Raw genomic sequence first — 50,368 nt, 5'->3', positions numbered from 1 at the left:
GACCGCGACAACTTCATGACAGCAGAAAAAGCTTTAGAATACGGTTTAATCGATAAGATCTTTACAAATCGTTAATACTTAAAAGCGGAAGCGCCCTATAACAGGGCGCTTTTTTTATATGCTGTTCTCCGCCCGTATACCCCACCTAGTATCAAGCAAAATATATCGGCGATTTTTCAAATATATCGACCTTAACTCCAATTATATCGGCGATTATTTTAATATATCGACGTTTCGACACAACTTATCGACTTACCGACAATTCTCGACAAGAACGCACATCTCACATACCCCCACCAACAAGCCCCAAACAACAAAAAAGCTATCGCACATGCGCGATAGCTTCTTATTGTACATATGCAGCTAGTGCCTCTAAAGCCTCTTCTGCATCTGAACCTTCTGTTGTAATTGTTATCATGCTACCAGTTCCAATTGCTAAGCTCATAATCCCCATTATGCTCTTTGCATTTACTGTCTTCCCATCTTTTTCGATGAAAATATCTGCATGAAAGCGATTGGCCTCTTGTACAAACAACGCAGCCGGACGTGCTTGTAAACCGTTTTTTAATGAAACCTGAACTCTTTTTTGAACCACAGCTCCATTTCCCCTTTAACCTCTTATTTTTTTGCTACCGTTTCCCCCGCGCGTAATTTCTCTGCAATATCATCAATTTTACGCAAACGATGATTAATACCCGATTTACTAATTTTCCCCCCGGATACCATCTCACCTAACTCTTTCAATGTTACATCTTGATAATCTCTTCGTAATTGCGCAATTTCTCGTAATTTATCCGGCAATATATCAAGACCAACTGTCTCATCAATATAACGGATATTTTCAATCTGCCTTAGCGCTGCACCAATTGTTTTATTTAAATTAGCTGTTTCGCAGTTCACTAAGCGATTTACAGAATTACGCATATCACGTACGATTCGAATGTCTTCAAATCTTAAAAGTGCATTATGAGCACCTATAATATTTAAAAACTCTGTAATCTTTTCTGCTTCTTTCAAATACGTAATGTACCCTTTTCTTCTTTCCAACGTCTTACTATTTAAATCAAATCCGTTCATCAGTTCACATATAGCATCATTATGTTCCTTATATAACGAAAAGATCTCTAAATGATAAGATGATGTTTCTGGGTTATTTACTGAACCACCTGCTAAAAATGCACCGCGTAAATACGATCGTTTACAACATTTCTTCTCAATTAATTCTTGTGATATATTTCGAATAAATGAAAAGTCGTCTCGAACGATATGAAGATCAGCTAATATTTCGCGTGACTTCTCAACAAGCCTTACGATATATACATTGTTTTTCTTCAATCGCATTTTTTTACGAACAAGTAATTCTACCGTCACGTCATATCCTTTTTTCAAAAGCGTATAAATCCTTCTTGCAATTGCCGCATTTTCCGTTTGAATATCGATTGATAGACGACGGTTTGAAAAAGAAAGCGATCCGTTCATGCGAAGTAACGCTGATAATTCTGCTTTCTCACAGCATTCCTTCATCTCCAGATTCGTCAACTCTTTCTTTGTTTCTGATGCAAATGACACAGTCAACACCTCCTTATACGATTATTGTGGAACAAAAATCTTGTCCTATATGAAATGAGGAGCGTTACCTCAAACGAGGCAACGCACATCTACAACAGTGAATATAAAATAGAAGCTAGTTTTAATGTATCGTGTCTTACAACACGGTCATCATACTTCGCTAATTGATCTTGAATCACATTAATATTATTTTCAGTAAAACGCTCTTCATCTACTACAACTGGTGCTGACATTTCTTCCTCATATAACTGACGTAATTCACAAGGAATATCACGGTTATTTACAATTGCAGTATCGATAAATGGTTCACCTAAATGATCATGTAACGCCTGCACATGATCAAACGCAGTATATCCCATCGTTTCACCAGCTTGCGTCATAACATTACACACATATACCTTCTTTGCTTTTGCAGCAAGAACAGCGTCCCCAATTTTGTTAACAACTAAATTCGGTAATATACTCGTATACAAACTTCCTGGACCGAAAACAAGTAAATCAGCTCGTTTAATTTCAGTCAACGTTTCATGTAACGGCTCTACATCTTCTGGAGTTAAAAAGACACGGTTAATTTTCTTTCCGAAATAAGGAATCTTTGATTCACCTGTTACAATTTCTCCGTCTTCTAGTTCCGCATGTAGTACTGCACTTTGATTCGCTGCTGGTAATACACGTCCTCTAACATTTAAAACTTTACTCGTTTCTGTAATAGCATGGAAGAAGTCTCCTGTAATCGAGGTCATACCTGCCAATAATAAATTTCCTAACGCATGACCTTTCAGCCCATCTCCCGTTGTGAAACGATGCTGGAATAAAGCTTCCACCAGTGGCTCTACATCTGATAACGCAACAAGTACGTTACGAATGTCACCTGGGGGTGGAATTTCTAGCTCATCACGTAATCTACCTGAACTGCCACCATCATCAGCGATTGTAACAACTGCTGTAATATCAACCGGATATTGTTTTAATCCTCGTAATAAAACAGAAAGTCCAGTTCCGCCTCCCATGATGACAATTTTAGGTTTTCTCTCTTTTTTCATCCCTTAATGGCCCTTTCTCTTCTCCACATCACGATGAGATACATGAACACTATACTCTGGTTTCAAATGTTTCCCAAGGTATTCTGTAAGCGTAACAGAACGATGCTGTCCACCTGTACATCCAATTGCAATTACAAGTTGACTCTTGCCTTCTCTTTTATAATGAGGCAGCATGAAAGTGATAAGATCAGTCAATTTCTCTAATAACTTATGCGTCTCATTAAATTTCAGCACATACGATGAAACTTCCTCATCTAGTCCTGTTAATGGCTTCATATGTGGAATGTAATATGGATTTGGTAAAAAACGAACATCAAATACTAAATCGGCATCAATTGGAATACCGTACTTAAATCCAAATGACATAACATTTACACGAAATGCTTGCTCAGTTTCAGTTGAAAATAGGTGAACAATTTTTTCACGTAATTCTTTCGGTTTTAAATCAGATGTATCAAGCACAATATTCGCGCGTGCCTTCATATCTGTTAATAAATTACGCTCTGCTTCGATTCCCTTTAACGGCAGACCAGTTGGTGCAAGTGGATGCGAGCGTCTCGTTTCTTTATAACGAGTTACAAGTGTGCTATCTTTCGCATCTAAGAATAAAATATGAGGAATAATCCATGTACGTTCTGATAAATCATCAAGCGCTTCCCATAAATGTTCGAAAAACTCTCGGCCACGTAAATCAATACCAAGTGCTACTTTATTCATTTTTCCTTTTGAATCCGCCATAAGCTCAATAAACTTTGGCAATAACATCGGTGGTAAATTATCCACACAGAAATATCCTAAATCTTCAAAACTTTGTAAAGCTACTGTCTTTCCAGCTCCAGACATTCCTGTAATAATTACCATTTTTATATCATTATTCTCTGTCATCGTATCCTCTCCTTGACGGTTTAACTCGGATCTAATCGATATGAAAGCAACTCAAAATCTGGGGTATATACAAATGTACCGTAGATTATGCCATTTCCTTTAATTAAATAATCAATAATGTGATAATCTCCTGGTGCCATTGCTAAATCATCAATTTTATCAAATGTATGCCAACCAATGATGCCTTCTTCGCTCTCTAGTTTGTTTTCTCCTGCAAAATCTGTCGCTAAAAAGGAGAACATCATCCATTCAGAAACAACTTTATCACCTTCTTGGATGACAAAGGTGAAGACCCCCTTTAACGCTGGGTTCTTTAAATAAATACCTGTTTCTTCACGATACTCGCGAACAACGGAATCTCTTACAGTCTCACCACGCTCCATTTTCCCGCCTGGTGCAACCCACCAATTCCGGCGAGGTTTTTGGAGTAAGAGTACTTCATTATCTCTAATTAACACACAGTTTGTCACTCTTTGCATGTTTCTTCACCTCAGCTACTTGCAGCAAATTTCTCACTGCATACTCATTTCATTATACTATCAAAAACAGTTTGCTACAACGAAGGAGCCAGTCCCCCTTTCGCTAAGCACTGCTACTCAACAATTTTAAAAAAGCTTTTTATAACAAGCAATGTAAATGCCTGGACTTTCCGTGAATAGCATGAAAAATCCCCTTAACGACTTTTATCGCCAAGGGGACTCCAGCGCCCTTACTTCTTACCGAAATAAGTAACAATCGCAAATCCTAAAATAAAGGTAAAAATTGAACTTATAATTGAAAATCCTCCAGTTGGAATACCAGGGAACACAATTACAATCGAACCGATAACTAGTCCAATAATTGCCGCAAATGTCATACTTTTATATCGATCTAATAAGAAACTAATTCCTTTACTACTTACAACGAACCCTACCATAACGCCAGCACCAATAACTGCAATTAAAGGTAAGTTGAGTGTAGTTAAAGCATTAATTGCTGTCGGATATACACCAATAATTAATAAAATAAAAGATCCGCTAATTCCAGGAAGTAACATCGCCATACTAGCCATCCATCCTGCGAAAAATAAACCAATTGCATTTAAAATTGTTAACGTCGTAATTGGATCTGCTGTCTTATCTGGTTTAAAGAAAGCTGTGATGGCAACAAGAATTGCTGCAACGATTAATAAAACAATGTGCTTACCTTTAAACGACGACTTTGCATCAGCTTCTCTCATTAACATCGGTAATATACTAATAATTAAACCGAGGAAGAAAAATTGAGTCGGTTCATAATGATTTGCAAGTAAATATTTAATAACGTGACTTAACGTTAAAAACGCTGCTGCCACACCAGCTGCAAGTGGAATTAAAAATCCTAAATGTTTTTTCCATTCACGACTAAAGAATCCACTAATTGCCGCAAGCAATTGTTCATAAATCCCTAACACAACAGCGATTGTACCGCCGCTCACACCAGGAATTAAATCACTAACGCCCATACAAAATCCACGATATATATTACGCCATTCCATACTGAATAAATTCCTCATTTCTTATAGTGATTTTTTCCGTAAAGTCCAGTATATCAATAAGAAAGCTTATAATCCCAATATTTTTTGACAAAACTTTGACATTTTCACACAAAAAAAGAAGAAAGCTCCTATCGGTAGCTTTCTTCTCAAAAGGTATATTATCCCTTATTTTTCTGATACAGTTTTTAGTTCTTCTAATAATTCTTCTACGTAATGTTGTGCACTTTGTGCTGCAATACTACCATCACCTGTTGCAGTTACAATTTGACGTAGCATTTTTTCACGAACATCACCAGCTGCGAAAATACCAGGAACTTTCGTTTCCATACGCTCGTTTGTTTCAAGGTAACCATTTTCATTTGTAATACCTAGTTCAACAAATGGTTTTGATAGTGGTAACATACCGATGTATACGAATACGCCGTCAGTTTTGACTTCTTTCTCTTCTCCACTGTTTACATCTACAAGTGTTACACTTCCTACTTTACCATTTGCTTCGTTAATTTCTTTTATCGTGTGGTTCCAAATAAAGTCTACTTTTTCGTTTTGGAAAGCACGATCTTGTAAAATTTTCTGTGCGCGAAGCGTGTCACGACGGTGAACGATCGTTACTTTTGATGCGAAGCGTGTTAAGAACACACCCTCTTCAACAGCAGAATCTCCGCCGCCAATAACTACAAGTTCTTTCCCTTTAAAGAATGCGCCATCACATACCGCACAATATGATACACCGCGGCCGCCAAGTTCTGTTTCACCTGGTACACCAATTTTTTTATACTCTGCACCACTTGCAACGATAATTGCACGTGCTTTATATTCTTTTTTACCAGCAATAATTGTTTTGTATTCTTTACCATCGATGACTTCTTTCACATCACCGTATGCATATTCAGCACCAAATTTCTTCGCATGCTCGAACATTTTATTTGATAAGTCTGGTCCTAAAATAGACTCATAACCTGGGTAGTTTTCTACATCTTCTGTATTTGCCATTTGCCCGCCTGGAATACCACGCTCAAGCATTAATGTGCTTAAATTCGCACGAGATGTATATACTGCAGCTGTCATACCAGCTGGTCCTGCACCAATAATAATGACATCATAAATTTTTTCTTCTGACACACTATTCACTCCTATCCATTCCTACACAATTAAGTTACCCTCATTATACTGTTCGCATCATTTTTTTCCCAATGATTTGCTTATCTATGTGTGCGTACGCTTAACAGCTTGCACATACTTTCGAACAGTCGCTACAGATACATTATACACATCTCCGAGCTCCGACTGTGTCATCTTATTTCCTTGTTCACTGCGTACGATATATTCAACCGCAGCTGACCAGCCGTATACATTTGTAAAAACTGCCCCAGATGTATATAAACGTATAAACGTACAAAACCAAAATTGTAAACACTCTTCGATTAATTCATCATCTTTTTTCGTATAATTGTATAAAGCATCCGCGATTCGCGCGCACTGTTCAAATTGCTGTAAATCAGCTGGAATACTCTTATGGCTATTCAGTAAAAAGAAATACTTTGCAAGTTGCGATACGATTGGAACACCATTCTTCGCCTGCGTTACATCAAAGAAGAATCCAACCTTCTCCGGCGTTGATAATTCATTCATTAAATATAAAGCTAGCATTTGTTCCTCTAGCGTCGCACTTTGCTGGAATGATTTTCGTAATTCTTCAAATAACACATTTTGTCCTTCATCCGCTAAATTCAATGCATTCCACGGTTCTTTTCCCTTTTTATCAGGGTGCAATTCTACAACATGTTGCCACATTTTTTCAGCTACTTGCTGATCTTTCACCATATACGCAGAATATGCAAACCAATAATAGAAACTAACGTCTCCTTCGTATCCTTGACGCTTTAATAATTTGAACCATTTATATGCAGGCTCGAAATGACCAATTGTTGCAAGTGTCGTCCCAAGTTTCAAACGATGTTCAAACGAAATTGGATATACCGAAACTAACTGAGCAGCTAACACCTCTACTTGTTTATGCTCTCCAATTGAATATAGAAAAATAAGTGTATTACAAAGCGCATGTATATTACCAGGATTTTTCTCTAAAATCATTTCCGTTAATTTCAGCGCCTTATCTACATTACCAGATTGAAAATGCGCAATAGCTAAATTATTATGCCCCGACCAAAATTCCGGATAGTCTTTCGTAACAATTTCTAATGTAGCAATTGCTTCTTCCAATTGTCCGTTACGAATATAACGATTGGCTTCTTCCTGCATAACAATTAAATCATCTTCATCCTCAATCTCTTCCGCACCCATCGCTTCTTCTTCCATAATTTCAAGTAATTCTAATGTATCTTCAACAAATTCCTTCTCTTCTGCAACTTCTAAATAGCGATCCGCATACTTCTTCGCCTGCTGAAATAGACCCATATACGCATAATTATTTGCAATAAAATAATAACACTGTTCAAGTTCTGGATTAGATCTAACAAGCTTAAAGAAGGTTTGATTCGACTCTTGATATTCACCAGCCTCAGATAATACTGTTGCTAATTGACATAAAATAAACGGCTCCTTCTCGCTTTGTGCCGCTCTTCGAAAATATTTAATTGCATCTTGCAATTTTTGTCCTTTGTAAGCCCTCATCCCTTTTTTATAAAAGAAGTCCGCTAATTGATTAAAAGAGATAACTTGTCCGTTCTCCTTATATATTCTTTGATTTTTCCCCATATATCCTCCAGTTTTTTGTTTTCTTCGTTCACACATTCTTCTATCTATAAGTATAAACGATTCCGTAAAAAACAAAACAGTATATTATACTCAATTATTTCCTTTTTATTCATTAAAAAAGAAGAGAAATGTTACATTTCTAGTATGAACCTTCTCTAGCCTCCATTTGCTCTTTCGTATAAATAACACGCATTGGATTCCCACCCACGAAAGCACCGCCTGGCACATCTTTATGAACAAGTGTGCCAGCTGAAACAATCGCGCCATCCCCAATTTTCACACCTGGTAATATAGTCGTATTTGCCCCGATCATCACTTCGTTTCCAATAACGATCTCTCCAAGTCGATATTCACGAATTAAATATTCGTGCGCTAAAAGCGTCGTGTTATAGCCAATAATCGAATTATCTCCCACAGTTATCTTTTCCGGGAACATAATATCCGGCATTACCATGAGCGCAAACGATGTTTTCTTTCCTACTTTCATCCGCAAAAATGTGCGGTACAACCAATTTTTTATAGATAAAAATGGCGTGTAACGTGCAATTTGGATAATAATAAAATTCTTCATTACCTTCCAAAAAGACACTGTCTTATACACATTCCATAATGAATTTTCTCCTGAAACAGGATAGCGCGTTGTCCGTCGCACTTCACTCGCTCCTCTACTTATCTTTACGAACGATTCATGTCGGACAAAATCGGCAATAAATCACTCATTTTATCTAGCATAAAGTCTGGCTTGTAAGCCTCTAAATACGCTCTACCTTTCAATGTCCATGAAACCGCAGCTGTTTTCGTACCCGCATTTTGTCCGCCAACAATATCATGATGATTATCCTCAACCATCAATGCTTCTTCCGGTTTCGCATCTAATAACTGAAGCGCTTTTTGAAGTGGCTCTGGATGTGGTTTCACATGCTCGACATCATCAATTGTCACAACAACATCAAAAAACTCATCAAACTTCGATAACTTTAATCCCATCTCAACAGTTTGTCGTGCTTTCGTTGTAACAATACCAACCTTATAGCCTTGTTTCTTCAACTCTTGAACTGTTTCATATACAGTTTCATATTCTTCTACTAATTCATCATGATGATCATGATTAAATTGACGATAACTCGTAATTAACTCTTCAACCTTGCTTTCATCAATCTTACTGAACGTATCATGCAAAGACGGACCGATAAATGGTAATACATCTTCACGCTTATATTGATTTGGATAATATGTATGTAAAGTATGTAAAAAAGAAGAAATAATAAGTTCGTTTGTATTAATTAATGTTCCATCTAAATCAAATAACACTGTATTTATTCTCATTGTCTTAGTCCTTTCTCTTTCCTGAATATGAAAGAAGCAGCATCTTATAATAAGATGCTACTTTTCTCTAATTTTCTAAATATCTTTTATCAGCTTGCCCCATTTTTCGTCTCACAATAATGAAAATAATAGAAATAACAACAAGTCCAATTGACATTACTTGTGCAATACGAAGTGGCCCTAGCATTAAACTGTCTGTACGTAACCCTTCTACGAAGAAGCGTCCTACTGAATACCAAATTAAATATGTGAAGAATAATTCCCCGCGGCGTAAATTCACTTTTCTTAATGCAAGTAATAAAATGACACCTGCAAAATTCCATAATGATTCATATAAAAACGTCGGGTGGTAGTACACACCATCAATGTACATTTGATTAATAATGAAATCTGGTAAATGAAGACCTTCTAAAAACTGTCTCGTTACTTCATCACCATGCGCCTCTTGGTTCATAAAGTTTCCCCATCGGCCAATTGCTTGTCCTAGTAAAATACTTGGCGCAGCAATATCTGCCAACTTCCAGAATGAAACCCCGCGGTGTTTCGCAAAAAGAATCCCTGTAATAACAGCCCCGATTAAGCCACCATGAATCGCCAAGCCACCTTGACGAATATTAATAATTTGACTCGGGTTTTGCGCGTAATATTCCCATTCAAAAATAACATAGTACATTCTCGCAAATAGAATAGCGATCGGTACTGCAATTAATACAAGGTCAACAAATGTATCTTTGGGAATACCTAGCCTTTCTCCTTCGCGAGTTGCTAGCCAAAGACCTAATAGCACACCTGTACCGATAATAATCCCGTACCAATAAACAGGAAACGGTCCAAGTTGGATAGCTACGCGGTCAAGCTGTGGTACAGAACCTAACAGCATATGTATGACCTCCCTCTCCAATGTTTACTCCTGATTTCCTAACTCAATCGCACTCATTAATCGTTCTGAGAACTGCTGTGCTGCATTGACTCCCATACGTTTTAAACGGAAGTTCATCGCTGCCACTTCAATAATAACAGCTAAGTTTCGACCAGGACGAACTGGAAGTGTAATCTTCGTAAGTTCTGTATCAATAATCTTCATCTTCTCTTCATCAAGACCTAAGCGATCATAATTTTTCTTTTGATCCCAAATTTCAAGATTAATAACAAGTGTAATACGCTTATAATTTCGCACTGCTCCTGCACCGAATAACGTCATAACGTTAATAATGCCTAGGCCACGAATTTCTAATAAATGCTCAATTAAATCTGGTGAGCTTCCGACTAACATGTCTTCATCTTCTTGACGAATTTCTACACTATCATCCGCAACAAGGCGATGACCACGTTTTACAAGCTCAAGAGCTGTCTCACTTTTACCGACACCACTTTGTCCTGTAATTAAAACACCAACGCCGTAAATATCTACTAACACACCATGAACAGCTGTTGTTGGTGCTAACTTACCTTCTAAATAATTTGTTAAACGACTTGATAATCTCGTTGTCGTTTGAGAAGAGCGTAATAAAGGCATGCCCGATTCACGCGATGCTTGCAGCAACTCATCTGGTACATCTTGATTACGAGTTACAATAATACATGGCGTCTCCTCAGTACAAAGCGCTTTCATTCTCTCTTGTTTTTGCTCTGACGTTAATGTGTCAAAGAACGTCAGCTCCGTCTTCCCAAGAAGCTGCACGCGATCAGCTGGATAATATGTAAAAAATCCTGCCATTTCAATTCCAGGTCGTGATAAATCACTTGTATCAATCGGACGATGAATTCCTTCTTCACCACTTATTAACTCCAATTGAAATTGTTCAATTAAATCTTTTGTCCTTACTTTTGGCATATGTATAAACCTCCACTCCGCTGCGGGTTCAGTCTCATTTGATGTAAAATTCCATTCTATCGGATATTGTACCATTTTTTTCTGGAAACAAGAAATACGGTTTCTAATAAATAGAAAAAAACATTTCATACATATCATGAAATGTTTTTCTTTTTGTCATTTTCTCTTTTTTTCATATAAAGGTTCCACAATTGCCTTTTCAATAATCATATTAAAAATTGAAATACAAATTGCCGCAACGATCGCTACACCGAAACCTGATATATTAAATGCGTCTCCTAATAATGAATCTGCTATTTTTAACGTAATCGCATTAATAACAATTAAGAAGAAACCGAAAGTTACAACAGTAATTGGTAGCGTAATTAAAATTAAAAACGGTTTTACGAACACATTTAAAACAGCCAAAATAATACTCGCAATAATTGCAGTTTGTATATTTGCTACGTAAAACGCGTCTGGTGCAATCCCTTTTAAAAGTCCCGATACAGCGATTAACACAACGCTATTTACAAGAAGTGATACAATCCATCTCATTTTCTTACACATCCTTTTAAACATATATCTTTCATCATACGCTAATAGATAATAAACGCAAGTATGATACGAACACTTATATCAACTTATTCTACTCTTCATACTTGTATACCTACTAACACTTCTTTGCGAAATAAGGCCCACACCATCTATGCTCATGCGTTTTCACAAAAGTCCAAGTGAAATCTTTATCTACAATATAGATATCCCTTTTATACATATTATCCGTCTCACACAATATATCATCCATATGTAATAAACTCGCGTCTTTTATTAGCAGTACATCATCACAGTGTTGATAGAATATATAGCACTGCTTGTTCACTTCATTATGAAACGCACTCTCTGCTTCCATCTCTACTAAACACTTCTTTTTCTCATAACTAAATATGTGCCATAGATACCCACATGCATACTTATCTCCATAAAAGAAAATGTCTTCCTTTTCCTTATCACTTAAATGGTTTGCAAAATGGTCCTCCCAGCGCTTACGGAAATAAACACCCCAATTTTGAAACTCTCTTACCTTCATATTTTTTTCTTAAAACATCTATAAACTCCATTTTCTCCCCCTATGAACGAAAAACCGAGTGTCATTTCCACTCGGTTTTTCATAATACCTTATTGAGATAGTTCTACTTCTTTTATCTTCTCTTTCATTCTTGCTTTATCACGATTTAAAATCTCTTTTAAATACTTACCCGTATACGAGCGCTCTTCTTTCACTACTTGCTCTGGCGTTCCGGAAGCAACGATTTGTCCACCTTTGTCTCCGCCCTCCGGTCCAAGGTCAACGATATAATCCGCTGTTTTTATCACATCTAAATTATGTTCAATTACAAGAACCGTCTCACCACTCTCAACAAGACGTTGCAACACTTCTAGAAGACGTGCAATATCATGCGCATGTAAACCAGTCGTTGGCTCGTCTAAAATGTATAGTGTACGTCCTGTAGAACGACGATGCAATTCAGAAGCTAATTTCACACGCTGTGCTTCACCACCAGATAACGTCGTAGCTGGTTGCCCTAATTTCATATAACCAAGTCCAACATCTACAAGCGTTTGAAGTTTACGCTTAATTTTTGGGATATTAGCGAAGAACTCTACTCCGTCTTCAATCGTCATCCCCAACACTTCAGAAACATTTTTATCTTTATATTTCACTTCTAACGTTTCACGGTTGTAACGTTTACCATGACAAACTTCACACGGCACGTATACATCTGGTAAGAAGTGCATTTCGATTTTTATAATTCCATCACCACGGCACGCTTCACAACGTCCACCTTTTACATTAAAGCTGAAACGTCCTTTTTGATATCCGCGTACTTTCGCTTCATTCGTTTGGGCAAACACATCACGAATATCATCAAACACACCTGTATAAGTCGCTGGGTTAGAACGTGGTGTACGTCCAATTGGCGATTGATCAATATCGATTACTTTATCTAAATGCTCAAGACCTTTAATCTCTTTATGAGTACCTGGCTTCGCTTTCGCTTTATATAACTTTTGCGCTAACGATTTATATAATACTTCATTAATCATCGTACTTTTACCAGAACCAGATACACCCGTTACCGCTACAAACGTACCAAGCGGGAATGACATTTTCGCGTTCTTTAAATTATTCTCTTTTGCACCGACGATTTCCACTTTTCGTCCGTCACCTTTACGTCTTTCAAGTGGAACTGGAATAAACTCTTTACCGCTTAAATACTTACCGGTTAGCGAATTCTCGTCTTGCATCACTTCAGCTGGTGTACCTGCTGATACGACTTGTCCACCGTGAATACCTGCGCCAGGCCCGATATCAAGTAAATAATCAGCTGCCATCATCGTATCTTCATCATGCTCAACAACAATTAACGTATTACCTAAATCACGCATTTCTTGCAATGTACGAATAAGACGATCGTTATCGCGCTGATGCAAACCGATAGAAGGCTCATCAAGAATGTAAAGTACGCCAGTAAGACGAGAACCAATTTGCGTTGCTAAACGAATACGTTGCGCCTCACCACCTGATAAAGTTCCTGCGGCACGACTTAACGTTAAATAATCTAAACCGACGTTCACTAAGAACCCAACGCGCTCCTGAATTTCTCTTAAAATTAAATGAGCAATTTTTTGTTGTTTCTCTGTTAGCTCCACACTTGAGAAGAATTCCTGTACTTCTTGAACAGAATATTTCGTTACATCAGCAATCGTTTTTCCGCCAACGAAAACAGCTAAACTCTCAGGCTTTAAACGTCCACCTTTACACTTCGGACAAGCTTGCTCTGCCATATACTTTTCCATTTGCTCACGAACGTAATCCGAACTCGTTTCACGATAACGACGTTCAATATTTGGAATAACACCTTCAAATAAAATCTCATTTTCCTTTACTTGACCAAATTCATTCACATAACGGAAATAAACTTTCTCTTCTCCGCTTCCGTACAACACTTTATCAAACAAATCTTTCGGTATATCTTTCACAGGCACATCCATATCAACGCCGTAATGATTACATACAGATTGTAAAAGTTGTGGGTAATATTGTGAACTTGTCGGCTCCCAAGGCGCAATCGCATGTTCATTTAATGATAAATCCCAGTTCGGAATAACAAGTTCTAAATCTACCTCTAACTTTGAACCAAGCCCATCACAAGAAGGACATGCCCCGAAAGGACTATTGAATGAGAACATACGCGGTTCTAATTCTCCAATTGAAAAACCACAATGCGGACAAGCATGATGTTCACTAAATAGAAGTTCCTCTTCTCCCATAACATCGATTAGCACTCGTCCCCCGCCAAGCTTTAATGCACTTTCGAGAGAATCTGCAAGACGGCTTGCGATCCCTTCTTTTACAACAATACGGTCTATTACAACTTCAATGGAATGCTTCTTATTTTTATCTAACGCAATATCTTCAGACACATCAAGCATTTCACCATCAACACGTACACGAACATATCCTTGCTTCTTAATATCTTCAAGCACTTTCACATGTGCACCTTTACGACCAGAAACGATAGGAGCTAGCACTTGTAATTTCGTACGTTCAGGATATTCAAGTACACGGTCTACCATCTGCTCTACTGTTTGTGACGTAATTTCAATGCCATGATTCGGACAAATCGGTGTACCAATTCGCGCAAATAATAAACGTAAATAATCATAAATCTCCGTTACCGTTCCAACAGTTGAACGCGGATTACGACTCGTCGTTTTTTGATCAATTGAAATTGCTGGTGACAATCCTTCAATCGTATCTACATCCGGTTTATCCATTTGCCCTAAAAATTGGCGTGCATACGCAGATAACGATTCTACGTATCTGCGCTGCCCTTCTGCATAAATCGTATCAAATGCTAATGATGATTTCCCCGAACCAGACAATCCCGTTACAACGACAAGCTGATTTCTCGGAATGGTTACATCAATATTTTTTAAGTTATGTGCTCTAGCACCTTTTACAACAATAAAATCCTTGCTCTTACTCACTCTTTTCACCCTTCCGCTTTTAATTCTAATAGTAAATCTCTTAATTCAGCTGCACGCTCGAAGTCTAACGCTTTTGCTGCTTCTTTCATTTCTGCTTCCATCTTCGCAATTGTCTTTTCACGCTCTTTTTTCGTCATCTTCTTAGCTGGCGTTGCTTCATATGTTTCCGGCTCTTCAGCAGCTGTCGTTGCACGGATTACATCACGCACACCTTTTTGAATCGTTTTCGGCGTAATACCATGCTCTTCATTGTAAGCTTCTTGTATACTACGACGACGCTTCGTTTCTTCAATCGCAATTCCCATCGATCTCGTTATACGATCTGCGTACATAATAACGCGGCCGTTTTCATTACGTGCTGCACGGCCAATTGTTTGAATTAATGAACGTTCTGAACGCAAGAATCCTTCCTTATCAGCATCTAAAATCGCTACAAGGGATACTTCTGGAATATCTAATCCTTCTCGCAATAAGTTAATACCAACGAGAACATCAAACTTACCAAGGCGAAGATCTCGTATAATTTCAATACGTTCTAACGTTTTCACTTCAGAATGCAGGTAATTCACCTTAATTCCTACATCTTTTAAGTAGTCTGTTAAATCCTCTGACATCTTCTTCGTTAAAGTCGTAATTAATACACGTTCATTTTTTGCAATGCGATCTTGAATTTCTCCTAATAAATCGTCAATTTGCCCTTCAATTGGTCGTATATCAATTGGCGGATCTAAAAGCCCTGTTGGACGAATAATTTGTTCTATTACTTCTGGCGACTGCTCTAATTCATACGGTCCTGGCGTTGCTGAAACGTAAATAACTTGATTCGTTTTCTCTTCAAACTCATCAAAAGTGAGCGGTCTATTATCTAAAGCTGATGGCAGACGGAATCCATGATCCACAAGTACTTGCTTACGCGCTTGGTCCCCGTTATACATCGCTCTTACTTGCGGCACTGATACGTGCGACTCATCCATAACAATTAAGAAATCTTCCGGGAAATAGTCTAATAACGTATACGGCGTTGCCCCCGCTGGACGAAGTGTTAAATGACGGGAATAGTTTTCAATACCTGAACAAAAGCCCATCTCACGCATCATTTCTAAATCATAACGTGTACGCTGCTCTATACGCTGCGCTTCTAACAACTTGCCGTTATCATTTAATTCCTTTAAACGCTCTTCTAATTCTTTTTCGATATTTTCAATAGCGATCTTCATCTTTTCTTCACGTGTAACGAAGTGAGATGCTGGGAAGATTGCTACATGATCACGTTCTGCTAATACTTCCCCCGTTAAAGCATTTACTTCGCGAATACGATCAATTTCATCGCCAAAAAACTCAATTCGAATACAATGCTCGTCAAGTGATGCCGGGAAGATTTCAACTACATCTCCGCGCACACGGAATGTACCACGCTTGAAATCAATATCATTACGTCCATACTGCACATCAACAAGTTCACGAAGCAATTGATTGCGGTCCTTTTCCATACCAACTCGAAGTGAAACAACTAACTCGCGGTATTCTTCTGGAGAACCTAAACCATATATACACGAAACACTCGCAACAATAATTACATCATCCCGTTCAAATAATGCAGACGTTGCTGAGTGACGTAATTTATCAATTTCATCATTAATCTGTGCGTCTTTTTCAATAAACGTATCTGTTTGTGGCACATACGCTTCTGGTTGATAATAATCGTAATAACTAACAAAATATTCAACTGCATTATTTGGGAAAAAGTCTTTCAACTCACTATATAACTGTCCTGCTAACGTTTTATTATGAGCCATGACAAGCGTTGGCTTTTGCACTTCTTTAATGACATTTGAAATCGTAAATGTCTTACCCGTTCCTGTCGCTCCAAGTAACACTTGCTTTTTCTTTCCGCTATTAATTCCCTCTACAAGCTTCTCTATAGCTACCGGCTGATCACCTTGTGGGGAATACGCTGAGACAATTTCAAATTGACGTTCCAAGAAAATCCGACCTCCTCATAAAAATCTGTATTATTATTTTACCACGAATGCCCATAAAAAACCTAAAAAAACGAACAGATATTCGGTAAAGTTTTCGACAATATATATAGAAAAAGGAAGGAGAGTACACTTCCTTCCTTATCAAATCTTCTTCCGCATGAACAAACAGTAAGCACCACACTGATTAAGATTCCACTTCATTTAAAATCAGCTCTTTTTCCTACTGTCATCCTCTCCTATACAAACTATCGGTATACTAAAAAAGCTACTTTCCTCTAAGAAAGTAGCTTCTCTTTCCCCTTCTCCTTCTTCGGAAAAAGAACATATGAAAATGAAATAACTGTATCCACTAAAAGTATAATCGCCCAAACTTGGCTAACCCGACTCGCTGCTTTATTTAAAACAATTCCCGTTTCTAACCAATTACGCCATTGTTCAACCGGGGCAAGACCGTACAGAAAGAAAAAGAAAATATGCACAACAACAAACAAACTAAGGTGCAATACCCAATTTTTTATTTCCTGCTTCGCATAAGCCATACCTGTTAATTCTACCTGTTCTTCTATAATAGGCGCCGGCTCATTCCGCCATTTCGCAACTAATTTTTGCGCAAATATATCAAGCTTCTTCAAATCCTTTTTCCCGTAAAAGACTGCATACAATAAAATGATTACAGTAATGATTTGAAAGTTAGAAAACTTTCCTGTTTGATAATAGTCCACTACCCCTAAAGTTAAAATAAACACTTCATTTACGAGTAGCACAATTCCCATAATAAAACTCGCCTTTTTCAAACGAAATCCGTAACGGAGTAAAAAGAAACCGATAGCCGCTAACCAAAATACAATTTCTGCCCCAATTAAAAAATACCAACGATATTCTGCGATCATACTCATTTAGCCCTCTCCTTTTCATCATAGATACGAAAAGCTTCATCCATATATAGTAAAAGTTCTTCTTCAATCGGATACAGACTCATTTTCTGTGAATCTTCCTTCGATTTTCTAACTTCCCATAACTTATCTAAAAACGCTTCATCACCATTAGCCATTTCTAAACATTTCTGCATTAATCTCTTCGTTGCCCCTTGTACCTCATCACTAGCTACTTCTTTACCGTCTTTCATAAAAGTACGGAATTGCTTTAATAAATCTACCCATTCTAAAACATTCGGATCTTCCTTACTCATGTTTGGTAAATTATGAAGCAATTTTTGTTCTTCCTTTGAAAATACTTCATTTTGAAATATTTCACGTATACGAGAAGACTGCTTCGAAAGCTGAATCAGTTCAAACATAACTTTCCAATCGAGTTCTCCTTCCACATCTACCGAATAAACAACTGCTTGTAAAACACTCTCCATTCGATTAAATTTCTTTTGTTCTTCTTGTACAAACCGAAGTTGTTTTTCAAGAGAATTCTTTAAATCCAACTCACCTTTTACTAACATATTCGCAGTTTCTTTTAACGAAAATCCCATTTCCTTTAAAAACAAAATTTGTTGCAAACGAATAACGTCCGCTTCACTATATAACCGATGTCCACCCTCTGTTTTACCACTCGGCTTTAATAAATCTATTTGATCATAATAACGTAATGTACGTACCGTAACCCCTGTTTCTCTCGTCAATTGTTGAATTGAAATCACTACCATCACCTCTTCTCCTTCATTATAAAAGATGACGTTACGTAACTTTCAAGTGTTTTGTAAAAAAAATACAAAAGGCTGTTTATACGCTTCGTATAAACAGCCTTTACGGAAATAACCCCTTTTGCACAGCACGACCACAAAATAAAATAAGTGCCCCAACAACAACACTCGTTGCTGTTTTATGATAATGAGCTGAAACTAATAAATAATACGATAAACCTACAGTACCAAGCATAATACAAATACTCGGCACTGGATTATGAGAGAAGTTCTGCATTCCCCAAAACAAAGCAAAAATAGCCGTAGCGACACATAATACCGGTAATCCCATCCCAGTTCCCCTTTTTCTATCTATTCCTTGTTGCTAACACGCTCGTCGATGCCATACTTATTAATAGACCAAAAATAGCAATATATAATAACTCATTTACATGTACTACTGGCCTGTCTAAATACTTATTTACACAAAGATACATAATGAACAAGAAAACGAAGCTTGTCATACTAATCGTAAAATATGACTTCATCTTATTCACAACTCGCTCATCAATCGACGGTATTCCCTCTTCTTTCAAACGCTTCTGTTCTCTATATTCCGCAATGCCATATAAAATGACTAGTGCTACATTCGATATGAAAATAGTTCTCCATGAAATACTTAACATTATTAAACTCGCATTTAAAATAAGCTCCGCTAAAAATAAACTTCCTATAAACCTTATAACATCTTGCTTACTCATACATGATCCGCCTCTTTTTGATTTCTATACTTCCACTTCGGCCAATAGTTCACAAGAAAATACACCCACTGTCCTAGTACAAATAAAACAAACGGCATACCAGCACTTCCGTAAACAATTAAATTGTACAAACTCCATATGGCTAAACTAATCGCTAAAAACAACCCTAAATATTTAAACGCTTTATCCGACTGAAATCTCTCAAACTCATCCTGCATTTTTCTCTCCCCTTACTCTAGCGTAAATATTTCTTCCACCTTCACTCCAAAATATTTGGCAATTTTTAAGGATAACTCTAGACTCGGGTTGTAATGATGGTTTTCAATCGCCACGATTGTCTGCCGCGTCACCTGCATCGCCTTTGCCATTTCAACTTGTGTTATATGATGTTGCTTTCTTAATTCTTTAATTTTATTTTTTACACCCATAGGCTCCACCTTCAAAAGTAAAGATATCTTTACTTAAATTATAAATATTTTCCAGTTGTAAGTAAAGGTATCTTTACAAATTTTAGAAAAACATTTCACTGAACATCTTTTCTAACAAAGTACAGAGGGAATTAAATTTATATCAGCGATTTCCTAAATATATCAGCGCAACTGAAATTATATCGGCGATTCCCCAAATATATCAGCGCAACTCCATTTATATCGGCGATTTTTTCAATATATCGACTTACCGACAAATACCGACATCTGTAGCACTATAAACATAAGAAAGAAGCTGTCCCAAAATATCTTTTGGAACAGCTTCTTCCTACTACATAAATCCTAACGCATATACAAGAACATATCCAAGCACCGATAAGCAAACCGAGCCAATTAGCCCTGCCACAAATGCTTTGCTTCCTAACTTCCGGAACGTTTTAAACTCTACATTTAAGCCAAGCCCCGCCATCGCCATTGCGATAAGCATATAAGCGATGACTACAATATATCCCGCAACAACTTCTGGAATCACGCCAAGAGAATGCACCGCACTCATCGCTAAAAATCCGAAAATGAACCACGGAATTGGAAGGTCGCGCCATGATCTTTTTTCCTTGCTTCCCTCACTCTTACCAAACCATAATCCAATTAAAATCGCTACTGGTACAAGCATTGCAACGCGCGTTAACTTCACGATAACTGCGATGTCTACAGCCGTACTTCCTCCTGGCGCCGCAGCTGCTATGACATGAGCGATTTCATGCAGCGTCGCACCCGAGAATACACCGTAGCCGTACGGAGAAAAGCCAATCACTGGATATAATAACGTATAAATAAGCGTAAATATCGTACCTAAAATAGCAATGATTGCAGCCCCAACTGCCGTTTCATCATCTTTTGCTTTCACTTGCGGCGCAATTGCCACGACCGCTGCCGCGCCACAAATCGCTGTTCCGCATGCTGTTAAAATTCCAAGCTTCTTCTCTACTTTAAATACTTTCGTTAGTCCGTATACAACGAAAATCGTAAATGTAATAACAACCGCTGCGATGACCAATACTTTCGGTCCCGCCTTCGCAATATCAACAAGATTTAATCGCATTCCCAGTAAGATGATCCCAAAGCGCAGCAACTTCTTACTCGCAAAGTTCGTCCCCGCAATTGCTTCATGAGGGACTCCAATTGTCGCACGCCAAACCATCCCAATTAGAATAGCAATTACTAATTGTCCCATAATATTTAAAAATGGAATCTCCGCTAAATATTTCGCCACAATTGCGATTAATAGTGTAATCCCAATCCCTTGCGAAAATCCAAAACGCTTCTTCTTTTGTATAACAAGTGTCTGTTCCACTTTGAACCACTCCAATAATCATATTGGAACATGCATGTTCTTTCTACTTACATTATAAGAGAGTTTCTATAATAAGTTTAATACCAATACCAAATCTCTATCATCAGAAATACTTATGATAAGATGATAGAAAAAGAAAGGAGCCGATTATATGAACGTAGATATTTTAAAAATTTTTGTTACTGTCGTTGAGCAGAAACATTTCTCCCGTGCAGCAGAATTATTAAACCTTTCACAGCCTGGCGTAAGTATGCACATTCGCAACTTAGAAAACGAATTTGGAACTACACTCATTCAGCGATCCCCGAAGCACGTTCAAGTGACCGAGGCCGGAAACATATTATATATACACGCAAAGCAAATGCTCTCTCTTTATGAAGATGCCAAACAAGAAATTAATGAACTACATAACGTTGTAACAGGAACGCTTCGCATCGGTGCTAGTTTTACAATTGGCGAATACTTACTTCCAAAAATACTCGCTAATTATACCAATGAAAATCCACGCGTCGAAGTTCATACCCTTATTTCAAATACAGAAGACGTTTTGCAAAGCCTTCGCTCTAATCAAATTGATATCGGCTTAGTAGAAGGTCAAGTTGTATACGCCGACGTTGACGTTGAAACGTTTATGCAAGATGAAATGAAACTCGTCGTCCCGCCAAACCATCCACTACTCCGCACAAATGAAATAAATGAAAGGACACTCCAAGATCAAGTATGGGTATTAAGAGAAAGTGGTTCTGGTACACGTGCCTATAGTGACCGTTTTATTCATCAACACCATTTAAAACTAAAGCGTTCCTTTACATTCAGTAGTATTCAAAGCGTGAAGGAAGCGGTGAGTGCTGGGCTTGGCATCGCTATCCTTTCTGATTGGACTGTACGGAAAGAGCTACTGGCAAAAGAACTATTCCACGTCGAAGTTCCAGATGAACAACTCATCCGTCCATTCTCCATCGTGCGCGGCAAATATTTTATTCCGTCTAAAGCTATTCAAGTGTTTCTAAATCATGTAAATTCTTTTGCGAAAAAACAGCATTGACCTTCACATTAGTGTGAAGGTTTACAATACATGTAGAAGGAGTGAAACGTATTGCGAATCGGGGAGTTATCAAAAGAAACTGGCGTTAGCGAAAGATCACTAAGACATTACGAAGAAAAGGGATTACTTCCTTCGAAGCGCCTCGCAAATGGCTATCGTGATTTTGACGAAAGTGCCATCGAAAAAGTGGAGCTTATTCAAATGTACTTACAAATTGGCTTGAATTTAGAAGAGACGGCAAGGATGCTGCGCTGCCTTGAAATTGAACCGCACTTATACGACAATCCGTGCAGCAGCATCCTTACGCTTTATGAAGATAAACTTAATGAAGTAACAAAGCAAATCTCATTGCTTTCCAATATTCAAACGAATTTGCAAAAACACGTTTCACTCCTAAAACAAGCAAAAGAAAAGGAATGATTACATGTTTGTTATACACGGCAGTTCAAGACAAAATGGAAATACGGAAGCTTTAACACATATGATGGTTGATGGAATTGAAACAGAACAAATTTATTTACGTGATCACACAGTCTATCCTATTACAGACCAGCGTCATGATGCTGAAGGATTCCAACCTGTAGATGATGACTACGAGCAGTTAACGAAACGCATGTTAGAGCACGACACAATTATCTTTGCTACACCATTATATTGGTACGGGATGAGCGGTCATATGAAAAACTTTGTCGATCGCTGGTCACAAAGCTTGCGCGATACATCTCTTCATTTCAAAGAAAAAATGAAAGGTAAAAAAATGTATGTTGTCATCGTTGGCGGCGATAATCCAAAACTAAAAGCATTACCGCTTATCTCCCAGTTCCAATACATCTTTGATTTTGTTGGTTCATCATTTGAAGGTTATATTATTGGGGATGCGAATGGATTAGATGAAATCCAAAATGATGCTGAGGCGCTGGCAAAAGCACAAATTTATAATAACGAATTCAAAAATTACAAGCTGAAATAAGTTTGACAAACTTATTTGTATGCGCATACAATAAAAGTAATATTATGAAAGGAAGGTACTTTGACCAATGAAGTTCTAATTCTCTTATTTATTTCATCCATCACAAATAGTGAACAAAAATGATGAAAACTAGCAGAGGATTAGTCTGTCCATTTGTCGATACTTTCTTTCGAAACGATCATGTGAAAAATCGTTTATTTATGTACGATTTTTACATGCAAGGGCGACGTTTATCCTCTCTAGTGAAACTAGGGAGGGTTTTTTATGACTATTTTATTCGCACGTAATATTGAAAAGGGCTTTGGTGATCGTACACTATTTACGTTACCATCACTGGAAATTCAATCACAGGATCGCATAGGAATTGTCGGAGTCAACGGTGCTGGTAAATCTACGTTATTACAAATATTAAGTAAAGAAATAGAAGCTGACAAAGGCATAGTAACTCATCATAGTTCTATCAGCATCATTCCTCAGCTTAGCGAGGAAGTACCGGAAACCACTTCTTCTCTCGCAAAAGGAAAATGGAGCATTTCAAACGTTTCAAATTCAATGAGCGGCGGTGAACGAATGCGTCTAAAGATTGCCCACGCTCTTGAACAGAATGCAGGCATTTTATTCGCTGATGAACCAACAAGCCACTTAGATATGGCCGGTACAGAACAATTAGAAAAGGCACTTTTATCTTATAAAGGGGCACTTGTTTTAATATCACATGATCGTGACTTTTTAGATGCGATATGTACAAAAATCATTGAAATCGAAGATGGTACGATTCAAGAGTATAAAGGTAATTATTCAAACTATCGCAAGCAAAAAGAACGTGAGCGAATACAAAAACAAGCAGAATATGAGCAATATGTACAAGAAAAAAATCGTTTAGAGCAGTCCATTTTACAAAAAAAGCAACGTGCTTCTAGCATGACAAAAATCCCAACACGGTTCAGTTCATCTGAATCTAAACTTTATAAATTAAGTGGGGCTCATGGCCAAGAACAGGTTAGTAAAGCAGCGAAAGCATTAGAAACACGTCTCGAAAAACTAGAAAAGAAGGAAAAGCCAAAGGATCTTTCTCAAGCTCAGTTTGACGTGCAATACCATACACCTATTCATAGTAAAGTGGCAGTACAGTTCAATAAAGCGACAAAGAAAATAGGTAATCGTACACTATTTAAAAATCTGAATGGAACTATTGCTCCAGGTGCAAAGCTTGCTATTTTAGGCGCAAACGGAAGTGGAAAAACGACTTTGTTCAACATGCTTCTCGCAAACGAGCGTGGCATTCAGCTCTCAAAGAGTTGTAAAATTGGATACTTCGAACAAACACTATCCATTTTAAAAACAGATAAAACCATTTTAGAAAATGTTCTAGAAGAAACAAATTATACAGAATCGTTCGTTCGCACAATACTTGCAAGGCTTCTATTCCGCCGTGAAGATGTTCATAAGCCTGTGCACGTTCTAAGCGGGGGTGAGCGAATGAAGGTTGCACTCGCAAAAGTATTTTTAGGAAACTATAATATGCTTCTGCTCGATGAACCGACAAACCATTTAGACTTAGCGACGCAAGAAGAATTAGAAAGCATGTTACAAGAATATCCTGGCACTATACTTTTCATTAGCCATGACCGTGCCTTTATTCGCTCTGTGGCAGACCATATTCTACAAGTAGATGAGAGTGAACCTAGAGTATTCCACGGCAATTACGAGCAATACACAAACAGAACAGCCGATGCTTCTGTAAACGTTACTGCACAAGAATTATTACGATTACAAACAAAATTAACAGAAATCATCGGCCGAATTTCCATACCAAATCATCACGATGACATCACATCTCTCGAACAAGAATACGAAACATTATTAGTTAAAATCCGGAAATGTAAAGAAGCACTCTAATGTCTTCCCTATATATCGACGGGACCTTCCGCATTTCCCAAGAAATATTGAATCTTCGACATAGCATACAAAAAGCCGTGCAGTTCATCAGCACGGCCTTTTACTTTATATACGGACAGCAGTCCCGCTCACAGCAACCATTAGCATCCCTTCGCGAACTACTTCGTAATCCACATCGATACCAACGATGGCATTCGCATTTTTTTGTCTTGCGAGAGTTTTCATCTCTTCCATTGCGATGTCACGTGCTTCTTTCAATTTGCTTTCGTAAGCGCCTGAGCGACCACCGACAACGTCACGGACAGAAGCAAAAAGGTCACGAACGATATTCGCCCCCATAATCGCTTCTCCATTCACGATATCGACATAATCAATAATTTCTTTCCCTTGAATTGTAGAAGTTGTTGTTACAATCATACCGTGTAGCCTCCCATATAAGATTTCCACTTACTTATGGTGCGCTAATTCGGCAAAAATTATATTTACGAACTAAACTGCGCTTCGTATAATCTACTGTATCCTCCGCCTTGCTCAATTAATTCATCATGCGAACCTTGTTCTGCAATCCCATCTTTATTTACAACAACGATGCGATCTGCATTTTTAATCGTTGCAAGTCTATGAGCGATAACTAATGTTGTACGACCGACAGATAGTTCAGCAAGTGATTTTTGAATCGCAAGTTCCGTCTCTGTATCTAATGCGGAAGTCGCTTCATCTAATATTAAAATTGGCGGGTTTTTCAAGAACATACGAGCAATCGCTAAACGCTGCTTCTGTCCGCCTGAAAGTTTCACGCCGCGCTCACCGATAACAGTATCTAAACCGTCTGGTTGTGAGTAAATTAAATCTTCTAATTGAGCTCTCTTTACCGCCTGCCAAATTTCAGCCTCTGATGCTTTTAAATTTCCGTAAGCAATATTTTCACGAATCGTTCCTGAGAATAAGAACACATCTTGCTGCACAATTCCGATTTGCTTACGAAGTGAAGATAACGTCATATCTTTCGTATCAATACCATCAATTTGAATCGATCCAGATGATTGCTCATAAAAACGTGGTAATAGGCTACATAACGTCGTTTTCCCAGCTCCAGATGGTCCAACGAACGCAACCGTTTCACCTGCGTGGATTTTCAAACTAATATCATTTAAAATCGGTTCTTTATTTTCATATCCGAACGTAATGTTGTTATATTGAATATCACCGTGTACATGTTTTACTTCCATTGCATCTTTAGAGTCCACAATATCTGGCTCTGTTTCAAGAAGCTCTACATATCTTTTAAAACCGGCGATCCCTTTCGGATAGCTTTCGATTACCGCATTAATTTTTTCAATTGGACGGAAGAAAATATTCGTTAATAGAACGAATCCGATAAATCCACCGTACGTTAATTCTCCTTGCAGAACAAACCATGTACCGCATATTAAGACGAAGAGCGTTACGAGACGCATAAGCATATAACTAATTGACGAATTTAGCGCCATAATTTTATACGCCATTAATTTCGTTGTACGGAAACGAGCATTATTAACAGCAAATTGCTCTTTCTCAAACTTTTCATTTCCGAATGCTTGTACAACGCGAATACCACCAACGTTGTTCTCAATACATGCATTGAAATCAGCAACATCTGAGAATAAACGTCTAAATGTACCTGTCATTTTTTTATTGAAGTAAAGTGCTAACCATAATAAGAATGGAATGACGAAGAACGTTAATAGCGCTAACTTCCAGTTGATCATCATCATAAATGAAAATGCCCCAACTAAAGTCATTACGGCGATAAATAAATCTTCTGGCCCGTGGTGAGCAATTTCCCCAATCTCCATTAAATCGTTTGTAAGGCGTGAAATTAAATGACCTGTTTTATTATTATCAAAAAATCTGAATGATAGCTTTTGAATATGATCAAATAATTTCTGCCTCATATCTGTTTCAATGTTAACACCAAGCATATGTCCCCAATATGTAACGACATATTGTAAGCCTGCATTTAACATATAAACTGCGAGTAAACCGAAACAAGCCCATAAAATAAGCGTCCAGTTTTGCCCTGGCAATAACTTATCAATAAATTGATTTACGATAAGCGGGAAGCCGAGTTCTAATAATCCTGCGACGACCGCACAAGAAAAGTCGAGTATAAATAAACCTTTATACGGTTTATAGTAAGAAAAAAATTTACGTAGCATATCTTCCCTCCATTTTCCAAAATTAAAAAGACTCCCTAAATGATAACTATTATCAAATAATTATTCAAGTTATCCGTCTATGAAACTGAAAATAAGCTTTGCGATAGTTGTCGTTTTTGGCCGGAAAGTCGATATATTCGAATAATCGCCGATATATTTCGAGTTGCGCTGATATATTTGCAAAATCGCCGATATATTTCAAGTTGCGCTGATATATTTGCAAAATCGCCGATATAAATTTCATGTACTATAACTACCGCCCTGCTTACACAAAAAAAGGCATCACCACAAGGTGATACCTTTTCTTCTATTACATCGCTTCCGAATCCCACTCATGCTCCTGCTGAACAAACACAATACCTAATTCGTGATGTCCACCAGCGTATAATGCCGTTTGAGCAAGGCGAAGTTCTCCATTTGTATCTAAAACTTCTAACTTACAAAATGCTCCTGTCGTCTTCGTTTGAAGCGCATCATAAAATTCCTCAGCACTTCTTGGAATGACTCCATTTACTTTCGTAATCATTTCTCCAGGCAGTAAATTCAGCTCTGCTCCAATTGTATTTGGAATTGTATCTAGTACAACGAGTCCATCATTACGTGCAGCGAAGTACGCTGGTCTTGTTTCATCCGCAATTTTCTCTTGCATGGAAATTGTAAAACGTCCAAGCATTGCAACGCCCATTGCAATAATGGCAAGTACGTGCCACCAATAACTTGCGATTCCTAAAACAAGCACAAGTCCTGCTAATCCGTACACACGTCTTCCTGTAAATAATAAAGCTTCCGTCGGCTCATAACTTCTAATCCTTCTCATAAATCCAATTAAAAATGGAACGAGGAATAGAGAATATGTATGTGAACCGATTGAAACGACAGGCCACCATGAAATAAACTGCGTTACTGCGTCACCTGGCACAAGAATAAAAATAGGAATGATCCATAAACGCTTTGATTCGTGTAAACCAATCTTTAATCCGCGCTTACCCTTCCTAATCTTCGGCGTCGAATATCCTACTGCATTTTTAGAAATCAACAAGCCCTCTACAACGAGCATGATGCCTAGCAAAATAGCAAGGGATACGATTGTATTCTCTTCACCTTCTCCAAGCTGTAAGAAAGAAACTGGTAGCTTAGAAGATAATAGAACACATACAATCGCGATACTAAACGTATAAGCTGCTGATAAATATCGATACATAGCAGTTAATCCAAATAGTAACGTCCAAAGTAAAATGGCCCATAAGCTCGCCTTAGAAACAACAAGTCCGAGCCCAATCGTAATGATAGATACGATTAATCCGTATTTAACTCCCGCCAATAAAGATGTTCGCAGTTCAAACCAAATATCATAAACTTTAAAAGAAAAATCTTTTCGTTCTCGTAACATACGTAAGTATCCAACGAAGATACTACTTATTAAAAATACATAGACAGCAGGGTGTAAGAAAAAACGTCCAACTGCCCGCATTATTTCAAAAATCCATGCCTCCACGAACCCATTCACCACCATTTATATCATTCTTTCTTTTTATATTATCATAACTGGACAAACGTTTGTTTAACACAAAAAAATACAGGCAGCAAACCGCCTGTATTTCTTTTTATCCCACTTTAATGGGCAGTAAGCCTCCCACCTCAAAATTCAGCGAAAACAAAGAATTTAGGTGGGGAGTCAACTGTCCATAAAAGTCCGATTGGTTCAACTAATAATCAGTGGGGGATGAAGCTCCCCACTGATTAAAGTTTCACTTTACTTCGCCATTAATTTTAATGCTGACTGTAATTGTAGATCATTTTCTCCAGAACGGATTTTTTCAATAATTTTCGTTTGAATCGCCTCAGCTGTCTTTTTATCGAGCTGTCCTGTCGCTTCCATCTTATTCGCATTTTGGAATGCTTTCAGTGCTGATTCTGTCTCTTTACTAAAGTAGCCATCTTCACGTCCTGGTACATACCCTAAACTCTTAAGCATTTCTTGGGTATGTTTTACTTGTACATCATTTGCATTGTATGAAAGTGTCTTTTCAATTTGAATTGGTGTCGCATGATAATAATCTGGTTGTTTCACTTCTACAGTTGGCTTGATTCCTTTTTTATGAATCCAGTTTCCATCCGGTGTTAACCATTTGAACATCGTTAATTTGATGTTGCTGCCATCTTTAAATGGAACAGCTTGCTGAACAGTACCTTTGCCAAACGTTTTTTCACCAATTAAATCGTATCCTTCTCCCTCTTTTAGCGCACCCGCTAAAATCTCTGAAGCAGAAGCACTTCCGTTATCAATTAGTACTGAAATCGGATATGGCTTTCTCTCTTTTAGTTCCGTAGAGAATTTCTTCTTCTCACCATTTCTTTGCTCTACTTGTAGCATCGGCTTTTTATCCGTCATAATTTCTCCTAGTATCTCTTCTACACTATTTAAGTAGCCACCTGGATTACCACGTACGTCAATAACTAAGCCTTTTATGTTTTTCTTCTCTAACTCTTTTAACTGATCCTTAAATTCTTTCGCTGTATTTTCAGCAAAAGAAGTGATTTGCATATAACCGATATCTTTTCCACTCTCTTGTTTCACAGAGCTAAACACTGTGAAGATTGGAATTTTTTCACGCTTAATTTTAAATACAATCGGATCAGCTACTCCTGCACGCTTAATTTCAATCGCAACAGTCGTTCCTTTTTTACCACGAATCTTTAATACTGCTTCTTCACGTGATAAATCTTTCACACTATTTCCATCTACAGATAAAATTTGGTCATTCGGTTTAATTCCAATCTTTTCTGCTGGTGAGCCTTTAATTGGAGATACGATAATAAGCTTACCGTCCGTTTTGTTCACCTCAGCCCCAATCCCTTCTAACTCGGGATCAAGCGATTCACTAAACTGTTTAGCCGTTTCTTTATCCATATACGTGGAATAAGGGTCCTTCAGCGTAGACAACATGCCTTGTATTGCACCTTCGACTAATTTTTCATCTTTCACGTCTTCCACATAACGTGAATCAATTAGTGCATACGCCTCATTAATTTTTGCCAAATTCCCTTGCGCAGTACTAGCGTTTCCATTCGAAATTGTTTGCGTTACTTCTGCTGGGTTAACCCCAAATAAAGACATACCCGCAAACATTCCGCCAGCACCAATTAAAAATGCAACAACCATTCCAATAATTGCAACTCTACGTTTCAATGCGGAATTCCCCTTTCCAAAAACACACAGGTGGTGTAGCAAAAGGCATCACACAGTGTGTGATGCCTTTACCTATTTCTACTATATGATAAGCTTGTACGAATTATGTTTGCAACTTTTTATACTTTTAAGAAGCGACGAATTGACATTACACTTCCCCACATACCGATTAAAGCCCCGATTAACACTAGTAAACCAGCTAATTGGAATACGAATGGGCTGTATGGTAGAAGTTCGAAAATTGTTCCGCCAAGTTTTTCGTTAAACACACCTTGCAACGAATTATACGTAACTAGAATTAAGCCAATTGGAATAATTGATCCTAATACTCCTAGGAATAATCCCTCTAATAAGAACGGCCAACGAATAAACCAGTTTGTTGCACCTACAAGTTTCATAATTTCGATTTCTGTACTACGAGCATAAATTGTAATTTTAATTGTATTAGAGATTAAGAACATCGCTGTGAATAAAAGACCAGCAATTAACACAATCCCGATGTTACGACCAGTTTTTACAGTATCAAATAATCGTTCAACTTGCCCTTTTCCGTACTGAACATTACTTACAAACTGCATTTTTTCAATCTTTTTCGCAATTGTTGCTGTATCTGTTGGTTCTTTTGCTTTTACAATGAATACGTTTTTAAGTGGGTTATCTTGTTCAAATAACTCAAATGTCTTTCCGCTATCGCCTAAGCTTTTAATTAAACGTTTTAACTCTTCTTCTTTAGAAGAATATTTAATAGAGTCTACTTTTGCAATCTTACTCATATCATCTTCTAATTTCTTTTGATCAGCTTCTTTTGCTGCTGGATCAATGTGTACACGAATTTCTACATCTTGCTCTACTTTCGTCGCAAAATGGTTCATATTCATAATCGCTGTTAAAAAGACACCTACAAGTAATAATGTAACTGTTACTGCACTAACAGAAGCAAACGTCATCCATCCGTTACGTGATAGATTCTTTACACCTTCTCGCAAATGTCGACTAAGGGTCTTAGCCTTCATATCCGTATCCTCCCTCCATCTCATCTCGAACAATTTTTCCGCCTTCAATCGCGATTACACGATGACGGATTGTATTTACGATATCTGCGTTATGTGTCGCCATAACGATCGTTGTACCACGCTCATTAATGCGCGTGAAAATCTTCATAATATCAAGAGCTGTTTCAATATCTAAGTTACCTGTTGGCTCATCGGCAATTACAACCTTTGGTCTATTAACAATTGCTCTCGCAATCGCAACACGTTGCTGCTCCCCGCCTGAAAGTTCGCTTGGAAGTGCGTCTGCACGATCTTCAAGACCTACAAGACCTAACACTTCTGTTACACGCTCACGAATTGCATCTGGCTCTTCTTCAATTACTTCTAAGGCAAACGCAACATTCTCATATACCGTTAATTTAGGTAGTAATTTAAAGTCTTGGAAAATCACGCCTAATTGACGACGGAAATATGGAACGTCTCTTTCTGCTAATGACTCGATAGTAAGACCATTTACATTAATTGATCCTGTAGATGGCTTCTCTTCACGATACATCATTTTAATAAATGTAGATTTTCCGGCTCCACTCGGTCCAACTACGTATACAAACTCGCCTTGTTTAATGTTAACTGTGAGACCAGCAATGGCTTTCATACCATTCGGGTACTCCTTATAAACATTCGTCATTTTTATCATTATTTATCACCCAATACTTAATGATTTTTTTCGAAATACTTTTCTGTACATTTGAAAATAAAAGCTAAACCTTTATTCTCTTTTAAACCACTCTTGTTGAAGGTAGTCTACTTATACTCTTTTTCTAAGCAATACTACTCTATGTAATATATTTCAGCAAAATTCTACAAACCTCATTGTAACATCAAACGGTTTCCAGTTTGGATACATTTTTGTTACAGTTATGTTACATTCCAAAAAAAGGGAAACGAGTTGATTATATGAATCAACTCGTCCATTTTACCCCTTTTTATTTATGTTCAGCTAACCACTCAGCTACTTTTTTCGCATCTTCACCTTGAATAAGTCCTGGCGACATTGAACCGCGACCTTTTTTAATAATTTCTTCGATATCTGCAGCGTCGTACTTCCCGCCTACTTTTCTTAAATCAGGTCCAGTTGCTCCTGATAAATCTGTTGCGTGACACCCAGCACAACTTCTTTGGAAAATTTGTTCTGCACTGTCTGTACTTGCAGACTGGTTCGAAGACTTACTCTCTTCTTTATTTCCACACGCTCCTAAAGCAAAAACGACTGATGTTCCTAGCGCAATAGCCAATAATTTCTTTTTCACTTCTATCGCTCCCCATTGTTGATATTCTTTTCATTCCTAACACACTCATTTTCATTATAAGCATTATCTTTATATAGAAAAACTAAGGTGTATTTCATATTCTTCAAAAATAAAGTGAGAACCCTAATGATATAAAGCTTTTATAAGTTGTTTCAATTCTGTGAACAACTTATAAACTTCTATAAAGGATTCTTTTTGAACGGGAATTTAGAAAAATTCTGTAGAAAACCTTACTCTATTGCCAATCTGTTTTACTATTTTCTACTTTTTACAAAACAATATACAACATTGTATGCTACATATAATCCCATCAAAAAGAGAAGTTGTCGTTTCCAACTTCTCTTCCTCTGTACTTCATCCATATAAATAAAATAGCACTCTTTATGTCCTCTATATCCTCAACGTGCGCCAACAATTTTGTTGGCTTTTTTTCACTTAGCTTATTAGATGCGAGAACGTAAGTAAGCATCAATAAACGGATCAATTTCTCCATCCATAACTGCTTGCACATTACCGACCTCAGTATTTGTACGGTGGTCTTTCACAAGAGAATATGGGTGGAATACGTAAGAACGGATTTGGCTACCCCATCCGATTTCTTTTTGTTCTCCGCGAATTTCATCTAACTCCGCTTGTTGCTCTTCTAATTTCTTTTGATATAATTTCGCTTTTAACATCTTCATCGCGTGCTCACGGTTTTTAATTTGAGAACGCTCTGACTGACACGTTACAACCGTATTTGTCGGTGTATGCGTAATACGAACTGCTGAATCTGTCGTATTGACGTGCTGTCCACCCGCTCCACTTGCACGATACGTATCAATTTTCAAGTCTTCTGTACGTATTTCAATTTCAACTTCATCATTGAATTCAGGTACAACTTCACAAGATACGAACGATGTATGACGACGGCCTGAAGAATCGAATGGTGAAATACGTACAAGACGATGTACACCTTTCTCAGCTTTTAAGTAACCGTAAGCGTTATGACCCTTAATTAATAAAGTTACGCTCTTAATACCAGCTTCATCACCTGGTAAGTAGTCAACAGTTTCTACTTTAAACCCACGTTTTTCAGCCCAACGTGTGTACATACGTAATAACATAGAACCCCAGTCTTGTGACTCTGTTCCACCTGCACCTGGGTGTAATTCTAAAATGGCGTTATTTTTATCATAAGGATCGCTAAGTAGTAACTGCAGCTCATACTCATTCATTTCTTGAATTAAGCCTTTTACTTCTGATTCAAGCTCCTCATGTAAATCTTCATCATACTCTTCTTTTAAAAGTTCATGCGTTATTTCTAAATTTTCGAATGTCTCATCTAACTGACGGAAACTCCCAACCATATCTTTTAACGCATTTGCTTCGTTAATGACAGCTTGTGCGCCTTGTTGATCATCCCAAAATCCTGCGCCCATCATTTTCTCTTCTAATTCTGAAATTTGTTTCTCCTTAGTAGGGAGGTCAAAGAGACCCCCTAAAAGCCGCTAATCTCTTAGCCATTTTCTCTAATTCCTGTCTAATTTCTACTAATTCCATTTCCTTCACCTCTATGTAATTGCTGTTACTTTCGTATGAAAACAAGGGAAACTCTCTCCACTTATGACGGAGAGAGTTTAATCCTTCTTAATTATACATTTTTGATGTAAAAGTTTGCAAAGCAGCCTGGGCTACCGCCCTATATTACTTCCCGATACCACAGCAGTTTTTATATTTTTTACCGCTACCACATTTACATAAATCGTTGCGGCCCACTTGGTCACCTTTTACAACTGGTTTTTTCTTCGCTTCTTCGCCATCGCTAGATGGGTGAACAGCTTCACCTTGAACAACTTCTTGACGCTCTAAGTTTTGTTCAATTTCAGCTTTCATAATGTAACGAGAAATTTCCTCTTCAATAGAAGCAATCATTGATTCGAACATTGCGAACCCTTCCATTTGATACTCACGAAGTGGATCAATTTGACCGTAAGCACGTAAATGAATACCTTCACGAAGGTGATCCATCGCATCGATATGCTCTGTCCATTTCGTATCTACAACACGGAATACAACAACTTTTTCGAACTCACGCATTTGCTCTTCTGGCATAAGCTTTTCCTTGTCATTGTAACGCTCTATTAATTTCGCGATAATTGGCTCGCTCATTTCCTCCGGAGCAAGGCGACGTAATTCTTCTTCTTTCACATCTCCTTCTTGCAGAAGGTTTGTATTTAAGTAGTCAACAAGACCTTTAATGTTCCAATCTTCTTCAATTTCCTCTTGTGTATGAAGTGCAACCGCACGCTCTACTGTAGATTTCATCATACCTTCAATAATACCGCGTAAGTTCTCAGACTCCATTACCTCTTGACGCTGTTTGTAAATAACTTCACGTTGCTGACGAAGTACATCATCATATTGTAGTAACTGCTTACGTGCATCATAGTTATTTCCTTCTACACGTTTTTGCGCAGATTCTACTGCACGAGAAACCATTTTACTTTCGATTGGCTGAGAATCATCCATACCAAGGCGATCCATCATCGCTTTCATATTATCAGAACCGAAGCGACGCATTAGTTCATCTTCCATTGATAAGTAGAACTGCGTAACACCTGGGTCCCCTTGACGACCAGCACGACCACGTAACTGGTTATCAATACGACGACTTTCGTGACGCTCTGTACCGATAACGGCTAAACCAACGTTTTTCACATCGTCTCCAAGCTTAATATCTGTACCACGACCTGCCATGTTCGTCGCAATCGTTACAGCGCCTTTTATACCTGCTTCTGCAATGATATCCGCTTCACGCGCATGGTTTTTCGCATTTAAGATGTTATGACGTACACCTTTACGCGTTAACATTTTTGAAATAAGTTCTGACGTTTCGATTGCAACTGTACCGACAAGAACTGGTTGCCCTTGTTTATGACGATTTACAATATCCTCAACAACAGCATTAAATTTACCTTCCATTGATTTAAAGATTAAATCTGCACGGTCATCACGAATAATCGGTTTGTTCGTTGGAATTACGATAACGTTCATATTGTAAATGTTACGGAATTCCTCTTCCTCTGTTTTCGCTGTACCAGTCATACCAGATAACTTTTCGTACATACGGAAGTAGTTCTGGAATGTAATTGTCGCAAGCGTCATACTTTCATTTTGAATTTCTACGCCTTCTTTTGCCTCGATAGCTTGGTGTAACCCTTCGCTATAACGACGACCTTTCATAAGACGACCAGTAAATTGGTCTACAATTACGATTTCGCCTTCTTGTACAACATAATCTGTATCACGATGCATAACAACGTGCGCACGAAGTGCCTGATTAATATGGTGAAGAAGCGCTACATGTTTTAAATCAAATAAGTTTTCAATATGGAAAGCTTTCTCCGCTTTCGTAATACCATCTTCTGTTAACATTACATTTTTCGTCTTCACATCAAATGAATAATCTTTTTCATTTTCTAACGTACGAACGAATGCATTTGCAAACATGTACAGCTCTGTTGATTTTTGAGCTTGTCCAGAAATAATAAGTGGCGTACGCGCTTCATCGACTAAGATAGAATCGACTTCATCGATAATAGCAAAGTGCAGTGGGCGTTGAACGCACTGCTCTTTATATAAAACCATGTTGTCACGTAAGTAATCGAATCCAAGCTCATTATTTGTGCTATACGTAATATCAGCAGCATAAGCCTCTTGTTTCTCTTCGCGTGACATACTGTTTAAATTAATTCCTACTGTTAATCCTAGGAACTCATGAAGTTGTCCCATTTCGCTCGCATCACGTTGTGCTAAGTATTCATTGACTGTAACAACGTGAACACCTTTTCCTGTTAAAGCATTTAAATATACAGGTAATGTAGATGTTAACGTTTTACCTTCACCCGTTTTCATCTCAGAAATATTCCCTTCATGTAAGGCAATACCACCCATTAACTGTACACCATACGGACGCATTCCAAGAACACGAGTCGCAGCTTCACGAACAACCGCAAAAGCTTCAGGTAGTAGATCATCTACTGTTTCACCTTTTGTTAGACGTTCTTTAAATTCAAGCGTCTTCCCTTTTAATTGTTCATCAGTTAATGGCTTAATAGATGACTCTAATGCATCAATTTGCTCAACTGTTTTCTGCATACGTTTAATTTGGCGTTGATTTACATCAAACACCTTTTTTAAAATACCGATCATAGGAAATACGCTCCTCTTTTTATTAAAATAAAACTTCCGATTGTTTTTTCTTTTTCTCTATTACAATCAGTCGTTATAAAAATCAAATGTATGTTATGCCAATTTTTCTCCTAATTAAAAAAACTAAAATGTATATACCTAATGATAATTGTAACACTTGTCTTATAACTATGACAACAATCGGCAAAATGTCGGGCCTTATATTCAAAAAAAGTTTTTATTTTATTTGTTACGTTCCTTTTCTCTGTCTCGCTATTTCAATTTCACGTTACAAATTTCGTATTAAATCTAAGTCCTATTCTTTCAAGTTTCCTTTTAAAGAACATGACTACCAGAAATTCCTTAATAAAATCTAAATCGACAATTACAAAAAGCCGGAAACTTCGCAGGTGTAGCATCCATGGGTACTTACACCTGCAAAAAAACTCCGACTTTAAAAAATATTGTTATGTTGCAAGATCTACAAACAACATTAAAATATAGCTGTATCAATCATAAATTTTATTAATTTATCGGTATTTCTAATTCATGATATTTCCCTTCCTTATCCTTTATACACGAAATGAATTTCACTTTAGTTGATTCATTTGAAAAGTTTTTATAATTTTTATAAGGGTCATCTCCTATAAAATAATTTGTCCCTATATACCCTCGTACTGTTTTACCAGCAGGTATTACAGGATCAAACTGATATTTTTTAGGTAATTCCATTGAATAAGGGATTACATTATAAAACTCACCTATTTTAGAATAAAACATTGTATCGGAAATAGACTTATTACTAAGCAAGTTAATATCTCGATTTGTTGTATTTGTAATATCTAAAGGTAAAACATACGTCACTACTTCACGGTCTTCATAGGGATCATACACTTTTGTAGGATCAAGAGGATTAAGTGCATGAAATGTAACCCCTTGACCATCTTCAAAAGTTCTATTAGATAAAAGCTCACCTTTTATGACTTTATAAGATTCATTATTTTGATTTAATGTTTTAAATCTAAAGAAACTAGCAAATGTACATAGCAACAGACACAATCCAACGCTTATTAAGACATATTTTCTTGCCACTCTTAATCTACCAACCTTCCATTATTAACATGTACAATACGATCTACTATTTCATTATCTAGAACATGCACATCATGACTGGCTACAACAATAGTCGTTCCCTTGGCTTTTTCTACTTTCAAAATATCTAAAACATCTTTTATCCCATCACTATCTAAAGCATTCGTTGGCTCGTCTAATAACAGTAATTTTGGTTGTTCCATTAAAGCTTGCGCTATCCCTAAACGTTGTTTCATACCTAAAGAGTATCTTTTATACTTTCTCTTATCTGTTTTATCAAGTCCAACCCTTTGAATAATATTATAAATCTCCTCATCGGAGATTTTATTGTTAATCGATGATAAAAATTTCAAGTTCTGAAAACCAGTATACCCTGGAATAAAACTTGGATATTCAATCAATATTCCCATAGAATCAGGAAATTGCTTTTGTTTTCCAATTATTTCATTATCTATATAAACAACTCCAGAATTCAAACGCATTAACCCTGAGATAGCGCGTAAAATCATCGTTTTACCAGGGCCATTATGCCCCTTCAAAACTAAAAATTCGCCTTTTTTTACTGACAAACTAATATTATCTAACACAATATTTCCTTTTAATCTTTTCGTCATACATTCACATTTAATATAATTGTCCATAAATTATTCACCTATCACATCTAGTTTTTTAAAACAAAAACTACCTAATAAAATCATTACAACAACAATTACTACTCCGATTAAAAGTAACTCATGCCATTGAATAGATTGATTATTACCTAAAGTCAATTGAATTGAGCTGTGATCAACAAAATACCAACGATTTGGCATAACAAAAGAGCCTAAAAAATAAATACTATGAAAGAAAATAGACAAAAATAGGTATAACAACATTAGTACAAAAACAATAGTTATTGGTATATAAAATGTTAAAAACTCAAAAATCAAAGCTAATAAAAAGCTTATAATAATTTGAATTAGCATAGTACCTACTATCTTATAAGAAAATTGACTATATACATTTGAAAAAGAATGCCCGCCAAAAGTAAGCAAATAATAAACAGTAAACCAAATCAAATACATAACAATCCAAATACTAATTATGTAAAAAAACAAAGATAGTATTTTCGTTAACCAAAGAAAATGCTTCTTCTTAACACGAGGAAATAAATAAACACCATTCTGCTGAATATCTGAAAAAGCAAACTTCCCTACTAGCAACAAAGGAGTAATTTGAAAAAATATCCAATAAAACGGGATAGAAAATCGCCCCTCCTTATAAAAATAAGATAAATCCACAAAGTCTACTCCATGAAAAAATCGATAAAAGGTAACATCTACTAATACAGGTTCTTTACCATTACTCAGAGGCTGATTGTATAAAAAGGTAACAACAATCATAGCGTAAATTAAGAATAAAAAAGCCATTATCTTGACGGAATCTCTAAACCTTACATATAAATCTCTTTTTAACAAATGATATAAAATCATAATGTAAACTAGATCACCTCTGTCTCATCATTCATAGCAATATAACTTTTTTTAGATAAAATCCATACACTTATAAAAAAGATAAAAAAACATCCAAATAAGCGTATAAGTAAACCAGTAGCATCTTCAAACACATTTATATAAAAAGCATTTGTAAATAAAAATCCATGTAATATAAATCTATCTAATAAAACGGCAGTAATCATACATATTATTACAAGTAAACTAGGTAAAAATAATTGCAACAAAGCACTTATCATACATATAAAAATAGTCGCAAATAATTGAATGCAAAATAATAATGGATAATTCACAGAAATACTATTTACAGCCATCATATTTGACATCAAAAATAACTGTAAAATCATACTCCCAGCGAAAAAACAAACGAAAACAAATAGTTTCAAATAATATATAGAAACTAATTTCCATGCATTATTCACTCGGTAAACTACATAAATACTAAAAAAACTCGACATAGAATATACAGAAAAAACGATTGTTAAAGGAATAAATATGGTCGACAAATTATAAAACGACATAACCTTATACAGGGTTTCCAATTCGTTCATTTTCTCTTTTACAATTCCAGATTCAAAATAATTGAACAAGCAACCAATGATACTAGCATTAAGTAAAAAGAGAATACTGAACCAAATATATTTCATCCTTATAGTTTCTTTCATTACATTATAAAAGAACATGCTTCCTACTCCCCCGTAAATAAAGAACTACAGAACAAAACCAAATACATAACAGCACACTAAGAAAAATTTGTAATTCAAAAAAGCCGAAGTCTTTAATTAAATAATCTTTAGGATTGAGAATTCCCTTTCCAATACCAAGCCAAAAAATATGTAAAATAAATGGCACTAAATAAATAAAATAAACTCGTTTTATAAAAAATGACACTGATAAAGCCAAACTTGAAAAAACCGCACCGTATAAACCATTTAAAAATACATACATAAGAAAATATAAAGTCGGATACTCATAATAAACCGTATGAAATTGAGCTGTTGGTGAAACAGTAGCAGCCATATAATTTAATATCGGATGCGGAGCAACTGTCGGATAAGTCATCACATATAAATAAAAATGAAATAGTAAAGGGACACTTATAATAAAAAAAGATACAATAAAATTAATAAAATAAAGTAATCTAAAATAATGACGCGTTCCCATCTTAGAAATGACAGGATAAATAAATCCATAATTTTTATCAATTCTATAAATCCCAGCTACAGCCATTGCAGAAATCACAGGAAATATAAGTAGATAAAATTCACTATAAAATGGTAATCTATTAAAATATAAAATGTTAGATAAATATGGAGATACCTTTATGATCCCAGCATCATTAAATCCTTTCGTTGTTACACACATAGAAATATATTGAGCAATGACAATTACTAACATAATAAATAAAGACAACCAAAACATCCTACCTTTTAAAATCCTTCCTAAAAAGTAACTCATCTACAGCTCCTCCATAAACCATTAATGAAATTTAAATCTTTTTTAACATGAACATTTGATCCGCAACACCATAACATTTATTTTCTTTATTTAACCAGAGGTAACGAAAAGAAACATTTAATCTCTCACCTTCAAATTTAGGAAACTCAACTTCATACTGATAAACATCATTTGTACCTTTTCTTTTTACACTCTTAACTTCTTGTTTCCACTCAATTACTTTTCCATCAGTTTGTTCAATCCGCCCCAAAAGATACGCTGGTTTTTTCTTGTTCGTAACACCCGTTAAAAAAACATAATAATTTTCTGGTATAACTCCTGACTTTAAATTTTTATCTGAAAGCCTATCTTTTATTGCAATATCATTTCTATCTATTTGCCCTTGAAAGAAATCATCACCAGTTTCATTTTCCAAAAATACTTGTTCAAAAACAGTATTTTTATTAATTTCTTTCAACTGAATACTTTTCAAATTATCTTTTTCCGTTAAAGTATCTTCAATATTTACAATAGGTTCATCTACTTTCTTATGGCAAGAAGCTAATAAACAAATAATCAATATAAAACAACAGAATAAAATATATTTTGAAATAAGCTTCATTGCAGCACCTCCTATTCAAAAAATGAAATAGTAGAAAAAGTCGTATAATCCAGATGACGAACTAGACGACTTTTTCTAACGTTACACAATAAATAATTTTAATTTATAATTTCTAAATCAATATTCAGTGTAAGGTCCACTAGGTCTTACACTATCAGGACTCCAAGCAGTAGGATAAGCATTATTTTCTCTAGAATAACCACCGAATCTCACAGGTACATTTTTCCCATAGTTTTCATATGCGTAATTTTGGAAAAGATACGTTTTACCTGGTCGCACCGTTCCTTCATGCTTACCTGACTCACCTGAAACATTTACCCAATCTCTATCACCTTTACCTTTATTTTTATCCGCTTCTGTCCAAACATTGAAAGAACCACCGCCCTTCTCACTGCTCTTCACACGCATATACATAGAAGTAGGTGTCTCTTTAGGACGTGCGTTAGTAAAATCATATGCACTCCAAAGTCTAAAGGTAAATTCTACATGATCATCCCTTGTATCAGCATTAGCTGGTTCGGTTAAAACGAAAGTACTAGCTAAAATACCTAAAGATAAAACAGATCCAAGCATAAAACGACTTTTTTTCTTAATACTCACTAAAAGCACCTCCGATAATTTGTAGCATTATACTAATCTTATTTTTTCACCGAGGGAATAAATAAAATCTCTATAACGCAATATAACAATAACAATCTCTCGATGTACTCTCAATAGCATTCAGAAAACTTAATGTTATATTTATAATGGTAAACATTTTGACAAATTAATAAAAATAATAATACACTCCTAGCAAAAAATTACTTATAGAGATAACTACTTACCTATGCCTGTTCCAAATCATAAAGAGTAACTCACCTTTCGAAAAACAAAAACTAAAATATAAAAAAAGCGCAGCCATTTCGGCTACGCTTTTGAATTATTATTTAGTTTCAATTAAACCATATTTCCCATCTTTACGGCCATATACAACGTTAGTTTCATTTGTATCAGCATTTGTGAAGACGAAGAAATTATGTCCTAGCATATCCATTTGTAAGATTGCCTCTTCAACGTCCATCGGTTTTAAATCGAATCGTTTTGTACGTACAAGTTCTAGTTCATCCTCTTCTACCTCATCCAGAACAGCTACTGCTTCTGGAAGGATAAAGTTCGTTTTCATAGAACCTTTCTCACGTAACTTACGATTTACTTTTGTTTTATGTTTACGAATTTGTCGCTCAAGTTTATCAACTACTAAATCGATAGCAGCGTACATATCGCTATTAGTTTCTTCTGCACGAAGTAATAAATCAGTAAATGGAATTGTTACCTCGACACGTTGCTTGTCAGAGTATACTTTTAAATTAACTTTAATCTCTGGGAATGTATCAAAATAACGCTCTAACTTACTTAGTTTTTTCTCTACATATTCCTTTAATGCTGGAGTTACTTCAATATTTTCACCACGAATGTTGAATTTCATAGATGAATTCCTCCTTTCAAGCCTATGTACTATAATTTCGACACCGGCTTAAAAACTCCTTCTAACTTTTTTAAAAAAATTAGTGGAATTGCGATTTTTTTATCGTTTTTTGTTGAAATGAAAAGATGCATCGTTTCTATCTTTATTTTATCCTATTAACATCGTGAATAACGAATATAACTGTGGACAATTCGTTACAGAAAAGAAACAACTTTTTGACAACTCATTTTATAACAAAAACCCCTTGCAAAAAAACAAGAGGTTCTACTACATATATATAACGTTGCCACAAACGCAGCTTTCTCTTCCCAAAAACAATATACCTACAGTTTTACAACATTAGCTGCTTGCGGTCCACGTGCTCCCTCTACAATATCAAACTCAACTTGTTGCCCTTCTTCCAATGACTTATATCCATCTTGTTGAATAGCAGAAAAATGAACAAACACATCATCACCGTCTTCACGCTCAATAAACCCAAATCCCTTTTCTGCATTGAACCATTTTACTCTTCCTTGCATGTTCATTCCATTCCCTTCACTCTAAAAATCAGGGCATTTGCCCCATAATTTCACTATAACGAATGACAACTTACGAAGTCAAAGAAGACTTATCGTCTTTTTATTATCTCTTTCGACAGTTACAGATCAACTTCTACAGAGCGTCAAACTAGAAACTTCGCTTGCTCCTTTATCATAGAAAAGACTTCCAATTTGTCTCACTGTAATTCCTGTCGTATATACATCATCAACAAGTAAAATATGTTGACCATGAAACATCTCTTCTCTCTGAAAATAAAAAGGATTACTTCCCGAAAGCCTTTCTTTACGCGACTTCTTACTTTGCTTTTCTGTTTCCTTCCTTCTTAATGATGAATAAAAATTTTTGACAGGCAAACAAGCTGCTAATAACTCTGCTTGATTAAAACCTCGTTCATATTCCCGTTCCCTACTAAGCGGAACAGCAATAACGGTTGAAACGTCCGTAAAATACTTTTGAAATAACACCCGAAAAGATTGATAAAAAATACGAACTAACTCCGCATCACCTCGAAACTTAAATTGCGCTAGTATACCTTTCATATCATCATTGTACACGTACAACGAACGATTTTTAAAAGGACGATATCCTTCCTCATTCCTCCATCTTACACAGTCCATGCAAATGTCATTTTCTTTATATCGAGTAGGTAAGTCATCTAAAGGACGACCACAATCCATGCAAATTCCTCCTATAATATAGGAAAGTTTTTGCTCACATCTATCACATACATATTTTTTTGGGGACTTTACAAAAAAGGTGTACCAACTAACTGTTTCCACCATATATTCATCACAAAGTAAACAATGCATTAATCGATCAATCCTTGTTCTTTCGCATTTTTGTTCATACTTTGAATATGTTTTTTCGCGCGTACCATTGCCTCTGTCTTACCGTAATGAAAATACATAACCTCACCATATGGCTCTTCAAAACTACGCCCCGCTCGGCCTGCAATTTGTACGAGCGCACTCTCTGAAAAAATTTCTTCTTCAGCTCCTAACACAGCCACTTGTAAGTTCTTCACAGTTACTCCTCTTTCTAAAATTGTCGTTGTAACTAATAACGGAATGTCTCCCTTTCTGAAAGATGCTACTTTTTCTTTTCTCATCGAATCTTCTGCATGCACGCCATCGATTCTATTATCCAACCCTTTCAACAACTGACTTATTTCTTCTATATATCGCACATGAGGAACAAATAAAAAAATAGGATACTTTTTGTTTAAGTTCATTTTTAACCATTGTAGTAACACACGAGGAATTTTTTTATGATGGAGGCTTTTCTTCCAATTTCCGCACCAACTAAATAGAGGAACTGGTAACGGGTGACGATGGTATCTTCCCGAAACAATGATACCTTTTTGTTTCCCTCTTCTGAAATTACGCTTCCACTTTTCATCAGGGGTTGCAGTTAAATAAATACGCGCTGCTTTCTCTTTCATTGCTTGCCTAACTGCATACTGTAACATTTGATCCGCATGATACGGGAAGGCATCAATCTCATCTACAATCATCACATGAAACGCTCTATAGTAACGTAACAGTTGGTGAGTCGTTGCAACGACTAACGCTGCATCTTTTTTATGATCTACACTCCCTCCGTATAAAGCAGCTACAGTTATACTTGGAAACACTTCTTGTAATCTCGGCGCTAATTCCAGTACAACGTCAGTCCTTGGCGTTGCGATACAAACTCTTTCTCCTTTTTGGAGCGCCTCTTCTATACCGTAAAATAACATTTCTGTTTTTCCAGCCCCGCACACAGCCCAAATAAAAAAGGATTCTTTCTGCTTAATCGCTTCTATAACTCCTTGCGCCGCCAACTCCTGACCAATCGATAAAGCCCCATTCCACTGTAATGGATTTAGCTCCCTGTCTCCGTTTCTTTCATGAATCCCGCGAACAAGTACAGTACATTCGCTAACTCTCCCCATCGTGATACACTTCCGGCAATACGCACATGCTTTACCGCACCTTTTACATAAAAATGATGCAAATAGCCGCTGCTCTATATTTCCGCAGCGCTGACATATATATTTAGAAGTATTCTTTGTTATACCTTGTACACATACAACCTCTCCCTTCTTTTTCAAATCACTTAATTCTCTCCGTAAATCTGAAGAGAGTTCTTCTAATAGCAACTGTTTTCCAGCAAGCATTAGCACTCACCTCCAGCACTACTATAAACCTTTCTTATAATCTCGTAAAAACGCAAAAAAGCCGATAACCTACTTATAAAATAGTAAGCTATCGACTTTATACACATGTTTTATTCGATTATAAATCCTAGAATCTACCGTATCCTAAGAAATGTTTTTGGTTGTAGCTACTGCTTAAGCTAGCATAAGCAATACCTTTATCACCAGCATGAATCATTTGGCCATTACCAACGTAAATACCGATGTGAGATGGGCCTGGTTTATAAGTACCTTGGAAGAATACTAAATCTCCAGGTTGTGGGCTACTTACTTTAGAAACTGAATTCCAGTAACCATTAACATCTTGACGACCTACACCGAATACGTAAGAAATGAATCCACTACAGTCAAAACCACCGTTTGATGGAGATGCACTTCCCCAAACATATGGTAAGCCTAAGTATTGTTGCGCTTTACCAATTACGCCAGGAGCTGGAGCTGTGCCTGGTGTCGGTTCTGGTTTTTTATCTTCTTTTTTAGGTGCTTCTTTTTTAGGCTCTTCCTTTTTAGGTTCTTCTTTTTGAGCTTGTCCACCGTTGTTTGCTGGTGCCGCTGGCTGAGCTGGTGCCGCTTGTGCTGGTTGAGCTTGCGCATCTTTAGCAGCTTGCTCTGCTTGTTTTTGAGCAGCAGCCTCTTGTGCAGCTTTTTCTTGCGCTTCTTGTTCAGCAATACGTTGTAATTGTAATGCTTGTTTTTCAAGATCTTTCAATTGACTTTCCGTACTTGTCATTGAAGTTACAACTGTATCCATTTTACCGCTTAAATCGTTTACTGCTGCTGCTTTTTTCGCTTTTTCAGCGTCAAGTTCTTTTTTAGCAGTTTCAATTTGAGCTTGTGCTTCTTTTAATTCTTTTTGCTTTGTTTTTACCGTTTCAACATCTTTTTTCACGTTCGCTTGATCTTCTTGTTGTGTTTTCATGATATCTTCGTCAGACTCAAGAATTTTAGAAACAGAAGTTAAACGATCAACTAAATCTGCAACGTTTTTAGAGTTTACAAGAACTTCCGTTACAACGTTTGTGTTTGGTTGCTCTTGAAGTGCAACTAAACGTTTTCTTAATAACTCTTCACGTTTTGCAATTTTCGTTTGTAATTCTGCAATATCTTTATTTTTCTTTTCGATTAATTGCTCAGTGTCCGCAACTTTTTTCGTTGTTTCATCAAGCTTTGCAGCATTCTCTTGAACAGACTTATCTAAACCTTGAATTGTTTTGTTTAAGTCATTCATTTGTTTTTGTAATTCATCACGTTCTTGTTGTTGTTTATGTAAAGTGTCATTTTGTGTATTAATTTGTGATTTCACGTCAGAAATTTTATCTTCTGCAAATACATTTGGTGTTAGTCCTGAAAACATTAACCCTGCCACTAATGCGCAAGATGCCATTTTTAGCTTTTTCATTTTATTTTTTACACCGCTTTCTTTTTTCTTTTTCCGTATATAACCTATAAAATTTATACCATAATTCGGGATTTTTTTTGCTAATGTTACGCTTTTGTAAAACAAATGTAATATTATATGTAACTCTATCGCAAAATATGCATATTTTTGTATATATGTGTAGAGTTTTAAAAGTTTTTTTAAGCAAAGAAAAAAACGCAAGGTTTCCCTTACGTTTTATTAAATATACTAATACGGATGAAATCAAAACGTTATTTCATCCATTTCTCAGCCCAATTTTGGACTTCATCCATAACACTTTCTAACGCTTTTCCCTTGTCCGTTAAGCCATACTCGATTCGAACTGGTACTTCTGGATAAACATTACGAACTACAATGCCTTCGCTTTCCAATTCCTTTAAACGCTCTGATAACATACGATCGCTCATATTCGGTATAATATCTGCGATTTCTCTAAAACGTTTTGACTCTTCCAGCAAAGATTTAATAATTAAGCCAGTCCACTTCTTACTAAGCAAAGTAAAAGCTGACTCAAACTTTGGACATAAACAAGAATTATGCTCCATATGTTTCACCTCTCTTCTATTATAATATAGTTTCTTGTAAAAAGTAAGTTATAAAACTTTCCTCATTATTTTATTTTACGTACATTTTACCATTTCCAAATATTAACTTGTCAACTTCACGTAAAATATCCGTAAAAAAACCCTCTTCCGAAAGAGAGCTTTTTATATCTTTATTATTTCGTATACCATCCAAGACCTAGTGCACCTTCACCTAAATGCGTTCCAATTACAGCACCGAAATAACCTGTACGGATTGTAACATGAGGATATTTTGCTTCTAATTCTGCCTTCCATTCATTCGCTTCCTCTTCACGTTGTGCATGAATGATAACTGCTTCCATAGGTACACCTTTACTTGCTTGCTCATCAAAAATTTCAATGATACGTTTTAACGCTTTTTTACGCGTACGAATCTTTTCAAACGGGATAATGATTTTGTCTCTAAAATATAAAACCGGCTTTACTTGTAACAGACTACCGATGAAAGCTTGCGCACTATTTAATCGGCCTCCACGTTGTAAATGGTGTAAATCATCTACTACAAAATAAGCGTCCATCGTTTTCTTCATTTCATCAAAACGGGCGATAATCTCTTTTGGATCCTTCCCTTCGCTTGCTAGCTTTGCACCTTCACGCACGTAGAATCCTTGTACTTCACAACTAATTTCAGAGTCGTACGTATATACATCAATACCCTCTACCATTTGACCAGCTGTCGTTGAAGTTTGATATGTACCACTAATCCCACTTGAAAGATGAATGCTAATAACTGCATCATAATCCTTAGATAATTCTTCATATAGCTCAACAAACTTTCCGATTGCTGGTTGAGAAGTTTTTGGAAGTTCTTCTTGCTCACGTACTTTTACATAAAAATCATCTGCTGAAATTTCAGCTTCTTCTTGATAAGATTCCGTTCCAAACACAACGTTTAATGGAATCATATATATATTGAGTTCATCACGAATATGCTTCGGTATATATGCTGTACTATCAGTAACAATAGCTGTTTTCATTTTCGTACCTGCCTTATAAAAAAGTTTTTATTTCCTAATTTTACACGAAAACTAAAAATGGTGCATCCATACATGAAAATGCGGGTTTGAAATTATACTCATCATCTCGACAAATTACAACAAAAAGGTAAAACACTCACCAAAAATTTCAGCTTATTTATAAAAAATGTTTGAATATAAAAACGCCCGCTTTTAAAATGTAAAGTACTAGTCATTTTGATGGATAGGAGCGTATACAAGTGTTATTACAATATTTAACAATAAAAGACTACGGTGAACACGAAATTGTTATTCAAAAATCAAGATTCATCTGTTATGTTAGTCGTGCTACAACCGAAGAAGAGGCTCAAGAATTCATACAAAAAATCAAAAAACAAAACTGGAATGCAACACATAATTGTTCTGCTTATTTAATTGGCGAACAAGATCAAATTCAAAAAGCAAATGATGATGGTGAACCTAGCGGTACAGCTGGCGTACCTATGTTAGAGGTACTAAAAAAACGCGGTTTAAAAGATACCGTCGTTGTCGTTACCCGCTATTTTGGTGGCATCAAACTGGGCGCTGGTGGATTAATTCGCGCATATGGAAAATGTACAAGCGAAGGCATTAATCATGTCGGTGTTGTCGAGCGAAAATTAATGCGTGTTATCCAGACCGAAATTGATTACACATTACTTGGTAAAATTGAAAATGAATTACGCAATTCAAAATATGCCATTAAAGATATACATTACCTCGAAAATGTCACATTTGATACGTATGTAGAAGAAGATGGAAAACAACCATTCACGGATTGGATGATTGAATTAACAAATGGGAAATGTACAATTACAGAAGGAGATATGTTGTACTTAGAACAAGATGTTATCTAAGAATAAATACTGTATCGCCTTTAAAGATTAATGTAGTGAATTACTTTCCTACAAATGGACTAAGGAGATTATATATGGAAGAACGTTATTATCATCTCCAAAATAGCAGAATAAAAAAGAAACGAAGAAGAAAGTTTTTCTACTTCCTTATTTTCTTATTTTTATTTGGTAGTGTAGGACTTTATATATTAAATTCCTACTCTTCTCTCATGGGGATGTATAGTGGTTTTACTCGTGAAAAATCGGATTTGAGAACCGAAGATGTAGAAATTACAAAGGAGCCTTTTACACTCCTTATTATGGGTATAGAAGATTATGCAACAGACGGCCAAAATGGTCGTACAGATTCATTAATGTTTGCGACAGTCAATCCGAAAACACAAAAGATTTCGCTTATGAGTATTCCTCGGGATAGTCGCGTTCCAATTGTCGGAAAGAATAAAGAGGACAAAATTAACGCTGCGCATGCTTACGGCGGAGAAGAAATGGCAATCAAAACTGTCGAAGGTTTTCTAAAAGTGCCTGTCGACCATTATCTTAAAATTGATTTCCAAGGCTTTAAAGGTATTGTTGATGCTGTTGGCGGTGTTACTGTTGATGTCCCATTCGATTTTTGGGAGCGTTCAGACGTGGATTACTACAAAAAAATCGAATTTAAGCAAGGACAACAAGAATTAAATGGTGAAGAAGCACTCGCTTACGTTCGTATGCGAAAGCAAGATCCGAATGGTGGTGCGACACGTTCCTAAGTGAAAAGCTTAGGCATTGTCGAACTTACAGTTCAACAGTGAACTGTCATTCCAAG

At 36.5% G+C, this 50,368-nt stretch carries 51 protein-coding genes and 2 pseudogenes; 7 read left to right on the top strand and 46 right to left on the bottom strand.

What is annotated here, in order from left to right; translation table 11 throughout:
* Positions 1-75 (top strand): ATP-dependent Clp protease proteolytic subunit (locus PDQ33_RS15225; protein WP_170933200.1); only part of this gene is annotated, 75 nt, incomplete at its 5' end.
* A gap of 271 nt (positions 76-346) precedes the next feature.
* Here the strand turns inward: PDQ33_RS15225 and PDQ33_RS15220 are convergent.
* From PDQ33_RS15220 to PDQ33_RS15110, 23 genes and pseudogenes are all read right to left on the bottom strand, one after another.
* The gene (locus PDQ33_RS15220) at positions 347-595 is read right to left on the bottom strand and encodes an HPr family phosphocarrier protein (protein ID WP_000250307.1); all 249 of its coding nucleotides are present in this window, start codon (positions 593-595) and stop codon (positions 347-349) included.
* A 23-nt stretch (positions 596-618) separates the two neighbouring features.
* Positions 619-1,569 carry a DNA-binding protein WhiA gene (gene whiA, locus PDQ33_RS15215; protein WP_000006561.1) on the bottom strand — a complete coding sequence of 317 codons (951 nt, stop codon included), beginning with the start codon at positions 1,567-1,569 and terminating at the stop codon, positions 619-621.
* Positions 1,570-1,658: 89 nt separating this feature from the next.
* Positions 1,659-2,612, bottom strand: coding sequence for a gluconeogenesis factor YvcK family protein (locus PDQ33_RS15210; RefSeq protein ID WP_000712175.1), 954 nt, complete (start codon positions 2,610-2,612; stop codon positions 1,659-1,661).
* Positions 2,613-2,615: 3 nt separating this feature from the next.
* The gene (gene rapZ / locus PDQ33_RS15205; RefSeq protein WP_270756062.1) at positions 2,616-3,497 is read right to left on the bottom strand and encodes an RNase adapter RapZ; all 882 of its coding nucleotides are present in this window, start codon (positions 3,495-3,497) and stop codon (positions 2,616-2,618) included.
* A gap of 20 nt (positions 3,498-3,517) precedes the next feature.
* Complete coding sequence (locus PDQ33_RS15200) at positions 3,518-3,976, bottom strand: NUDIX hydrolase (RefSeq protein ID WP_001190080.1); 459 nt, start codon at positions 3,974-3,976, stop codon at positions 3,518-3,520.
* A gap of 230 nt (positions 3,977-4,206) precedes the next feature.
* Positions 4,207-5,013, bottom strand: a complete 807-nt coding sequence (locus tag PDQ33_RS15195; RefSeq protein WP_270756061.1) for a DUF368 domain-containing protein — start codon at positions 5,011-5,013, stop codon at positions 4,207-4,209.
* A gap of 165 nt (positions 5,014-5,178) precedes the next feature.
* Positions 5,179-6,135, bottom strand: a complete 957-nt coding sequence (gene trxB / locus PDQ33_RS15190; protein ID WP_001288072.1) for a thioredoxin-disulfide reductase — start codon at positions 6,133-6,135, stop codon at positions 5,179-5,181.
* 84 nt (positions 6,136-6,219) lie between these two features.
* Positions 6,220-7,731, bottom strand: coding sequence for a tetratricopeptide repeat protein (locus PDQ33_RS15185; protein WP_000517738.1), 1,512 nt, complete (start codon positions 7,729-7,731; stop codon positions 6,220-6,222).
* Positions 7,732-7,870: 139 nt separating this feature from the next.
* A complete protein-coding gene (locus tag PDQ33_RS15180) occupies positions 7,871-8,383 on the bottom strand; it encodes an acyltransferase (RefSeq protein WP_061131800.1) in 513 nt (170 codons plus the stop codon).
* A gap of 23 nt (positions 8,384-8,406) precedes the next feature.
* A complete protein-coding gene (ppaX, locus tag PDQ33_RS15175; protein WP_270756058.1) occupies positions 8,407-9,057 on the bottom strand; it encodes a pyrophosphatase PpaX in 651 nt (216 codons plus the stop codon).
* Between the two features lie 67 nt (positions 9,058-9,124).
* Positions 9,125-9,937, bottom strand: a complete 813-nt coding sequence (gene lgt, locus PDQ33_RS15170; protein ID WP_000924229.1) for a prolipoprotein diacylglyceryl transferase — start codon at positions 9,935-9,937, stop codon at positions 9,125-9,127.
* Positions 9,938-9,961: 24 nt separating this feature from the next.
* Positions 9,962-10,891 (bottom strand): HPr(Ser) kinase/phosphatase, encoded by a 930-nt coding sequence (hprK, locus tag PDQ33_RS15165; RefSeq protein WP_001127250.1) that lies wholly within the window; start codon positions 10,889-10,891, stop codon positions 9,962-9,964.
* A 156-nt stretch (positions 10,892-11,047) separates the two neighbouring features.
* Entirely contained in the window at positions 11,048-11,428 is a 381-nt protein-coding gene (locus tag PDQ33_RS15160; RefSeq protein WP_001267308.1) for a phage holin family protein, read from the bottom strand.
* A 115-nt stretch (positions 11,429-11,543) separates the two neighbouring features.
* A pseudogene (locus tag PDQ33_RS15155) lies at positions 11,544-11,991 on the bottom strand (DUF4275 family protein).
* 58 nt (positions 11,992-12,049) lie between these two features.
* Positions 12,050-14,926 carry an excinuclease ABC subunit UvrA gene (gene uvrA / locus PDQ33_RS15150; protein WP_270756054.1) on the bottom strand — a complete coding sequence of 959 codons (2,877 nt, stop codon included), beginning with the start codon at positions 14,924-14,926 and terminating at the stop codon, positions 12,050-12,052.
* 5 nt (positions 14,927-14,931) lie between these two features.
* On the bottom strand, positions 14,932-16,908 hold the full coding sequence (gene uvrB, locus PDQ33_RS15145; RefSeq protein ID WP_076872356.1) for an excinuclease ABC subunit B: 1,977 nt from the start codon (positions 16,906-16,908) through the stop codon (positions 14,932-14,934).
* Between the two features lie 275 nt (positions 16,909-17,183).
* The gene (locus tag PDQ33_RS15140) at positions 17,184-17,804 is read right to left on the bottom strand and encodes a hypothetical protein (RefSeq protein ID WP_270756051.1); all 621 of its coding nucleotides are present in this window, start codon (positions 17,802-17,804) and stop codon (positions 17,184-17,186) included.
* The gene (locus PDQ33_RS15135) at positions 17,801-18,562 is read right to left on the bottom strand and encodes a MerR family transcriptional regulator (protein ID WP_000260367.1); all 762 of its coding nucleotides are present in this window, start codon (positions 18,560-18,562) and stop codon (positions 17,801-17,803) included. The genes PDQ33_RS15140 and PDQ33_RS15135 overlap by 4 nt, the downstream gene beginning before the upstream one ends.
* A gap of 100 nt (positions 18,563-18,662) precedes the next feature.
* Entirely contained in the window at positions 18,663-18,890 is a 228-nt protein-coding gene (locus PDQ33_RS15130; protein WP_000524119.1) for a hypothetical protein, read from the bottom strand.
* 16 nt (positions 18,891-18,906) lie between these two features.
* A complete protein-coding gene (locus tag PDQ33_RS15125; protein ID WP_000043107.1) occupies positions 18,907-19,299 on the bottom strand; it encodes a hypothetical protein in 393 nt (130 codons plus the stop codon).
* A complete protein-coding gene (locus PDQ33_RS15120) occupies positions 19,296-19,517 on the bottom strand; it encodes a hypothetical protein (protein WP_001150194.1) in 222 nt (73 codons plus the stop codon). Before PDQ33_RS15120 ends, PDQ33_RS15125 begins: the two co-directional genes overlap by 4 nt.
* Positions 19,518-19,529: 12 nt before the next feature.
* Positions 19,530-19,727 (bottom strand): helix-turn-helix transcriptional regulator, encoded by a 198-nt coding sequence (locus tag PDQ33_RS15115; protein WP_000538359.1) that lies wholly within the window; start codon positions 19,725-19,727, stop codon positions 19,530-19,532.
* Positions 19,728-20,058: 331 nt separating this feature from the next.
* Positions 20,059-21,081, bottom strand: coding sequence for a YeiH family protein (locus PDQ33_RS15110; protein WP_270756046.1), 1,023 nt, complete (start codon positions 21,079-21,081; stop codon positions 20,059-20,061).
* Between the two features lie 151 nt (positions 21,082-21,232).
* Here PDQ33_RS15110 and PDQ33_RS15105 point away from each other — a divergent pair, with 151 nt between their 5' ends.
* The 4 genes from PDQ33_RS15105 (at position 21,233) to abc-f (ending at position 24,995) form a co-directional block, all read left to right on the top strand.
* Positions 21,233-22,126: a LysR family transcriptional regulator gene (locus PDQ33_RS15105; protein WP_270756044.1), complete on the top strand. Its 894-nt coding sequence runs from the start codon at positions 21,233-21,235 to the stop codon at positions 22,124-22,126.
* Between the two features lie 51 nt (positions 22,127-22,177).
* Complete coding sequence (locus PDQ33_RS15100) at positions 22,178-22,546, top strand: MerR family transcriptional regulator (RefSeq protein ID WP_001219201.1); 369 nt, start codon at positions 22,178-22,180, stop codon at positions 22,544-22,546.
* Positions 22,547-22,550: 4 nt separating this feature from the next.
* The gene (locus PDQ33_RS15095; protein WP_061131807.1) at positions 22,551-23,096 is read left to right on the top strand and encodes a flavodoxin family protein; all 546 of its coding nucleotides are present in this window, start codon (positions 22,551-22,553) and stop codon (positions 23,094-23,096) included.
* A 264-nt stretch (positions 23,097-23,360) separates the two neighbouring features.
* A complete protein-coding gene (gene abc-f, locus PDQ33_RS15090; protein ID WP_061131808.1) occupies positions 23,361-24,995 on the top strand; it encodes a ribosomal protection-like ABC-F family protein in 1,635 nt (544 codons plus the stop codon).
* A 105-nt stretch (positions 24,996-25,100) separates the two neighbouring features.
* On the opposite strand, the gene PDQ33_RS15085 is transcribed toward abc-f, so the two are convergent.
* The 23 genes from PDQ33_RS15085 to PDQ33_RS14975 form a co-directional block, all read right to left on the bottom strand.
* Positions 25,101-25,412, bottom strand: coding sequence for a YbjQ family protein (locus PDQ33_RS15085; RefSeq protein WP_000637521.1), 312 nt, complete (start codon positions 25,410-25,412; stop codon positions 25,101-25,103).
* A 65-nt stretch (positions 25,413-25,477) separates the two neighbouring features.
* Entirely contained in the window at positions 25,478-27,193 is a 1,716-nt protein-coding gene (locus tag PDQ33_RS15080) for an ABC transporter ATP-binding protein (RefSeq protein ID WP_000944619.1), read from the bottom strand.
* Positions 27,194-27,503: 310 nt separating this feature from the next.
* Positions 27,504-28,706, bottom strand: coding sequence for a PDZ domain-containing protein (locus PDQ33_RS15075; protein WP_033671838.1), 1,203 nt, complete (start codon positions 28,704-28,706; stop codon positions 27,504-27,506).
* Between the two features lie 240 nt (positions 28,707-28,946).
* Positions 28,947-30,383 (bottom strand): S41 family peptidase, encoded by a 1,437-nt coding sequence (locus tag PDQ33_RS15070; protein WP_442866544.1) that lies wholly within the window; start codon positions 30,381-30,383, stop codon positions 28,947-28,949.
* Positions 30,384-30,502: 119 nt separating this feature from the next.
* Positions 30,503-31,396, bottom strand: a complete 894-nt coding sequence (gene ftsX / locus PDQ33_RS15065) for a permease-like cell division protein FtsX (RefSeq protein ID WP_270393122.1) — start codon at positions 31,394-31,396, stop codon at positions 30,503-30,505.
* Entirely contained in the window at positions 31,386-32,072 is a 687-nt protein-coding gene (ftsE, locus tag PDQ33_RS15060) for a cell division ATP-binding protein FtsE (protein ID WP_000594318.1), read from the bottom strand. The genes ftsX and ftsE overlap by 11 nt, the downstream gene beginning before the upstream one ends.
* A gap of 289 nt (positions 32,073-32,361) precedes the next feature.
* On the bottom strand, positions 32,362-32,685 hold the full coding sequence (cccB, locus tag PDQ33_RS15055; protein ID WP_000727972.1) for a cytochrome c551: 324 nt from the start codon (positions 32,683-32,685) through the stop codon (positions 32,362-32,364).
* A 443-nt stretch (positions 32,686-33,128) separates the two neighbouring features.
* Positions 33,129-34,227, bottom strand: a protein-coding gene (prfB, locus tag PDQ33_RS15050) for a peptide chain release factor 2 (RefSeq protein ID WP_096001580.1) whose coding sequence is annotated in 2 segments (ribosomal slippage) — positions 33,129-34,154 and positions 34,156-34,227 — 1,098 coding nt in all. Because the reading frame shifts where the segments join, the coding sequence is not laid out codon by codon here.
* 144 nt (positions 34,228-34,371) lie between these two features.
* A complete protein-coding gene (gene secA, locus PDQ33_RS15045; protein ID WP_000579381.1) occupies positions 34,372-36,879 on the bottom strand; it encodes a preprotein translocase subunit SecA in 2,508 nt (835 codons plus the stop codon).
* Positions 36,880-37,383: 504 nt separating this feature from the next.
* The gene (locus tag PDQ33_RS15040; protein ID WP_061131955.1) at positions 37,384-37,911 is read right to left on the bottom strand and encodes a hypothetical protein; all 528 of its coding nucleotides are present in this window, start codon (positions 37,909-37,911) and stop codon (positions 37,384-37,386) included.
* A gap of 41 nt (positions 37,912-37,952) precedes the next feature.
* On the bottom strand, positions 37,953-38,591 hold the full coding sequence (locus PDQ33_RS15035) for an ATP-binding cassette domain-containing protein (RefSeq protein WP_270393128.1): 639 nt from the start codon (positions 38,589-38,591) through the stop codon (positions 37,953-37,955).
* 3 nt (positions 38,592-38,594) lie between these two features.
* Positions 38,595-39,359 (bottom strand): hypothetical protein, encoded by a 765-nt coding sequence (locus PDQ33_RS15030; RefSeq protein WP_061131956.1) that lies wholly within the window; start codon positions 39,357-39,359, stop codon positions 38,595-38,597.
* Between the two features lie 71 nt (positions 39,360-39,430).
* Complete coding sequence (locus PDQ33_RS15025; protein ID WP_061131810.1) at positions 39,431-40,126, bottom strand: hypothetical protein; 696 nt, start codon at positions 40,124-40,126, stop codon at positions 39,431-39,433.
* Positions 40,113-40,901 carry a hypothetical protein gene (locus PDQ33_RS15020; protein WP_061131811.1) on the bottom strand — a complete coding sequence of 263 codons (789 nt, stop codon included), beginning with the start codon at positions 40,899-40,901 and terminating at the stop codon, positions 40,113-40,115. The genes PDQ33_RS15025 and PDQ33_RS15020 overlap by 14 nt, the downstream gene beginning before the upstream one ends.
* Positions 40,902-40,932: 31 nt before the next feature.
* The gene (locus PDQ33_RS15015; RefSeq protein WP_270756039.1) at positions 40,933-41,502 is read right to left on the bottom strand and encodes a hypothetical protein; all 570 of its coding nucleotides are present in this window, start codon (positions 41,500-41,502) and stop codon (positions 40,933-40,935) included.
* Positions 41,503-41,619: 117 nt separating this feature from the next.
* Entirely contained in the window at positions 41,620-42,102 is a 483-nt protein-coding gene (locus PDQ33_RS15010; protein WP_016718925.1) for a hypothetical protein, read from the bottom strand.
* A gap of 322 nt (positions 42,103-42,424) precedes the next feature.
* The gene (gene hpf / locus PDQ33_RS15005) at positions 42,425-42,967 is read right to left on the bottom strand and encodes a ribosome hibernation-promoting factor, HPF/YfiA family (RefSeq protein ID WP_000671190.1); all 543 of its coding nucleotides are present in this window, start codon (positions 42,965-42,967) and stop codon (positions 42,425-42,427) included.
* A 323-nt stretch (positions 42,968-43,290) separates the two neighbouring features.
* On the bottom strand, positions 43,291-43,488 hold the full coding sequence (cspC, locus tag PDQ33_RS15000) for a cold shock protein CspC (RefSeq protein ID WP_001162041.1): 198 nt from the start codon (positions 43,486-43,488) through the stop codon (positions 43,291-43,293).
* A gap of 126 nt (positions 43,489-43,614) precedes the next feature.
* Complete coding sequence (locus PDQ33_RS14995) at positions 43,615-44,319, bottom strand: ComF family protein (RefSeq protein WP_074541125.1); 705 nt, start codon at positions 44,317-44,319, stop codon at positions 43,615-43,617.
* Positions 44,319-45,668 (bottom strand): ATP-dependent helicase ComFA, encoded by a 1,350-nt coding sequence (gene comFA / locus PDQ33_RS14990; RefSeq protein WP_000879439.1) that lies wholly within the window; start codon positions 45,666-45,668, stop codon positions 44,319-44,321. The genes PDQ33_RS14995 and comFA overlap by 1 nt, the downstream gene beginning before the upstream one ends.
* Positions 45,669-45,795: 127 nt before the next feature.
* Positions 45,796-47,211, bottom strand: a complete 1,416-nt coding sequence (locus PDQ33_RS14985) for a C40 family peptidase (RefSeq protein WP_270756037.1) — start codon at positions 47,209-47,211, stop codon at positions 45,796-45,798.
* Positions 47,212-47,357: 146 nt separating this feature from the next.
* Positions 47,358-47,672, bottom strand: a complete 315-nt coding sequence (locus PDQ33_RS14980; protein ID WP_000400857.1) for a winged helix-turn-helix transcriptional regulator — start codon at positions 47,670-47,672, stop codon at positions 47,358-47,360.
* A gap of 173 nt (positions 47,673-47,845) precedes the next feature.
* Complete coding sequence (locus PDQ33_RS14975; RefSeq protein ID WP_000844764.1) at positions 47,846-48,688, bottom strand: DegV family protein; 843 nt, start codon at positions 48,686-48,688, stop codon at positions 47,846-47,848.
* A 239-nt stretch (positions 48,689-48,927) separates the two neighbouring features.
* On the opposite strand from PDQ33_RS14975, the gene PDQ33_RS14970 reads away from it, so the two are divergent.
* A complete protein-coding gene (locus tag PDQ33_RS14970; RefSeq protein WP_270756034.1) occupies positions 48,928-49,563 on the top strand; it encodes a YigZ family protein in 636 nt (211 codons plus the stop codon).
* A 74-nt stretch (positions 49,564-49,637) separates the two neighbouring features.
* A pseudogene (locus tag PDQ33_RS14965) lies at positions 49,638-50,309 on the top strand (LCP family protein); the annotation flags it as partial.
* Positions 50,310-50,368 lie beyond the last annotated feature (59 nt).

Origin of the sequence: Bacillus cereus group sp. Bc031, assembly GCF_027716265.1 — a bacterium.
GTDB classification, from domain to species: domain Bacteria; phylum Bacillota; class Bacilli; order Bacillales; family Bacillaceae_G; genus Bacillus_A; species Bacillus_A paranthracis.
The sequence above is the reverse complement of the archived record's forward strand: the minus strand, read 5'-3'. Positions and strand labels throughout refer to the sequence as shown.

Excerpts from the sequence above, each read along its gene's own strand:
- comFA (WP_000879439.1), bottom strand. The coding sequence starts at position 45,668 with ATGCTTGCTGGAAAACAGTTGCTATTAGAAGAACTCTCTTCAGATTTA.
- PDQ33_RS15035 (WP_270393128.1), bottom strand. The coding sequence starts at position 38,591 with ATGGACAATTATATTAAATGTGAATGTATGACGAAAAGATTAAAAGGA.
- PDQ33_RS15085 (WP_000637521.1), bottom strand. The coding sequence starts at position 25,412 with ATGATTGTAACAACAACTTCTACAATTCAAGGGAAAGAAATTATTGAT.
- PDQ33_RS15160 (WP_001267308.1), bottom strand. The coding sequence starts at position 11,428 with ATGAGATGGATTGTATCACTTCTTGTAAATAGCGTTGTGTTAATCGCT.
- PDQ33_RS15130 (WP_000524119.1), bottom strand. The coding sequence starts at position 18,890 with ATGGGATTACCGGTATTATGTGTCGCTACGGCTATTTTTGCTTTGTTT.
- PDQ33_RS15125 (WP_000043107.1), bottom strand. The coding sequence starts at position 19,299 with ATGAGTAAGCAAGATGTTATAAGGTTTATAGGAAGTTTATTTTTAGCG.
- PDQ33_RS15075 (WP_033671838.1), bottom strand. The coding sequence starts at position 28,706 with ATGGTGGTGAATGGGTTCGTGGAGGCATGGATTTTTGAAATAATGCGG.
- PDQ33_RS15185 (WP_000517738.1), bottom strand. The coding sequence starts at position 7,731 with ATGGGGAAAAATCAAAGAATATATAAGGAGAACGGACAAGTTATCTCT.
- cspC (WP_001162041.1), bottom strand. The coding sequence starts at position 43,488 with ATGCAAGGAAGAGTAAAATGGTTCAATGCAGAAAAGGGATTTGGGTTT.
- hpf (WP_000671190.1), bottom strand. The coding sequence starts at position 42,967 with ATGAAATTCAACATTCGTGGTGAAAATATTGAAGTAACTCCAGCATTA.
- PDQ33_RS15105 (WP_270756044.1), top strand. The coding sequence starts at position 21,233 with ATGAACGTAGATATTTTAAAAATTTTTGTTACTGTCGTTGAGCAGAAA.
- PDQ33_RS15095 (WP_061131807.1), top strand. The coding sequence starts at position 22,551 with ATGTTTGTTATACACGGCAGTTCAAGACAAAATGGAAATACGGAAGCT.
- PDQ33_RS15135 (WP_000260367.1), bottom strand. The coding sequence starts at position 18,562 with ATGGTAGTGATTTCAATTCAACAATTGACGAGAGAAACAGGGGTTACG.
- PDQ33_RS15195 (WP_270756061.1), bottom strand. The coding sequence starts at position 5,013 with ATGGAATGGCGTAATATATATCGTGGATTTTGTATGGGCGTTAGTGAT.
- PDQ33_RS15120 (WP_001150194.1), bottom strand. The coding sequence starts at position 19,517 with ATGCAGGATGAGTTTGAGAGATTTCAGTCGGATAAAGCGTTTAAATAT.
- ppaX (WP_270756058.1), bottom strand. The coding sequence starts at position 9,057 with ATGAGAATAAATACAGTGTTATTTGATTTAGATGGAACATTAATTAAT.
- abc-f (WP_061131808.1), top strand. The coding sequence starts at position 23,361 with ATGACTATTTTATTCGCACGTAATATTGAAAAGGGCTTTGGTGATCGT.
- PDQ33_RS15025 (WP_061131810.1), bottom strand. The coding sequence starts at position 40,126 with ATGTTCTTTTATAATGTAATGAAAGAAACTATAAGGATGAAATATATT.
- PDQ33_RS15030 (WP_061131956.1), bottom strand. The coding sequence starts at position 39,359 with ATGGCTTTTTTATTCTTAATTTACGCTATGATTGTTGTTACCTTTTTA.
- PDQ33_RS14995 (WP_074541125.1), bottom strand. The coding sequence starts at position 44,319 with ATGCATTGTTTACTTTGTGATGAATATATGGTGGAAACAGTTAGTTGG.
- PDQ33_RS15140 (WP_270756051.1), bottom strand. The coding sequence starts at position 17,804 with ATGAGTATGATCGCAGAATATCGTTGGTATTTTTTAATTGGGGCAGAA.
- lgt (WP_000924229.1), bottom strand. The coding sequence starts at position 9,937 with ATGCTGTTAGGTTCTGTACCACAGCTTGACCGCGTAGCTATCCAACTT.
- PDQ33_RS15020 (WP_061131811.1), bottom strand. The coding sequence starts at position 40,901 with ATGAGTTACTTTTTAGGAAGGATTTTAAAAGGTAGGATGTTTTGGTTG.
- PDQ33_RS15210 (WP_000712175.1), bottom strand. The coding sequence starts at position 2,612 with ATGAAAAAAGAGAGAAAACCTAAAATTGTCATCATGGGAGGCGGAACT.
- PDQ33_RS14975 (WP_000844764.1), bottom strand. The coding sequence starts at position 48,688 with ATGAAAACAGCTATTGTTACTGATAGTACAGCATATATACCGAAGCAT.
- PDQ33_RS14980 (WP_000400857.1), bottom strand. The coding sequence starts at position 47,672 with ATGGAGCATAATTCTTGTTTATGTCCAAAGTTTGAGTCAGCTTTTACT.
- ftsE (WP_000594318.1), bottom strand. The coding sequence starts at position 32,072 with ATGATAAAAATGACGAATGTTTATAAGGAGTACCCGAATGGTATGAAA.
- PDQ33_RS15015 (WP_270756039.1), bottom strand. The coding sequence starts at position 41,502 with ATGAAGCTTATTTCAAAATATATTTTATTCTGTTGTTTTATATTGATT.
- ftsX (WP_270393122.1), bottom strand. The coding sequence starts at position 31,396 with ATGAAGGCTAAGACCCTTAGTCGACATTTGCGAGAAGGTGTAAAGAAT.
- hprK (WP_001127250.1), bottom strand. The coding sequence starts at position 10,891 with ATGCCAAAAGTAAGGACAAAAGATTTAATTGAACAATTTCAATTGGAG.
- PDQ33_RS15115 (WP_000538359.1), bottom strand. The coding sequence starts at position 19,727 with ATGGGTGTAAAAAATAAAATTAAAGAATTAAGAAAGCAACATCATATA.
- secA (WP_000579381.1), bottom strand. The coding sequence starts at position 36,879 with ATGATCGGTATTTTAAAAAAGGTGTTTGATGTAAATCAACGCCAAATT.
- rapZ (WP_270756062.1), bottom strand. The coding sequence starts at position 3,497 with ATGACAGAGAATAATGATATAAAAATGGTAATTATTACAGGAATGTCT.
- PDQ33_RS15080 (WP_000944619.1), bottom strand. The coding sequence starts at position 27,193 with ATGCTACGTAAATTTTTTTCTTACTATAAACCGTATAAAGGTTTATTT.
- PDQ33_RS15200 (WP_001190080.1), bottom strand. The coding sequence starts at position 3,976 with ATGCAAAGAGTGACAAACTGTGTGTTAATTAGAGATAATGAAGTACTC.